Here is a 57,671-nt window from a genome sequence, read left to right on the forward strand (position 1 = left end):
CTTGGACTGTCTCCTTCTCCTGTCGCTTGGTTACTATAGCTTCCGTTATCGATCTCTGCTTGCGTTAACACATGGTTGGCTAGTACGTCTACACTTGCTCCTGGTGCTAAACTCGCTATCGGACTTCCGCTTGTTATTGTCGCATTTGGATCTGTCACTTCTATATTACTCAACGTTACATTTCCAGTATTGCTTACTGTTATTGTATAGTTGATTACGTCTCCTGCATTTAATATTCCATCTGTTCCTAAGTCTAACACATCTACCTTACTCAAGTTCATACTTGGGTTTGCTGGTAATGTTGTTACTGTTGGATCATCTGTGGTCGTTGTACTATCGTCTGGATCATCGGATACATCACTTACATCGTCTGTTCCACTTGGACTGTCTCCTTCTCCTGTCGCTTGGTTACTATAGCTTCCGTTATCGATCTCTGCTTGCGTTAACACATGGTTGGCTAGTACGTCTACACTTGCTCCTGGTGCTAAACTCGCTATTGGACTTCCGCTTGTTATTGTTGCATTTGGATCTGTCACTTCTATATTACTCAACGTTACATTTCCGGTATTGCTTACTGTTATTGTATAGTTGATTACATCTCCTGCATTTAATATTCCATCTGTTCCTAAGTCTAACACATCTACCTTACTCAAGTTCATACTTGGCGCTGCGGTATTAAGAATAATTGTTGGATCATCTTCATCTACATTATCATCATCTGATAAATCTGTTACAGGGAAACCTGTTACAGCTGTACCTGTAACTGTTGCTTGATTCTCTACTTGTTTTGCAACAATATCTGCAGCTGTAATCGTATATGTAGCACTGAATGTTGAATTATCTACTGCTCCACCTGCCAAGTTAATTGGCCCTCCACTTACTGTAACTAATGGATCTGTAATTGTAATATTATTAATCGTAAGTATCCCTGTATTTCTAACTTCAAAATTATACGTTATAGTTTCACCTATATTAAATGATCCATTTCCATCTTCATCATTAAAAGTTCCTGTCTTAATTAAAGCTATTCCTACTGGAACAGGAGCTCCTGGACAACTCGCCCCATCGTTTTGAGAAGTAACAACAGAGTTTGCTAATTGTGATGCGGAAGGTGTAGCTGATGTATAATCGTTAATTATATACAATCCTCCTCCATTTGATAATACATACAAGTTATCTGCTGCATCTGTAAATGCCGCTCCAAAACCAGTATTAGGTAATCCTGTTACTGTTTTTTGAGTTGCAATTACTGGATTTTGTGTGATATCAAATTCATACAATTCTCCTTGAAATGCGCCATAGAACCTATCATTAATAAATACTAGATCTGCTACATTCCCTAAACTAGGCGATACTGTAAATGTTTCAAAAGTAGGAGGTGTAGCAGAAACATCTATTCTATGAATCTTACCTGTTTCAAAAGATCTTGTCCATAAATTACCTGAACTATCAAAATCTCCTGCTTTTTGATTCTCATTACCCGCAGATAACAAAGCTCCTCCTCCATTTTGAGGAACACCTAATAACTCTATATTTCCGTTTACATCTACTCTAACAAGATTAAATTCATTAGGTTCTCCTTCTGTAATTAATCCATATAAGAATTCATCTTCTGTATTATATCCTAATGCATTATATCTTTCTTCAACTGCACCAATAGGAATATATGTTCCAGTAGCTATATTATATTCATTAAGCTGCCCACTTACTACTTGATAAAATCTTGTAGGACATCCTAATGGTGTCATGCTATCTCTAAAATCAACATTTCCTCCTGTAGCTACATCTGAATCTACATCTGGAAAATTATCATTTTGTGAATCATCAAAACTTCCATTAACATCTGTATAGTCATCTCCATTATCATAATTATTATCTAATCCATTAGTACCTACTGTACCACTAAGTGTTAAACCTGCTTCTGCAGTATCATTTCCTCCCTCATTATCACTATCCAAGTCTAGATAATCTGGATTGTCTGTATTATCAGTATTTTCTGGAGAAAGTCCACCTAGATATGCTGAGTTAACTCCATCATTTGCTAATAAAGTTGCAGCAGAATCTGGATTAGGAGCAATATAACCTGTTGTTGATTGTGCTTCAATATTATCTGGAATACCATCGTTATCTGAATCTAGATCCAAATGATTAGGAATTCCATCACTATCAAAATCAAATGCACTTTCTACCGCATTATTATCATCTCCTATTCCTGCATCACTATCATCATCATCAAGATATAACGGAATCCCATCTCCATCGGCATCTGTATTAGGGTCTGTTCCTCCTGTTTCTACTGTATCTAATATTCCGTCATTGTCATCATCTAAATCATCTATATCTAATACCCCGTCATTATCTGTATCTATATCAGTCATACAAACACTAGCTGTGTTATCTTTTACATTTGCTAGTCTTGTTGCATCGGTGGTATATGTTAATCCTGCAATTGTTCCATCTGCATTTACGTTAGCATTTGTTATTACACCTCCATAAGTACCATCATTATTAGAATCTGCAGGGTTAGCTACAAAATCTGAATAACTTGTATTATATGCTTCATTAGCATCATTACATCCATCCCCATCTGCATCTGTATCTAAATAATCTGGAGCTCCATCACCATCTGTATCCTCACATACTTTAATGTATAATTGATAATTATTCGTGTGATTTGTTGAGCTAGGAGACGTAACCGTAGTAAAAACTGTTACTCCTGTTACTACTGTATTGGATTCCCATCTAAAATGTTCTGAGTTAGTTGTCGTATTGTTCATTGTAGAACGTACTCGATAATTGTGATTTTCACTACTATTTGTTGCTAATTGCACTATATGAGTAAATCCACTATCTAAAGACGATACTAAACTATATTCAACATTATCAAGTGAAATAATTCCATCTGTTCTACTATCTGTATTTTGTGTAACTCCTCCTCTAAAGTGTTCTACTGCTATAAATGCTTTTACTGTTCCTGACAATCTAAAATTAGTAGACAATCCATTAGTTACAGAGAATCTGTTTCCTCTTCTATATCCATCTTCTACAGTAAGAATAATACTTCCTGCTGGATATCCAAAAGTTGAAGAAATATCTGTTGTTACATTTGTCGCTGGACCTGTTCCAGAACCTGGATCTGGTAATCCTGCAATAGCAGACGTGATTAATGTAAAGTTAGCTGTACATTCAACCGTATCTAAAATCCCATCATTATCGTCATCTAAGTCACAATTATCCCCTATTCCGTCTCCATCAAAATCTGTTTGATCTGCATTGGATAATGTTGGGCAATTATCTACAGCATTAGCTATTCCATCAAAATCGGTATCTAAATTAACTTGAGTAGCTATAGTAAATACATTATTGTTCGAAAAATTAACATTATCAAATTGTACTCTACCTCCCGAAAACGACGTAGCAGGTACAAAAGTTATTGTACCTGTTGCAAAATTCCCATCATTATCTGTATCTATCATCAAGTTTAATGAACTTAATGATCCAGAATGTGTTACTCCGCTTAAATCTACTTCTACACTTACATTGGTTATTGTACTACCAGCCTTTTGAACTCTCCATTCTCTATCTATTCGTGAGATTACACTACTCGGAAGTTCAGAAGTTATTTCTTCAACAGTATTGTCATCATCATGATCATTTCCCCAAATTAAAAACTCTCTATCTCCTGTTATAGCTGTTCTTGTATTGTCTAAATTACCGGCAGATAAATCGGTATTAGTAGACATTGTTACTATTGTATTTGAATTTACACTTTTAGAAATTCTTTGATCTAAGCTATAACCGGTATCTCTTCCTATACCTGCTATATCGTATATATAATTAGATTCTGCTGTCCAAATTACACTTCCATTAGAATCAAGGTAATTATAATTATTATTTCCAACATTAGAACCTAAAATATCATTTCCTCCATTTAATGTTATTCCGTATTTGATTGCCAAATACGATTCTACTTCTCTTCTATTTACTTGAGATAAAACACTATTAAACGTTAGCACTTCGGCTATATCTCCATTAAGATTACCTGTTGTACCAGAATTTTGTTTTCCAAGTCTTTGGGGTGTTGTTAAATTATCTCCAGAGCCTGTATTCCCTGTTGTTTGTGAATTTACTTCTGTAGCTCCGTTAACATACATATTAAATGTAGCAGAATTTGATCCCCCTACACTTCTTGTCATCACACCTATTGTTGGTCGTTGCTGCAAATCAACATTTCCATCAAAGTCAAAGTCTCCTGATCTTCCTCCTCCTACAGCAACAGCGCCATTATTATTTACTGTAAAAGATAAATCAGATCGATTTCCTCCTTGTCCGCTACTAGGGTTACTTATATCTCCCCCATATAACAATTCTTGATCATAATGGTTGTTGTTCTTACCATTAACACCTCTAAAAACAACAAAAACAGTTTGATTACCAACAGCTGGAGTATTAAATTGAACAGCTTCTCCTGCTCCACTGTTTGCACTTGCATCAAATCTTACTACTGGATTAAAATTAAGTCTATTGGCTGTATTGTATACATACATAGGAAATCCAGGTAAATTAGATTCACTCTGACCAGGATGAGCAGAAGCTGCTCCTCCATTTTGACTTCCATCAGCTGTGGCTTGGTCTAACCATAAATCTATAGTTTGCCCATCTGAGGCTGCACTTCCTGATACTTGAACACCTGTATCTGATTTAAACCACAAGGTCTGTGTTTGCCCATTCATCAATCCTATTCCTGCCAAAAACAGAAATAGAAAGAAAAGATTTTTCAATCTTAAGTTTTTTAAATTAATTAGAGTAATTTCAATCATACAATTACTGTTTAGAAATGTTAACGTTTTGAGGAATATATACATTTACTATATGGATTTACCATACATTAATATCATGCAAATAAAATCAATCTTTACAAATAAAAAAACACGTACTTATACTCATTATTACTAGTCTGAGTATATTAGCCATATTTTTCGATTCAAATAAAAATACGGTTTTACCATAAATATACTACGTTATACAAAGAAATAAATATTATTAGCACTGAAGTCTGACTCCTAGACAATTAACGTTTACTTTTCGATTAAATGCATAAATATGTCGATAAACGGATTTTTATTTTACTCAAAACATATCTATTTATGAATTCTTCTCTGCGCTATATATCTTATATTTGCAGCTTTAGCGCTTAAAAATGAAATTCACAGAAGAAATAAAAAGACGTAGAACATTCGGTATTATATCACACCCGGATGCAGGAAAGACTACTTTAACAGAGAAATTATTATTATTTGGAGGAGCTATTCAAGAAGCTGGTGCAGTAAAATCAAACAAGATTAAAAAAGGTGCTACTAGTGACTTTATGGAAATTGAAAGGCAACGTGGTATCTCGGTTGCTACTTCTGTTTTAGCTTTTGAATATAAAGAAATCAAAATAAACATACTTGATACTCCTGGGCATAAGGATTTTGCAGAAGATACTTTTAGAACATTAACTGCTGTTGACAGTGTTATTGTTGTAATTGACGTTGCAAAAGGGGTTGAGGAACAAACTGAAAAACTAGTTTCGGTTTGTCGTATGCGTAATATTCCTATGATTGTTTTTATCAATAAACTTGATCGTGAAGGAAAAGATGCATTTGAACTACTAGATGAGATTGAGCAAAAATTAGGGTTGACGGTAACACCTCTTAGTTTCCCTATCGGAATGGGGTATGATTTCAAAGGTATTTATAATATCTGGGAAAAAAATGTTAATCTTTTTAGTGGAGACAGTAGAAAGAATATTGAAGAAACTATTGAAATCTCTGATCTTAATTCTACAGAACTTAACGAACTTATTGGTGATGATGCTGCAGATAACTTAAGAGGTGAGTTAGAATTAGTGGATGGTGTTTATCCTCAATTTGATGAGAAAGCGTACCAAGAAGGGACATTGCAACCTGTATTTTTTGGTTCGGCATTAAACAATTTTGGTGTGCGTGAATTACTAGATTGTTTTGTTGATATAGCACCTTCTCCTCGTTCAAAAGAAAGTGATATACGTATAGTACATCCTGAAGAGGAAAAATTTACTGGTTTTGTATTTAAAATACATGCCAATATGGATCCAAAACACAGAGATCGTTTAGCTTTTATAAAAATTGTTTCTGGGACTTTTGAACGTAATGTTCCTTATTTACATACTCGTTTAGGTAAAAAGTTAAAATTCTCTAGTCCTAACGCTTTTTTTGCGGAAAAAAAGCAAATTGTAGATACATCTTATCCTGGTGATATTGTAGGATTACATGATACTGGTAATTTTAAAATTGGTGATACATTAACTTCTGGTGAGAAGTTATTATATAAGGGAATACCTAGTTTCTCTCCAGAGCATTTTAGATATATCAATAATGCAGATCCAATGAAATCTAAACAATTGACCAAAGGTATTGATCAATTAATGGATGAAGGTGTTGCTCAATTATTTACATTAGAACTTAATGGTAGAAAAGTAATCGGAACGGTAGGTGCTCTTCAGTATGAAGTTATTCAATATCGTTTAGAACATGAATATGGAGCAAAATGTACTTATGAGAATCTTAATGTACATAAAGCATGTTGGGTTGAAGCTGAAGATGAAAAAAGTGAAGAGTTCAAAGAGTTTAAACGTGTAAAGAGTAAATTCTTAGCCAAAGATAAACAAGGTCAATTAGTATTCTTAGCAGATTCGTCTTTCAGTCTACAAATGACTCAACAAAAATTCCCAAGTATTATTTTTCATTTTACATCAGAATTTTAATCTATATATACATAACATTACAAAAATCAAGTTCATTCTGGGCTTGATTTTTTGTTTCTAGTCCTTTCTACTATCAAATGATCGTTTTCTTAACAAGATTTCGAAAAAAAGCTTAAAATCTGAATACAAGCTCCAAAAAGGGTATTTAAATGTAGCTGGTTTATTCTTTTCGAAAAAGGCATGTCCTACCCATGCAAAACCATAGCCTGTAATTGGTAATAAAAACCATTCGTATCCCCAACTAGAAAACAATCCTATACCTAATAATAGTAACACTAAAAACGTTCCTACAAAATGTAAAACTCTACTCGTTTTATTCTTATGTTCTGAAAGATAGAATTGATAAAATTCTTCATATTCTTTAATACGGTCACTCATCGTCTATTTTTTACTAATAATATACAAAAAAATAAACTCGAAACTTTTATAAAACAAAAGAGGCATTATAGAAAATCTATAATGCCTCTTTTTATCTTTATCTATTTGTTAGGCTTGTCCTGTTGGTCCAAAGTTTAACGGAATAGATGGTTGCTCGTAATCTTTAATCTCTCCATGAGCAGCTTCAAATCGCTTCACATTATCATTAAGTGCCTTTAGTAATCTTTTGGCATGTTGCGGAGTAAGAATAATTCTACTCTTCACCTTACTTTTAGGCCTTCCTGGCATAATGCTCACAAAATCTACTACAAACTCAGATACAGAATGATTAATGATTGCCAGGTTGCTATATACTCCTTCTGCAATACTTTCATCTAACTCTATGTTGAGTTGATTTTGTTTTTGATTATTGTTATCTGCCATAATTAATTAAAATTAACTTCTTTTTGCTCCATTCTATCATCGTACTCTTCTTTTGAGCCTACAATAATATTATCGTAATCTCTCATACCAGTACCTGCAGGGATTCTGTGACCTACAATTACATTTTCTTTTAATCCTTCTAAAGAATCAACTTTACCGCTAACTGCAGCTTCATTTAATACTTTAGTTGTTTCCTGGAACGACGCTGCCGAAATAAATGATTTCGTTTGTAACGACGCTCTAGTAATACCTTGTAGGATTGGAGTAGCTGTAGCTGGAACTACATCTCTAGCTGATACTAAATTCTTATCTTCTCTTCTTAAGATTGAGTTTTCATCTCTTAAATCGCGAATTGAAATAATTTGTCCAGCTTTAAGGTTTTCACTATCTCCTTCATCTTCTACAACTTTTAATCCAAAGATCTTATCGTTCTCTTCGATGAAGTCTGATTTGTGAATTAATTGATTCTCTAAGAAAATTGTATCTCCTGGATCAACAATTCTTACCTTACGCATCATTTGACGCACAACTACTTCGAAGTGCTTATCATTAATCTTCACCCCTTGTAAACGATATACTTCTTGTACTTCATTTACTAAGTATTGTTGTACAGCAGATGGTCCTTTGATCTTTAAGATATCTTCTGGAGTAATAGATCCATCTGATAATGGCATTCCTGCTCTTACAAAGTCATTTTCTTGTACAAGTACCTGATTAGAAAGTTTTACTAAGTATTTCTTAACCTGACCTGTTCTTGACTCTACAATAATCTCACGGTTACCACGCTTGATTTTACCAAAAGAAACAACTCCATCAATCTCACTTACTACAGCTGGGTTAGAAGGGTTACGTGCTTCAAATAATTCTGTTACACGAGGAAGACCTCCGGTAATATCCCCTGCCTTAGCTGATTTACGAGGAATCTTAACTAAAATTTTACCAACTTTAATTTTGTCTCCATCATCAATCATTAAGTGAGCTCCTACTGGTAAGTTGTACGAACGTAATACTTCGTCACCTTTACCTACAATATGTAATGTAGGAATCTTCTTTTTATCACGAGATTCTGAAATTACTTTTTCTTGGAATCCAGTTTGTTCATCAATTTCTACTTGATAAGTAACACCTTGTTCAATATTTTCATATCTAATTTGTCCTGCAAATTCTGAGATGATCACACCGTTATAAGGATCCCACTGACAGATTACTGTATCTGTTTCAATATCTTGACCATCTTTTACGAATAATTCTGATCCGTAAGGAATCAAGTTTGTACTTAATACAATTCCTGTAGTTTTATCTATAATTTTGATTTCAGATGTACGAGAGATCACCACTTCAATTGGTTGTCCTTCTGCATTCTCTCCCATTACAGTCTTTAATTCATCTATTTCAACTCTTCCTGAGAATTTCGCTTTAAGCGTATTTTCTTCAGAAATGTTACCTGCAATACCCCCTACGTGGAAGGTACGTAGTGTAAGCTGTGTTCCTGGTTCTCCAATTGATTGTGCTGCTATAACTCCTACAGCTTCTCCTCTTTGAACTGTTTTACCTGTAGCAAGGTTACGTCCGTAACACTTCACACAAATACCACGTTTAGCTTCACAAGTTAAAGCAGAACGTACTTCTACTTTCTCTATAGGAGATTCATCAATTCTCTTCACCATATCCTCATCAATCTCTGTACCTGCTTCAACAAGCACTTCGTGAGTTAATGGGTTTACTATATCGTTAAGAGCTGTTCTACCTACAATTCTAGATCCTAAAGATTCTATAATCTCTTCGTTCTTCTTTAACGCAGAAACTTCAACACCTCTTAATGTACCACAATCTTCAGTATTTACAATAACATCCTGAGCTACATCAACTAAACGACGTGTTAAATATCCTGCATCGGCAGTTTTAAGGGCCGTATCGGCAAGTCCTTTACGTGCACCGTGAGTAGAGATAAAGTATTCAAGAATCGAAAGACCTTCTTTAAAGTTAGAAAGAATCGGGTTTTCGATAATTTCACCTCCACCAGAGTTAGACTTTTTAGGTTTTGCCATCAGACCACGCATACCTGTTAACTGTCTAATCTGCTCTTTAGATCCACGGGCTCCAGAATCAAGCATCATATATACCGAGTTGAATCCTTGCTGATCTTCACTAATACGTTTCATCGATAATTCTGTTAATTGCGCATTTGTTGTTGTCCAAATGTCAATTACCTGATTATAACGTTCGTTATTAGTAATAAGTCCCATGTTATAGTTTCCTATAATACCATCAACCTGAGCATTTGCATCGGCAATCATTTGATGTTTTTCTGGTGGAATAATAATATCCCCTAAACTAAATGATAAACCTCCTTTAAAAGCAAATCCATAACCTAATCCTTTAATTTCATCAAGGAAAGCAGCAGTTTCTGGTACACTCGTCACTTTAAGGATATCACCAATAATATCTCTTAATGCTTTTTTATTTAAAACCTGATTAATAAATCCAGCTTGTTCTGGTACTTTTTCGTTAAATAATACTCTACCTGTAGTAGTTTCTATTATTTGATAAACAAGTTCTCCTTCTTCATTAAAATCTTTTGCTCTGATTTTAATATTTGCATTAATATCAAGGCGACCTTCATTATATGCAATATTAACTTCTTCTGCAGAGTAGAATGTTAATCCTTCTCCTTTGATTTCTAATTCTGGCGTAGACTTACGTGACTTCGTCATATAGTATAATCCTAATACCATATCTTGAGAAGGTACGGTTACCGGAGATCCATTAGCTGGGTTAAGGATGTTATGTGATGCTAACATCAATAATTGAGCTTCTAGAATAGCCTCTGGTCCTAATGGTAAGTGTACCGCCATTTGATCCCCATCAAAATCGGCGTTAAATGCCGTACATACTAATGGGTGTAATTGTATCGCTTTACCTTCGATAAGTTTAGGTTGGAATGCTTGAATACCTAAACGGTGAAGCGTAGGAGCACGGTTAAGTAATACTGGATGTCCTTTTAGTACATTTTCTAAAATATCCCATACTACTGGCTCTTTTCTATCAATAATTTTCTTAGCAGATTTTACTGTTTTTACAATACCACGTTCGATTAATTTACGAATAACAAATGGCTTGTAAAGTTCTGCTGCCATATTCTTTGGTAAACCACACTCAAATAATTTAAGTTCTGGTCCTACAACAATCACAGAACGTGCAGAATAATCAACACGTTTTCCTAATAAGTTTTGACGGAAACGTCCTTGCTTACCTTTTAAAGAATCTGATAAAGATTTTAAAGGTCTATTAGAATCTGTTTTTACTGCAGATGATTTACGTGTGTTATCAAATAATGAATCAACAGATTCTTGTAACATACGTTTCTCATTACGTAAGATTACTTCTGGTGCTTTAATTTCTACCAAACGCTTCAAACGGTTGTTACGTATGATTACACGACGGTATAAATCATTTAAATCAGAAGTTGCAAAACGACCTCCATCAAGTGGTACTAATGGACGTAATTCTGGCGGAATTACAGGAACCACTTTCATGATCATCCACTCAGGCTTGTTTTCTCTGTTTTTGTTTGCATCTCTAAGAGATTCTACAACCTGTAAACGTTTTAAAGCCTCAGTTTTACGCTGCTTAGATGTTTCGTTATTTGCTTTATGTCTTAATTCGTAAGAAAGTGCATCTAAATCGATACGTCTTAGGATTTCGATAAGACACTCAGCTCCCATCTTAGCGATGAACTTGTTAGGATCTGTATCTTCTAAGTATAAATTTTCTTGAGGAAGACTATCTAAGATATTTAAATATTCTTCTTCTGTAAGGAAATCCATTTTTTGAACTGGCTCTCCATCTTCATTTTTGGCAATACCTGGTTGAATTACTACATAACGCTCGTAGTAAATAATCATATCTAATTTCTTAGATGGTAACCCAAGTAAATACCCTATTTTATTTGGTAACGAACGGAAGTACCAGATATGAGCAACAGGAACAACTAAGTTAATGTGTCCTACTCTATCTCTACGTACTTTCTTTTCTGTTACTTCAACACCACATCGGTCACAAACGATACCTTTGTAGCGAATTCTTTTATATTTTCCACAAGCACATTCGAAGTCCTTTACAGGTCCAAAAATACGCTCACAAAACAAACCATCACGCTCTGGTTTGTGCGTACGATAATTGATAGTTTCTGGCTTCAATACTTCTCCATTAGACGCTTCAAGAATCGACTCTGGAGAGGCTAAACCAATAGAGATTTTATTAAACCTCTTTACTGCATTCTTATCATTTTTTCTTGCCATAATATATGGTAGTTAAGAATTTATTGTAATTTTTTTGTGATAACTCTTTATTGAGGATATTCTTTGTATTAAAGAATATCCTCATAAAGGCATTACTATTCTTCTAATCTAATATCTAGACCTAGACCTTTTAATTCGTGCATCAATACGTTGAAAGATTCTGGTAATCCTGGTTCTGGCATAGCTTCACCTTTAACGATACTTTCGTATGTCTTAGCTCTTCCTATAACATCATCAGACTTCACTGTCAATATTTCACGTAATGTACTAGAAGCACCATAAGCCTCTAGCGCCCAAACTTCCATCTCTCCAAAACGCTGACCTCCAAACTGAGCTTTACCTCCTAATGGTTGCTGAGTAATTAAAGAGTATGGTCCTATAGAACGTGCGTGCATCTTATCATCAACCATATGCCCTAATTTAAGCATATAGATAACTCCTACTGTTGCTGGTTGATCAAATCGCTGTCCTGTTCCTCCATCATATAAATATGTATGTCCAAAACGTGGAATCTCTGCTCTATCTGTTATCTCATTGATTTGATCTAATGTAGCTCCATCAAAAATAGGTGTTGCATATTTTTGATCAAGCTTTTGACCTGCCCATCCTAACACCGTCTCATATATCTGTCCGATGTTCATACGCGATGGTACCCCTAGTGGATTCAGTACTATATCTACTGGTGTTCCATCTTCTAAGAAAGGCATGTCTTCTTGACGAACGATACGAGCAACAATACCTTTGTTACCATGTCGTCCTGCCATTTTATCTCCAACTTTCAATTTACGTTTCTTAGCTATATAAACTTTAGCTAATTTAATGATTCCTGATGGTAATTCATCTCCAACAGAAATTGTGAATTTCTCACGACGTAAGTTTCCTTGTAGATCGTTTTCTTTGATTTTATAGTTGTGAATTAAATCATCAACCATACGATTAATAGCATCGTCTGAAGTCCAGTCACCTTTAGTTAAATGTGAATAATCATCAATGTTATTTAATAACTTTTGAGAATATTTCTTCCCTTTAGGGATTACATCTTCTCCAAGGTCATTTTGAACTCCGTTTGAAGTCTTACCACCAATAAGAGCAAATAATTTCTCAATTAATTGAGATTTTAAATACTCAAACTTAGTTTCATAAGAAGTTTCAAGTACAGCTATATCTTCTTTATCTTGAGCTCTCTTACGCTTATCTTTGATAGCTCTAGAGAATAATTTCTTATCAATTACAACTCCATGTAATGATGGAGAAGCTTTTAAAGAAGCATCCTTAACATCACCAGCTTTATCACCAAAGATTGCTCTTAATAATTTTTCTTCTGGTGTAGGATCACTTTCTCCTTTAGGTGTAATCTTACCAATAAGAATATCACCTGGTTTAACTTCTGCCCCAATACGGATCATTCCGTTTTCATCAAGATCTTTTGTTGCATCTTCAGATACATTAGGGATATCATTAGTTAATTCTTCATTACCTAATTTTGTATCTCTTACTTCTAATGAATACTCATCAATATGAATCGAAGTAAAGATATCTTCTCTAACAACTTTTTCTGAAATTACAATCGCATCCTCAAAGTTATAACCTTTCCAAGGCATGAAGGCTACCTTCATGTTTCTTCCTAAAGCAAGTTCTCCTTTTTCAGTTGCGTATCCTTGACATAAAACTTGCCCTTTTGCTACTCTATCTCCAACTTTAACAATAGGCTTAAGGTTGATAGAAGTACCCTGGTTAGTTTTACGGAATTTAATTAATTTATATGTTTTAGAATCTGAATCAAAGCTTACTGATCTTTGCTCATCAGTTCTATCATATTTAATAGTTATTTTTTGAGCATCAACATACTCAACAACTCCTGCTCCTTCTGCATTAATTAATACACGAGAATCTGAAGCTACTTGACGCTCTAACCCAGTACCTACGATAGGTGCATCTACTCTTAATAATGGAACTGCTTGACGCATCATGTTTGATCCCATCAATGCACGGTTCGCATCATCATGTTCTAAGAATGGAATTAAAGAAGCTGAAATAGAAGCAATCTGGTTTGGTGCTACATCGGCATAATTCACATTTTGAGGATCAATCACAGGGAAATCACCTTCCATACGTGCAATTACTTTATCGCTTTCTATAGTACCATCATCTTTTAAAGGAATATTAGCTTGAGCTATTAACTGTCCTTCTTCTTCTTCTGCACTTAAGTATCTAAAGTTATTTACATCAACTTTACCATCTTCTACTTTACGGTAAGGAGTTTCTAAGAATCCCATTGAATTAACCTTTGCAAACACAGATAATGATGAAATTAATCCAATGTTTGGTCCTTCAGGTGTTTCAATCGGACATAAACGACCATAGTGTGTATAGTGAACGTCACGTACCTCAAAACCTGCACGCTCACGTGATAAACCTCCTGGTCCTAATGCTGATAACCTACGTTTATGCGTAATCTCTGCTAATGGATTTGTTTGATCCATAAACTGAGATAACTGGTTTGTACCAAAGAAAGAGTTAATTACAGATGATAATGTTTTAGCATTAATCAAATCAATTGGTGTAAATACTTCGTTATCACGAACGTTCATACGCTCACGAATAGTACGAGCCATACGTGCCAATCCAACTCCAAATTGTTGAGATAATTGCTCTCCTACTGTACGTACACGACGGTTTGATAAGTGATCAATATCATCAATTTCTGCTTTAGAGTTAATTAACTCAATCAAATATTTAATGATCGTAATGATATCTTCTTTAGTAAGCACTTGCTTATCCATATCGATATCAAGACCTAATTTTTTATTCATTCTATAACGACCAACTTCACCTAAGTTATAACGTTGATCAGAGAAGAATAATTTGTCAATAATACCTCTTGCAGTTTCCTCATCAGGCGGTTCTGCATTACGTAATTGACGGTATATATGTTCAACCGCTTCTTTTTCTGAATTGGTTGGATCTTTCTGTAATGTGTTATAGATAATCGCATAGTCTCCTTTTTGACTATCTTCTTTGTGAAGTAAGATTGTTTTAACACCAGAATCGATGATTTCTTCTAAATGACTTTCGTCAAGAATAGTATCACGATCTAATACAATCTCGTTACGCTCAATAGAAACTACTTCACCTGTATCTTCATCTACAAAATCTTCATGCCACGTATTTAATACACGTGCAGCTAATTTACGTCCTAATGTTTTCTTAAGTGTAGTTTTAGCAACTTTAACCTCTTCTGCAAGGTCAAATATTTCTAAAATATCTTTATCTCTTTCGAATCCAATAGCACGGAAAAGTGTGGTTACTGGTAACTTTTTCTTTCTATCGATATAAGCATACATTACACTATTAATATCGGTAGCGAATTCTATCCAAGAACCTTTAAACGGAATTACTCTGGCAGAGTATAATTTTGTTCCATTTGCATGGAACGATTGTCCAAAGAATACACCAGGTGAACGGTGCAACTGAGATACTACTACACGCTCTGCTCCATTAATACAAAAAGTACCACTAGGAGTCATATAAGGGATAGTACCTAAATACACGTCCTGAACGATAGTCTCAAAATCTTCGTGTTCAGGATCTGTACAATATAATTTTAAACGTGCTTTTAACGGCACACTATACGTTAAACCTCTCTCTATACACTCTTGAAGAACATAACGTGGCGGATCAACGAAATAATCTAAAAACTCTAATACGAATTGATTACGGGTATCCGTAATAGGAAAGTTTTCCATGAAGGTATTATATAAACCTTCGTCTCCTCTTTCTTCAGACTTTGTATCTAATTGAAAGAAATCCTGAAAAGATTTGATCTGAATATCTAGAAAATCTGGATATTCTGGTCTTGTCTTTACAGATGAGAAATTCAATCTTTCAGTTTGCGTTGCTAACATCAATGGACGGAATTTAAATTAAAATGATTAAATGGGCGTGTATTATATTCAATTATAGCTTTATATACACAAAAGGGTTTAGACCTTAGAGAGTATTCTCCAGGCCTAAACCTAATAGTTTGTTTATGTAAAGCTTACTTAAGCTCAACTTCAGCTCCAGCCTCTTCTAATTGAGATTTAAGAGCTTCTGCTTCGTCTTTAGAAACACCTTCTTTGATAGTACTTGGTGCATCATCAACTAATCCTTTAGCTTCTTTAAGACCTTGTCCAGTTAATTCTTTAACTAATTTTACAACAGCTAATTTAGAACCTCCTGCAGCCTTAAGGATAACATCAAATTCAGTTTTCTCTTCAGCAGCTTCACCAGCAGCACCTCCACCAGCAGCAACAGCTACAGCTGCAGCAGCAGGCTCAATACCGTACTCTTCTTTTAATATATCTGCTAATTCATTAACTTCTTTTACAGTTAAGTTAACTAATTGTTCTGCGAAATCTTTTAAATCTGCCATTTTCTATCGTTTTAAATAATTTTTAATTCTATATAATTGTTAAAAAGTGCGTACTTTTTTGGATTATCCTTCTTTTTCGGATAATGTTTTAAGGATACCTGCAAGTTTTCCTCCACTTGACTTAAGTGCAGAAACAACGTTCTTAGCAGGCGATTGAAGTAATCCAATGATGTCTCCGATAACTTCTTCTTTAGACTTGATGTTAACAAGTGTTTCTAAGTTCTCGTCTCCTACAAAGATTGCTTCTTCTACGAAAGCTCCTTTTAAGATTGGTTTTTCTTGCTTCTTACGGAATTCTTTGATCACTTTAGCTGGAGCGTTTCCAGTTTCAGAGAACATAATAGAAGTATTACCTTTTAATACAGTTGGTAATTCTCCAAATTCCTTATCAGACTTTTCCATAGCTTTTGCTAGGAAAGTGTTTTTAACTACTGTTAAAGATACATCTGCTTTAAAACAAGCTCTACGTAAGTTTGAAGTAGCTACAGCATCAAGACCTGAAATATCAGCTAAATAGATATTTGAATTTTCAGCCAACTGAGCAGTCAAGTCTTCAATTATTTGTGATTTTTCTTCTCTTGTCATAATTGTTTATCTTAATTACCCAGCAAAGTTTTTAGAATCTACTTGCACTCCAGGACTCATTGTGCTAGACATGTATATTGACTTAATATATACACCTTTCGCAGCCTGTGGCTTTAACTTCACTAATGTTGTTATTAATTCTTTTGCATTTCCAGCAATCTTATCTGCATCGAATGATGATTTTCCAATTGCTGCATGAATAATACCAGTTTTATCAACTTTAAAGTCAATTTTACCAGCTTTCACATCAGAAACTGCTTTTGCTACATCCATAGTAACAGTTCCTGTTTTAGGGTTAGGCATTAATCCACGAGGTCCTAAAATACGTCCTAATGGTCCTAATTTACCCATAACGCTAGGCATAGTGATGATTACATCAACATCTGTCCAACCACCTTTGATTTTATCAAGGTACTCATCTAATCCAACATAATCAGCACCAGCAGCTTTTGCTTCTGCTTCTTTATCTGGAGTTACTAATGCTAGTACTTTTACATCTTTACCTGTACCATGTGGTAAAGTTACTACACCACGTACCATTTGATTTGCCTTACGAGGATCTACGTTCAAACGAACAGCGATATCAACAGACGCATCAAAATTTGTGCTTGTTATTTCTTTGATTAAAGCAGAAGCTTCTGATAAAGAATAAGCTTTATTGCTATCAACTTTAGCTCTTGCTTCTTTTTGCTTTTTTGTTACTCTTGCCATTTTGTAAATCTTTTAAGATTAAAAAGGAGCATCTCCTTTAACAGTTAATCCCATTGAGCGAGCTGTTCCTGCAATCATTTTCATAGCTGACTCGATAGTAAATGCATTCAAATCTGGCATTTTATCTTCAGCAATTGCACGTACTTGATCCCAAGTAACGCTTGCTACTTTTTTACGGTTAGGCTCTCCAGAACCTTTTTTTGTCTTAGCTGCTTCCAGTAATTGTACTGCTGCTGGTGGAGTCTTAATTACAAAGTCAAAAGATTTGTCTTTGTATACATTAATAACTACAGGTAATACCTTACCAGCTTTATCTTGAGTTCTACCATTGAATTGCTTACAGAATTCCATGATGTTCACTCCGGCAGCACCTAAAGCAGGTCCAACTGGTGGTGACGGGTTAGCCGCTCCACCTTTCACTTGAAGTTTTACAACCTTACTTAACTCTTTAGCCATTTTTCTAAATTTAATTTTAGAACTATTCTATAGAAGTGGAAGCAACAAGAATAATTCTACGATATATAATGTAACAATTATTATAATTTCTCTACTTGCATATAGCTCAATTCTAATGGTGTTTTTCTTCCAAATATCTTCACCATTACTTCAAGCTTGCGTTTTTCTTCATATACCTTTTCTACAGATCCATTAAATCCATTAAAAGGTCCATCTATAACTTTCACAGTTTCTCCAACAGAATATGGTATAGATACATTATCAGTTTTAACTGCTAATTCATCTACTTTACCTAACATTCTATTAATCTCAGATTTTCTTAAAGGTACAGGATCTCCTCCTTTAACCTCCCCTAAGAAACCTATAACTCCATTTATAGATTTAATAATATGAGGTATTTCCCCTGATAAGTTTGCTTCTATCATTACATAACCTGGAAAATAAACTCTTTCTTTGTTTATTTTCTTTCCGTTACGTATTTGTACAACCTTTTCAGTAGGAACTAATATTTGAGATACGTAATCTTCCATTCCATATTGAGCGATTTCTCTCTCAATATAGTCTTTCACTTTATTCTCTTGCCCACTTACGGCTCTTATTACGTACCACTTTTTGGTATTATTAGCTTCTGCCATGCGAACTTAACCTTTAAGCCAGTTAAAATATTGTTCAATAACGTTACTAAAAACGGTATCTACTCCCCATATAGCTAAAGAAAAAATCACTGTAAACACAACAACGACTATAGTTAGTCGTTGAGCTTCTGCCCATGGTGTCCATGTAACATGATTTTTTAATTCGTTATATGCTTCTGAGATATAATTTATAAATCCAGCCATTCTATTTTGTGTTTGCACGGGTTGCGAGACTCGAACTCACGACACCTGGTTTTGGAGACCAGTGCTCTACCAACTGAGCTAAACCCGTAGTTTAAAAGCAAGGTGCCTTGAAGACACCTTAGCTTATATTATTGAAGACTATTAATTAGTCTAAGATTTCAGTTACCTGACCAGCTCCAACTGTTCTACCACCTTCACGGATAGCGAAACGTAAACCTACGTTCATTGCGATTGGTTGGATTAACTCAACAGTAATAGTTAAGTTATCTCCTGGCATTACCATCTCTACTCCATCAGGAAGAGAAATGTTTCCAGTTACGTCAGTTGTACGTACGTAGAACTGTGGACGGTAGTTATTGTGGAATGGAGTGTGACGTCCACCTTCTTCTTTCTTAAGAACGTATACCTCTGCTTTGAATTTAGCGTGAGGAGTAACTGATCCAGGCTTAGTAATTACCATACCTCTTTTGATATCAGTCTTGTCAATACCTCTTAATAAGATACCTACGTTATCTCCAGCTTCACCTCTATCTAAGATTTTACGGAACATTTCAACTCCAGTAATAGTAGAAGTTAATTTCTCAGCTCCCATACCGATGATATCAACAGCATCTCCAGTCAAAGCTACACCAGTTTCGATACGTCCAGTTGCAACAGTACCACGACCAGTAATAGAGAATACATCTTCGATTGGCATTAAGAAATCTTTATCAACATCACGTTGTGGTAATTCGATCCAGTTATCAACAGCTTCCATTAATTCTAATACTGTATCAACCCATTGCTTCTCACCGTTAAGAGCTCCTAAAGCAGATCCTTGGATAACTGGTCCGTTATCTCCATCATACTCATAGAAAGATAATAAATCTCTTACCTCCATGTCAACAAGCTCTAATAACTCCTCATCATCAACCATATCACACTTGTTTAAGAAAACAACGATACGTGGAATACCTACCTGACGTCCTAAAAGGATGTGCTCACGAGTTTGTGGCATTGGTCCATCAGTAGCAGCTACAACTAAGATAGCTCCATCCATTTGAGCAGCTCCAGTTACCATGTTCTTTACGTAATCGGCGTGACCTGGACAGTCAACGTGAGCATAGTGACGGTTAGCCGTTTGATACTCTACGTGAGATGTATTAATAGTAATACCTCTTTCTTTTTCTTCTGGTGCGTTATCAATAGTATCGAAATCTCTTGCTTCAGAAAGACCAGCCTCAGCTAAAACTTTAGTAATAGCAGCAGTCAAAGTAGTTTTACCGTGATCAACGTGTCCAATAGTACCAATATTTAAGTGTGGTTTGGAACGATCAAAAGTTTCCTTTGCCATAATTATTTTATTTAATCTTAGTTATATATTAGTGTTTAATTTATGCCGTTACAACTATCAGAGCCAATGACGAGAGTTGAACTCGTGACCTTTTCCTTACCAAGGAAACGCTCTACCCCTGAGCTACACCGGCTTATATAAAACATAAAAATAAATCTCAATTTTTATTATTTAAAAATAAAAAAAGAAATTTATCATTATTTGGTGTTTTAAACTCAAAAGTTAACCTTTTAAACTTGAGCGGGAGACCGGGTTCGAACCGGCGACATTCAGCTTGGAAGGCTGACGCTCTACCAACTGAGCTACTCCCGCTTTTAATCAGATAACTGATTTATATTTTATTTTGTGGGGAGAGCAGGATTCGAACCTGCGAAGGTAAAAACCAACAGATTTACAGTCTGTCCTCGTTGGCCGCTTGAGTATCTCCCCAATTACATTTTTCAACTCTTATTTTGAACTTGTAATTTTGAGTGCGCAAAACTAAAACTTATTTTTTAAACAACCAAACTTTTTTTTATTTTTTTTTCAAATCAAAATCGCTTGATTTAAGTTGTAATTTTGAGTGCGCAAAACTAAAAAACATTTTTAATATTTCAAAATTTATTTTTGAGTTTTTTTTCTCTTTGTTCAAAATGTCAAAAAACTTATTTTTTTTGAGCCGATAGAGGGACTCGAACCCACGACCTGCTGATTACAAATCAGCTGCTCTAGCCAGCTGAGCTATATCGGCTTTTGAAACACTTTTTATCGTGTTTCCCGTAGCGTTGTTGCTAACGGTGTGCAAATGTAAACGATTTTATCATTCCCACAAACTTTTTTGAAAAAAAAATCACTAAAAATGTGCATTTAATTTTTCCTTTCTTTTCTTCAATTGTCTACTCAAAGCGCTAACACATTCATCTACACCTTCTTCAAATGTTTTATGTGTTTTTTTGATTATGAATTCATCACCTGGAACGCTTAATAAAATTTCTGTTGTTTTATTTTCTTTATCGCTAGTATTAACAACTTTTAAAAAAACATCTGCGTGTATGATCCTACTAAAATGGTTCTCTAGTTTATCCAATTTCTCTTGAATAAAATTCACTAACTTCTGGTCTACATTAAAATTAACTGATTGCAAATTTACTTTCATAGTAGGTAATTTTTAAATTATACTTTCTTTGTGCTATAAATAAGTAATTACTTTTTATTATTTCTCGGGTGAGCTTCTTTATGAATTGAATTTAATTTAGCTATATCTTGAAAAGTATATACTTCGGTTGCAGCTAAACTAGAATGTCCAAGCAATTCCTTTACAGCATTTAAATTTGCACCTTGATTAAGTAAGTGCGTTGCGAATGAATGTCGCAATATATGAGGACTCCTCTTTACTTTTATTGATGCCCTACTAAAATAACCATTTATCACTCGATAAACAAGCGTTTCATAGATTTTAATTCCTTTTTCTGTAATAAATAAAAACGGTTTTGCCTCTTCATTTTCTACTATATTCTTTCTCAGAACCATATACCTATTGAGTGTATCAAGTACTGTTTCTATAAGTGGTATAATTCGCTGTTTATTACGTTTACCTGTAACCTTAATTTGTTTTTGAATTGTATCTATATCTTCTATCTTAAGATTAACTAATTCTCCTCTACGCATTCCTGTAGCGTAAAATAGCTCTACTATGAGTAAGTTTCTAACTCCTTTAAAATCATTTTTTGCTTTTAGTTCGTCTAAAACAGCTTCAATTTCTATTTCTGAAAAAGGAATTTGTATGCGTTTTGAAGTTTTTAGTGCTTTATGTGTAGCTAAAGGTGATTTTTTAATCTCTCCTATTTTTAATAAAAATTTATAATAGGATTTTAATGAAGAGATTTTCCTATTAATACTTCGATTAGATTGTTTTTCTTCTACCAAAGTTATTATCCATGATCTAACATGATTATATACTACATTATCAACATCATTTATTTCTAGTTTTTCATTACAAAATTCAAAAAATTGCAACAAATCTGTTTTATATGCGATAAGAGTATAATCTGAATATTTTTTTTCTACAGATAAGTGTTCTATAAATTGTGGTAAGTGCATAAAAAAAACCGTTAGTAAACAAAAGTAAAAAACTTTATGTCGCTAACGGTTTTTGTTCTATAAAATGTGGAGTATATTAAATATTCTCCTGATCTCTCAATTTCTGAATATATTGAGCTTTTTGTACTTGAGCTCTTCTAGCCACTGAAGGCTTTGTGAATTGCTGACGTTTACGTAGCTGACGCATCGTACCCGTACGGTCAAATTTACGTTTGAAGCGTTTTAACGCTCTATCAATGTTTTCTCCGTCTTTTACTGGTATTATTAACATATGTGCACCTCCTTTCTTTGTGGAATATCTTTTTGAGGCTGCAAATATACGACAATCTAGAAACTCTCAAAGTTTTATTAAAAATATTTTAAAACTTTTTATTTCACAGACCATACTGAGTAACTTCTTGGCGGTACTTGTATTTTTACCCATCCGTTACCTTGTGTTACAGGTTCCCATCCTGAATGTCCTGTATAATCCTTAATTCTAGTGTTATTCCAGTTTGTTTGGATCCATCTTTCTTGCCAGTGATCAGCATTGTTGATATATACTACTAACCCTGCATTATTGTGTCCATTTCTTTTTGCAATATATTCATCTTGATCTGTAAATAATACATTAGTAGATCCTCCTGCTAAATTATTATGTATCCAAATCAAATTGTTTAAACGCTCTTTATCTAACCACTCTTCATAATCTCTATAAAAAATTGTAGGATATCCTTCGTGTGTTAAGATATAAGCATAAGCTCTCATCTTTCCGTGATAAATCTCGTTTGTGTCATGATTTGTTACAAAAGTAACTGCTTTTTGTGGGTTACGCTTTAATAACATATCTTCATTAAGCTTATGCATATTATTACCATCAAAAGCATCTCTCATTTTATAATAAGCTGCAAAATCAAAAGCTGATCCATTAGCTTCATTAGCCCACCAGTTAAGGTAATCAACACTTCCATCCCATAGTTCTCCTACAGAGAATCCTCCTACAGCATTTTTCCATTCTCTAGCTACCCATGGCTCAAATCCTTTAACAAAATCAAAACGCCATCCATCAAATCCCATTACATTTTTGTAATACTTAGCTACAGATTCTGGTTTTTTCCATAGCCAATCTTGTACATTAGGTTGGTGGTGACATAAATCAGGGAATCCTCCAAATACTGCTGGATCACTCTGATGATTGCTATTTGCATGGAAATCATCAAATGTTCTTGGGAACTTTCCTGAAAGTGGGTCAAATTTTGTGTAATATTCTACTCCTGTAAATGTATTTAGTTCTTTATCCCCTCCACTATTATGGTTGATAACAATATCTGCTATAACGCTTAATCTATTATTATGTGCTTCGTCTATTAAAGCTTTCAATTCTTGTCTTGATCCAAAACGTGTTTCTACACTTCCCATTTGATCATACTCTCCAAAATCATAATAATCAAAAGGATCATATCCCATAGATAATGCTCCATTTTGAGCCTTGGTTGCTGGTGGTAACCAGATTGCATCGATACCTGCATTACTCCAGTCATCTACTTTATCTTTTACCGTATTCCACCAAGTTCCTCCTGCTGGTACATCCCAATAAAAGGCTTGCATCATTACACCAGAACCGATTGGTTTTAGGTTTGCTCTATTTACTGCATTTTTATCTACTGTAACTTCATCTTGAATGGCTTGCTCTACAACAGACTCTTCATTTGTACAGCTTGCTAAAGTTAAAGCTGCCCCAAATAAAAGATATCCAAATTTTGTTCTTTTCATAAGTATACGTTTGTGTTTTACTTTATGAACTAAAAGTAATTCATTTAATACTAACGAAAACGTTTGATTGTAAACGCAAACGTTTTCGTGTTAATAAAAAGTTACGTTTTTCATAACATATCACACACCCAACTAACAAATACTTAAAAAAGACTCGTAATTATTACTATTTTGATATTTATCATTTCTTAACTCAACTAAAAACTATAATAACTATCAAAAAAAACATATAGCTAACATCTTATTTTACGCACAATTAACTCTACATGCCTACGGTTTTTCCTTACTAAAATTTCTAATCTTGTTTCGTTATATATAATTGCTTTTATTTATCCGTATATATAAAAAGGGATGACATCATTGATATCATCCCTTTTATAGACTTTTTTGCTACTTTATTATGTAGCCGGTTTATATTCTTTTTTATCGATAACCATTTTAGAAATTATCTCTCTAAGTATTTCTGAAGTTCCACCACCTATTGGTCCTAATCTACTATCCCTAAACATACGTGCCAAAGGATATTCTTCTGTATAACCATATCCTCCTAATAATTGCAAGCAATGATAAATTACATCATCTGCAATTTTTGTAGACATCAATTTAGACATACTAGCTTCTTTAACTACATAATCTCCTTGATCTAATCTCTTTGCTATAGAATAATTAAATTCTTTACACATTTCCACCTCACTAGCCATTTCTGCTACTTTGTGTCTTAATGCTTGAAATTTATCAATTGTTCTCCCGAATGCTTGACGTTCTCCCATATATCCTATAGCATATTCTAATGCATAAGCTGCTCTAGCATGAGCATTAACTCCCATTACTAGTCTTTCTAATGCAAAATGCTGCATAATATAAGGGAAACCTTTTCCTTCTTCACCCATTAAGTTTTCTGCAGGGATAACTACATTATCAAAAGCAATTTCTGCTGTATCTGAAGCTCTCCATCCTAATTTATCCAATTTTGTTGAAGAAATTCCTGTTGTTTCTCTATCAACTACAAAAATACTTATTCCTTTATTTCCTAATTCTGGATTAGTTTTGGCTGCTACAACTAAATAATCACTATAAACTCCATTTGTTATAAAAGTTTTGGACCCGTTAAGTACATATGTATCTCCATCTTTTACAGCTGTAGTTCTCATTCCAGCCACATCTGATCCTCCAAATGGTTCTGTAATACACAAGCAACCTATTTTTTCTCCAGCAATACTTGGTGCTAAATATTCTTGCTTTATTCTTTCATCACCTTCTTTATTAAGGTGTGTCATTGCTAAATATGCATGTGCCCACATTGCTGCAGCAAATCCTCCAGAATTTATCTTTTGTAATTCTTCTAAAAAGATTACGGTATAAAATAAGTCTAATCCTAATCCTCCATATTGTTCGGGATATGCTATTCCAAAATATCCCATTTCACCAAACTTTTTCCAGATAAATCTTTCTATAGTTCCTTCTTTCTCCCACTTGTCTACATGTGGTACAACTTCTTTTTTCAAGAATTCCTGAAGACTTTCCCTAAAAAGCTCATGTTCTTCAGTAAAGTACATACTATTCATAAATTAATTTCTTTTTTAAATCGCCTTCATAGCAAATGCTGATAAAATCGGTAAAACGTAGCTAATTATTATCGTGTAGATTTAATAGAACGGCTTGCTATGAACTTGCAATTACCTTTTTATTTTTTTCTTTCTTATTCTATTTCCAAATATAATGCTATTCTATCTATTTTATCCAACGAAAAACCATGGATTTTTTCTAATTCGTCAAAACTTGATATTTTTCCTTGGGATTTTATCAAATCACGAATCTCTAAAGCTGTTTCAAAATCTATGTATGGAGTATTGGTAAGTTCTTTAACTGTAGCCGTATTAATATTGACTTTATGGATAGTTTTGGGATTTTTAACAGTATAATTAGCTAGAATCTTATGATATTGATTTTTGTATAATCCCTTTACATCTTTTAATTGTATATCTGCAACAAATCCATCTAGTTTAATCCTATATTTAATAATTCTCTCGGCTATGAAATCTGGAATATTAAATTCATTTTGTAATTCTTCTGAAGTAACTTCATTGAGGTTTTTCTTTTTATCGAAACTTTTTTGAACTATGCTAGGTCTTATAGAAGTTTTCTTCTCTTTTTTCTTAGTTACCCAGTCTGGAAATTTAAACAGTGGGCTGATTTTTTGGAGTACAGAATCTGATACTTGAGTAACTCTTTTAAAGTCGGCTATAGAATTAATCCATTTATCTTGATCTCTATATTTTTTTAATCTGTCAATTTCTTCTGGAGACATGCCTAGAAGATATCCTTTATAATCTGTTATAAAATTAGGATTAAAAGGTTTGAGTTTATACGTATTCTCTTGGTTAGATTTTATTCTCTTTAAAGAATCTATTTCATGTTGTATTTTACTTAATTCTTTAAATACAACTGTAGAATGGTCTTTCGTTTTAAACCAAAATAAAATTGCTATTGCAGCAATTAGAATTATAGCTAAAAGAAAAATCCCATTTCGGAAACGTTTATGCATCACGAAATGGGATTTAAAATTATTCATATTGATAGCTTTTATCCTTTTATTGCTTTAAGGTATCTATCTAATTGTTTTTTCACTACTGGGAATAAGAAATATAATCCAATCATATTAGGGAATACCATTGCAAAAATCATTGCATCAGAGAAATCCCATATTGATTTCATACTTGCTGCAGCTCCTATCACTACAAATACTAAGAATAATATTTTGTATGTTAAATCTGCTGCCTTACCTCTACCAAATAAGAATTTCCATGATTGTAATCCGTAATAAGACCAAGAAATCATTGTTGAAACTGCAAATAATACTACTGCAATTGTTAAGAATACATTTGAAAATGGAATGTATTGAGCAAATGCTTTTGAAGTAATTCCTGCTCCTTCATATGCTATTCCATCTATAAATACAGATCCACTTCCGTCTCCTCCATATTCAAAGAAACCTCCAAAGTTAAAGATAATGATTACCAAAGCTGTCATTGTACAAATTACTACTGTATCAATAAATGGCTCTAATAATGCTACTAATCCTTCTGATGCTGAATATTTTGTTTTTACCGCAGAATGGGCAATTGAAGCTGAACCTGCTCCTGCTTCATTTGAGAAAGCAGCTCTTTTAAATCCGACTAATAATACTCCTATTACTCCACCTACTCCTATTGCTTTAGGATTAAATGCTTCTGTTATAATTAAAGAGATTGCATCGTCAACTAATCCAAAATTACTTCCTAAAATATATAAACATGCTAATAAGTATAATAATGCCATAAAAGGAACTACTTTTTCTGTTACAGAAGCAATACGCTTGATTCCTCCTATAATAATAATTCCTACTAATGCAGCTAAAACAACTCCTATAACAGCTCCAGCACTAGTACTTTCTAGTCCCATCAATTCTTTTAATACAATAGTTGCTTGATTTGATTGTGCGGCATTACCTCCTCCAAAAGATCCACCGATACAGAAAATCGCAAATAATACAGCTGCTACTTTACCTAATGCAGCAAATCCTTTTTCTTTTAATCCTTTACTGATATAGTACATTGGTCCTCCATATACAGTTCCATCTTCTCCTACATCTCTATATTGTACTCCTAATGTACATTCTACAAATTTTGTAGACATACCTAATAATCCACAAATGATCATCCAGAACGTAGCTCCTGGTCCTCCTAGTGCAATTGCTAAAGCAACTCCCGCTATATTTCCGTTTCCTACAGTTCCTGATACTGCAGTAGCTAATGCCTGGAAGTGAGAAACTTCTCCTTCTTCACTTTCATCTCTTATTGTATCTTTTATATCACCATCTACAGCTAATTCTTCATTACCAGAAGAGTGATGTTCTATATCATCATATTTTCCTCTTACCACATTAATTGCAGTTCCAAAGTGTCTGATATTTGGGAAACCAAAATAAATAGTAAAGAATAGTGCACTAAGTACTAATACTATCAAAACGAATGGAGTGCCAAAAACTTCAAAGAAGATTACGCTAGAGAAAAAATCTGAAACAGGTTTAAAGGCTTCGTCTATTTTTTGATCAATCCCCTTTTCTGCTGCTTCTTGTGCAAAAGATAGCACAGGTAGCATTAATGCTAGGGTAGAGAGAAGATATTTCTTCATAATTTATTTGATTATTTAATTTCAGTTTTAATAAAGAGAGCCCAATATGGCAAAAAAAACACTCGTTTACAATTTTTTGTAGGTTAAATGTTTTTTAATGAATTCATCGTGACTCCTTTTCATTCTTAAAAAAATCCTAAAATCAATCTTCATTTCTCTTACATTTTCACAAAAAAAGAGTATTATTTTTAGATATAAAAAAGTGATTAAATTGTGTTTAACACAAAATGAAGGTAAGTGTATTCTCTAAATATTGAATTCCTTATTAAGGTGTTCAATTTGTTCGGGTCTTCCTAGAACAACTAAACTTGATCCTATTTCAAGAATCAAATCTGGGTCAGGATTTATCAAGTATTCTCCTCTAGGTGATTTATATCCGATCACGGTGCATCCTGTTCGTGATCGCAATGCTATATCTCTAATACTTCTTCCTCCTTGATTACCAAATAATTTTTCAAATGGCACTTCTTCTATATTTACTGTATGCTCTCCTACAATAGATAGATTATCCATAAATTCAATCAAATCGGGTACTACTACTAATGATGCCATATGGTTTCCTCCTATAGTATCTGGCATAATAACATTATCGGCTCCAGCAAACTTGAGCTTATCATAAGAGGTTTCTTTTGACGCACGACTTATGATTCTCATATTTTTATTCATCTGTCGTGCCGATAATACTACAAATAGATTATCTGCATCTTCTGGTAAAGCACAAATCAGACAACTTGCTTTTATAATACCTGCTTTTATTAAAACCTCATCTTCATTGGCATTTCCTTCTATAAATAAGATTTGTTCTGTTTGGTATTTTTCAATTATCTCTTTGTCTTTTTCAATAATCACAAAAGGCTTATCGTATTCTAGCAACTTATTTACCGCCTGTTTACCATTACGTCCATATCCACAAATAATAATATGTCCATTAAGCTTTTCAATCATTTTCTGTGTTTTACGTCTTTTAATTTCTTGCTCGTTATTTTTACTAAAGATATAGTCTGTAATAATAGATATAGAATAGGCTACAATAACAACACTCATGATGATAAGGAATACTGTAAATAGTTTATCTCCTTCGTCTAAAGGAACTACTTCTCCAAATCCTACAGTGGATACTGTAATTATGGTCATATAAATAGCATCTATCCAACTGTAATCTGCATAAAACCTAAATCCTAGTACTCCTATTATTAATAATAAGGTTAGCAGTAAACTTGCTTTGTATATTCTAGATCGAAACCATTTATTATACATAGTACTTATAGATCAAAAACTGAGGTTCTTTTGGTGTACATTAAATCTTTAAGTTTTAACCAAAACGCTAAGGTCAAATACACAACAAATCCTAATCCTATAGTAGCAAATGTTGTATAGATAAAAAATAATCTTATGTTTTTTGCTCTCATACCTAAACGGTCTGCTAGTCTTGACGAAACATAAAATCCATTACGTTCAAAAAAGTGTCTATATGCATGTATCTTTTTTATCATATTGCAAAATACTCAATAAAATTAAATTCTTATTTTTTCTGTAACAAATAATTTCCTATTGCACATTGTAAACATTTTTTATGATCACAGTATTCATTTTTCAATTGTAAAAGCCCTTGAGAATCTAATGCATTATTTACTGCTATCCCATTGGCTATAAATTTATCTATTATCGTATTTTTTTCGCTATCAATTTTTCTTAATAATGTAATAATTTCATCATCTATAGTCATCTTATGTTTCTTTGCGTAATAAAACTTAAGCGGAATTATCGTATTTATTAATAGTAAATCAATAAAGTTTTTGGTTAAACGTTTCTTTTTAATTGGAGTTGGTTTTTCTAGTGTATAATGAGTATCCCAATACCTCGCTGTACTAATCATAAACATGTTGTAGTATTCTTCTATGGTATTGTTTTGAATAACTTTATCAAATAGATTTTGATATTTATGATATAATGCTGCTAATTGTGTTATTCTTATTGTAGGAAAGTTTGCTGGTCTTAATCTAAAGAACTGTACTGGAATTACATTTTCATTTTTTAATTGATGTTTGTTTTTTAAGTAGCTGTATTCTTCTATTAATTCTTTTACATAATGTTCTTGTCCTTCTTCTGGTAATAACTTTGATTGTCCTAATAGTAATGCTTCAAGCTGTATTGGGTTATTATTGTATTTACGGATTAATGAAAAGGGTATTGTTTGTGCTATACTTAAAAAAGCTTCTCCATTTATTTTTAATCCAAAATTCTTCATCATCATCTTAAAACAAACGGCTTCCCAATCATTATTGGTTTTGCTTAAAAGTTTTTCTATCAATCTTCCTTTTTGTTCTAAGCGTTCAAAATATAATCGCTCTTTCCAGTTTGAAAGGGTTATTAAAGGAATTTCATCTAATTGTGATTCACAATAAATCCATTTTACCTTTTTATATTCAAGTAATTGTAGATAATTATCATATATCGTTTTATCAACTATATCTTTGAGTACTAATGTTGGGATTTCTGTTTTATCTCTCCTATATATTGGCACATCATATTCCCATACTATATGTAAAATAACATTATCATAGGCTGTATCTTTCTCATGATGGTGAGCATACCAATCACTAGACTTGATATGTATTTCTATATTACCTGCCCATAGTTGTTTATCTATCCTAACTAATGCATTAAAAAAATCGGGGCCAGCTAAGTCATTTTGAATCCCTGTTTTATGTATTGTTATATTTTCTCCTTCTGTTGTTTTTAGTTTTGAAATATTTATTTTCTTGTATTTCCATATATAGTGTAAAAAATCTTCTTTCATAAACTAATCTTTATTTCTCTTTTTCAATTACTACAATAACACACTCATTACAAATGATTTATAAAATGCAAAAAACATTTAAATAGTTATAAAAAATTAACATTATTTTAAACTAAAACGATTGTTAATCACATTTTTTTTCTTATCCAAAGTAAGAATATCCTTTTTTTTAAGACTACTATAACACCTAACACATGATAAATAATTATCAAACACCGCTATTGTTATGAGAAACTTGTTAAAGTCTATCTTTATATCTTTATTTCCGCTACTCGCCATATTTTTCTTTGTTGATAGTGGAATTCATTTATTTTTTCAAGACTCTCTTATTGCTCAAATAGGAAATATCATTGTATCTTCTGGAGTCATTTTCTTTTTCCTGAATATTTTCATTAATCCTGTAGCAAGAACCGAAGCTATTCCTAAATATTATACGTTATGGATATTTCTTGGTTTTTCTATAAGTTCTTTTACAGCCATTACTAATCATACTTTAAGTCATTCTATTCCTGCCATTTCTCTTGCTGTAGGATGGGTTATTTATTTAGCATGGTTCTCAGTTTTTAAGAATCGAAATAACAATACTATATTAAAACTTAATACTATTTTACCTGAATTTAAGCTAGAAACTACACGTAGAGATTATATATCGTCTCATCAATTTCTTTCTGCACCCAGTATATTTTTATTTTATAGAGGTAATTGGTGTCCTTTATGTTTAGCTCAAATCAAAGAAATTGCAGCTCAATATAAGGAGCTAGAAAATAGAGGTGTTAATATGGTTTTTATAAGTCCTCAACCTCATAAATATTCAAAAAATCTTGCAAGAAAATACGATTTAGGCTTTCATTTTCTTGTTGATAAGAATAATAAAGTTGCTACACAATTAGGTATTCTTTCAAAAAATGGAATTCCAGCAGGTTTTCAAGCTTTAGGTTATGATAGTGACACTACTTTACCTACTGTTGTAATCACTGACGAAGAAGGTAAAATTATTTATATAAATCTTACTGATAATTATCGTGTAAGACCTGAGCCTAAAACCTTTATAGAAGCTTTAGATAAACACCTTACTGCCTAAAAATATTTTTTTAACGGTTTAACATCACTTGATTTATGATATATTTTACCTTCAAATCTATCGTATCCCGCAAAAAATGTACTATTGGTAAAGTTTTATGTATTAATGGTAACTCATATTTCAAAATCATTCCGTTATTTTGTGGTATAGTTTTTGAAACATCACTTATGTGTTAAGATAAAATCCTAAGCTTAGTTGAGTTTGTGTTAGGTTATTGATGGCTATCGCTTCTTAGATAGCCATCATATTTTTTTTAATCCCATTTCATTTTTTATCCTCGTATATTAGTTTTAAGTCAAGAACAATTGTTGCGGTTTTATAAATTAAGAGTGATTAGAAGAATTTTGGATTGAATCTAAAATTTAAAAGGGTTTTCAACATAAACTTTATAACGAATATCTGTAGCAGGTAGCTTATAAGAGAATACTTTTCAAACTATCTAAGATTTCTATATTATATAATGGATATCTACTATTCGATATTCTTTTATCGAACTATATAAAGTATAACATAAAATTAATTATTGTTGGAGTAAAATAAAATCAACAATTGTTAACTTACTTTTTCTATTTATAAAGATAATTCACTCACCCCCTTTTATAATTAATCCCTAGTTTTCTACATTAGGATATATATTGAATTTATTAAAAAATGCTTTTTTAAATTTTGAAGAGTTTGAGTAATTTAACCTATCCATCACTTCTTTTATCGATTTCCTTTCTACAAAAATCATATTATAAGAGCTTTCTAATTTTCTATTATTAAAAAACTCCAATGGTGTTTCATTATGTATTTCTCTAAACATATTAAAGAAGCTCGTTCTACTCATATTTGCCATCGCAGCAAGTTTATCTACACCTATAAAAGGACTTTCTAAATGATTTTTAAGATATGTACTTACCTTATATATATATTCTACCTGAAGAGTATTAACGTTAAAAGGATCTTCTGATGTTCGCCATCGTAATGCATCTTTCCAGAATGTTTCTAATAAAATAATACCTCTAGCTGTATAATAAAGATAGTTTTCTACTTTGTTTAGATTAGGATGTACTATTTGATCAAATAATGTTGCTTGTTTATATGATAGGTAAAACTTGTCTATATGTTCATGAGTGTATTGTATGTATTCATCTATTAAGCGATGAGCCTCTGGTTTTTTGTAATACTCTTTCAAGAAATCTTGTTTTATTACAATCATCACCGACTTTACTTCTGCTCCTTTAGGAACAAAAACACTTTCTCCATATCTAGCGTGAACACATCTCATGTTTCCAGGTGTATATCCAGCTTCATAAGTGCTAATAATTTCGTCTTTATCTATCTTATGATGTAACGCATATTTTCTAAAGTGCAAAATGATATCCCTTTCTTCTATAGGTACTCTAAGGTATTCTATATCACAATGTGCTTTATAATTATTGATTAATAAAAATACTTGATCTGTGATTTTATAATACGATAAATACCCTTCTCCTATTTCTTTTGGAAAGAAGATTCGATCTGAATCTTTATAAGAATTTAGTTCTTTCCTAAAATAATTACTAAGTGTATCCAAGTTTGAGAAATCAAATTGAAATCTTTTTAACATATTTATTGAATTCTGGTCATCTTACCTCATCATATCGAGGTTCTGCTTTTTTTAAAGATATACTTTTTTTTAGAATTCAAAACACTCTCACCCCTTATAAACACAGTTATCATCAAAAAAAGAGGTCTTATTTCTTAAATGAAACAAGACCTCTTTTTAAATTATATCTCTTAAACAGTTTAGTTTATTTGATATGGCTTATAATATCATATTTAGTAATGATATGATGTTTTCCATCTTCTAATGCAACTAATACCGCTTGATTTCCATCTTTAATAAGCTTCGAAATTTCTTCTACAGATGTATTTGAAGCTACTATAGGATATGGTGCTTTCATTACATCTTTAATAGGTGTAGCTCCTTTATTTTCATCTTCTAAAAATGCTGTAAATAACGCACTTTCATCAACAGAACCTACTAACCCTTGACTATCCATTACAGGAATCTGAGAAATATTATATTTACGCATACGCTCTATGGCATGAGAAACTAATTCTTCAGTTTTTACTGTTACTAATGGTTTATCTTGATGATCTTTAATCAAATCTGTTGCTACCGCAGCTTCTTCGTCTAAAAATCCTCTTTCACGCATCCAGTCATCATTAAACATTTTACCCACATAACGGCTTCCGTGATCATGGAATAATACAATCACAACATCACCTTTCTTAAAATGCTCTTTTAATTGTAATACTCCTTTTATTGCTGCTCCTGCACTATTACCTAAGAACATTCCTTCTTCTTTTGCTAGGCGTTGCGTATAAATAGCAGCATCTTTATCGGTTACTTTTGTAAATCCATCTATAATAGAAAAGTCTACATTTTTTGGTAAAATATCTTCACCTATTCCTTCAGTGATATAAGAATAGATTTCGTTCTCATCAAAAACACCAGTTTCATGATATTTTTTAAATACAGATCCATACGTATCAACTCCCCAAATTTTAACATTAGGATTTTGTTCTTTTAAGTATTTACCTACTCCAGAAATTGTTCCTCCTGTACCTACTCCTACTACAAAATGTGTTACCTGACCTTCTGTTTGTTCCCAGATTTCTGGCCCTGTACTTTCGTAGTGTGCTTTTGCATTTGATGGATTATCGTATTGATTCACATACCAAGAATTAGGAATTTCTTCTCCTAATCTTTTTGATACAGAATAATATGATCTAGGATCTTCTGGTTCTACATTAGTAGGACATACCATTACTTTTGCTCCTACTGCTCTTAAGATATCTATCTTTTCTTTTGATTGTTTATCTGCCATTACACAGATTAACTTATATCCTTTTACAATTGCAGCTAGGGCTAATCCCATTCCTGTATTTCCAGAGGTTCCTTCAATTATAGTTCCTCCTGGCTTTAAACGACCGTCTGCTTCTGCATCTTCGATCATTTTTAATGCCATTCTATCTTTTACAGAATTCCCTGGGTTGAATGTTTCATATTTTGCTAATACTAAAGCATCAACATCTTCTACTAAAGCATTCATTTTTACCAAAGGTGTATTTCCTATGGTTTCTAATATGTTATTTGCGTATTTCATTTCTCTTCGTTAAAAGGTGCACAAAGATACAAAGTTGTATGTTCTCCTACCTCCTAATTTAACAACAAATAACAATATGTTTACTCAAATCTAATTGCTTTTACTGGAGATATGCGCGAAATGACATAAGAAGGTATCACTAACATTAATAAACACAATAATAATGTTCCTACATTTAACAAGAATATATAGCCTATATTTATATATACAGGTGCTGTATTTACATGATAAGTTACAGGGTTAAGTTTGATGATATTAAAATACTTTTGAATAAAGAGTAATCCTATTCCTATTATATTACCCCAAAACAATCCTATTGCAATTAAATATGCTGCATTATATAAAAAAACCTTTCTTATACTCCAATCACTAGATCCTAATGCTTTTAATATCCCGATCATAGGTGTTCGTTCTAAAATCAATACCAACAAAGCGGTTATCATATTGATCCCTGCAACGATAATAATGATTGCTATTATTCCTATAATATTTAGATCAAAAAGTTTTAACCATTCAAAAATTGATCTGTATGTATATGTAATAGGCTGACTATCTAGTTCTGAAGGAATAGCTTCATATATTTCATTTCCTTTTTCATTAATCTGTGAAAAATCATCAATAAAGACTTCAAATCCTCCTACCTCATCTGGTTTCCACTTATTGAGTTTTTGAATATGTCTTATATCTGCTAATAAATATGATTTATCAAATTCTTCGAATCCCGAATTATAAATTCCTACGATAACAAAACCTCTCACATTAAATCGACTATCTGTCTTTCTAAAATAAGTATTGGCTTTATCTCCTATTGTTAATCCTAAACGATTTGCGATATGTTGAGAAATTAAAATCTCATCATTGATTTTTGAAGAGAAATCTGGCAATCTACCTGCTACCAAATATTCTTTAAAATAGTTCCAGTCATAATCTTTTCCTATTCCTTTTACCACTACTCCTTCAAAATCTGTTTCGGTTCTTAATATCCCTCCTTTTGCAGCTATTGCCTGAATGTGATTAATTCCTTCGACAGTAGTAAATTCTGGGTAAAAATCTTGATGTATACTTACAGGTACCTGATGTTCTACATTATTATTATTGTCATAATTAACAATAGTCACATGCCCTTTAAACGCTGCAACTTTTTCTCTAATCTTTTGTTGTAATCCAATTCCTGTAGCAATAGTTATCAACATCATGATCATTCCTATAGCAATAGCAGCAATTGCAATTTTTATTATTGCCCCCGAAATACTATTTTTATGCTCTGTACTTTTTATCAGGCGTTTTGCTATAAAATACTCGAAATTCAAATTTACCTATGTTTTTTAAAAGTCTATTGTCGATCCCTATGCGATCTCAGCGTATCCACACTATAAATTTTCAAACTTTATGGAGGTTCTGCTATAGAAATGCTTTCAAAAATACATTTTTATTCTTTTTCATCCTCTTTATTTCTTGTGGAAATGCAATGACTGATAAGACCGCTCTACCCCATCAAGACACCAGAGACCTTTCTACAATACAAAAGCCTATTATCACTGGAGCAAATCAAGTGGCTACATATTTACCTTATCTAAAAAATAAAAAAGTTGCTATTGTCGGGAATCAAACTTCGGTCATATTTAAAAAAAATACTCAACAGTATACTCATCTTGTTGATTCACTATTAAGTCATCATATTGCAATTCAAAAAGTTTTTGCTCCAGAACACGGTTTTAGAGGTAAAGCTGATGCTGGAGAACATATTGTTGATGGAAAAGATCAAAAAACGAGGCTACCTATCATTTCGTTATACGGAAAAAACAAAAAACCAAGTCCTGCTATTTTACAAAATGTAGATCTTATTCTTTTTGACATTCAAGATGTAGGTGCTCGTTTTTACACTTATATTTCCACATTACATTATGTGATGCAGGCTGCTGCCGAAAATCACATTGAAGTGATGATTCTAGATCGTCCTAATCCTAATGGTCATTATGTCGACGGACCTACCTTAGATCTTAAACACAAAAGTTTTGTAGGTATGCACCCTATTCCTATTGTTCATGGAATGACCATTGGTGAGTATGCACAAATGATTAATGGTCAAGGTTGGTTAGGCAATGATTTACAATGTAAATTGAAGGTTATCAAGATGCAAAACTATAGTCATAACAGTTCTTATAGCTTGCCTATAAAACCTTCTCCTAATTTACCTAATGATCAATCCATTAATTTATATCCAAGTTTATGTTTTTTTGAAGGTACTACGGTTAATGCTGGTCGAGGTACTAATAAACAATTTCAAGTTTATGGCTCTCCTTTTTTACCTGTTTCAAAATTCAGCTATACACCTAAATCTAATGCTGGTGCAAAACATCCAAAACATAAAGGTAAACGTTGTTATGGTGAGGATTTGAGTACGGTTAAAAAACTCGATCAACTTAATTTAAATTGGTTACTTAAAGCTTATCAAACTACTCAAGATAAAGACAAATTCTTTAATTCATTCTTTGTTAAACTTGCTGGTACTTCTGAACTCCAACAACAAATCAAACAAGGATTATCTGAAAAAGAGATTCGAGCTAGTTGGAAAAAGGATTTAGACACTTATAAACAAATGCGAACCTCATATTTATTATATCCTTAATCTTTTATGAAAAAACTGTACTGTTCGCTTTTAGGTATACTGTGTTTCTTAAATTGCTATGCTCAAGAAACTGCATTAGATAAGCAATTTAAACACATTCGTTCTTATTTCAGTTCTACAAAAGCTGATACAGTTCCTGTTTTACTACACCGACTCATAAAAGAAAATAAGGATTATGATAGTAAGATAAAAGCCTATACCGTGATGGGGCAATTTTATAATACATCCAATGTATTAGATTCTGCTGCTTTTTATGGTAATCTTATACTAGAAAAAATCACAGATAATGATCCTAAACGATATGAGCGATTAACTAGAGCTCATAATATTCTAGCTATAGCCAATACTCACAAAGGTTTATTTCAAGATGCTGCAAAATGGCATTATAAAGGTATTGATGCTGCCGACAAAGGAGATGATTACGATCTATATTACACTCATTTACATGGACTCGCTAATGTTTATAGAATTCAAAAAGAATACGATAAGGCGCTAGAGTATTTCAAAAAATGTCTTGATCAAACTAAATACACAAAAGTTCGCTATGCCAGTTATATCAATATAGGATTAATCTTATCAAATCAAGGTGACATTGATGGTTCTAATGAGCATTACCAAAAAGCGCTAGAAATATGTGAATCACGTACTGCTGTAAAATGCCAAATAATTGTTTTAATTAACACTGCTGCTAATTACGGAAAGCAAAAAAACTATGGCAAAGCTTTGGAACTTTATCAAAAAGCATATGATCTAACATCAAAACATCATTATAAAAAAAATAGTGTTAATGCATTACATGGATTAGCAGATATTCATATAAAAAACAATCAAGCCTATAAAGCTTTTCCTATTCTTGATAGTGCGCTTACCATTGCTAAAAGGAATAATTATTTTCAACAGCAATTAGCGATTTACCAAACCAAAATCAACACATATACTGCTTCAAAAGAATATTCTTCTGCTTTTCAAACATTACAATTGCGTACTGCTTTAAAAGATTCTATCCAGACATTACAAAAAAACAAAGAAATCAGTGCCCTTGAAGTACAATATGAAACACTTCAAAAAGAAAAAGAGATAATTTCATTACAAAAAGAACAACAAGCAAAAGATGCCGAAATCAATAAACAAAAAGGGATCAAGAATACCGTACTTATTGCTTTTCTTATATTTTTAATTCCCTTAATTATTCTTTTAATTGTCTATTATCAAAAATTACAAACTCAGCATCTGCTTCATATCAAGCAAAAAGAAATTAATCAACAAAAGATTAATACGCTTATAAAAGATCAAGAATTAAAACTCATAAAAGCATCTGTAAAAGGTCAAGACTTAGAACGTAAACGTATTGCTCAAGAATTACATGATACTATAGGCGGTAACCTTGCCGCTATTAAACTGCAATTCCATAATCTTGAAGCTATTAATACAAAAGATTATTCTTCTATTTATATACAACTTGACGATACTTATAAACTTGTAAGAGATTTATCTCACAATCTGATTCCTCAAAAATTCAACACCAGTCGTTTTAGCTTTCTAATTCAAGAATACATCAAAAACATTGCTCAAGCAAGTGAACTTCAGATCAACACTTACCTATCCCCTCAAGAAGAAATCAATCTTCTAGATCATCGTTTTCAATATGATATTTTTATGATGTTACAAGAATTGATTACTAATACTATAAAGCATGCTCAAGCCTCTCTTATTGAGATTAACATCAATATGATAAATACTTCTTCTATACAATTATTATTTGAAGATAATGGAATAGGGTTTTCACCTGATGCTGCTCATAAAGGAATTGGATTATCTAATATCAAAAATCGCCTAACAGTTCTTGGCGGAGAGTTAATTATTAATAGCACTATAAACAATGGCTGTGTTATAGATATTACGATTCCCATACCTTCTGTGGATACTAGTACTCTTCAATATTCTCAAATGAATGCTTAAATTATCATGACTATTTTAAGTTTATACTAAAAAAATCACGGTTTTCTGGGGTAAAAAAAAAGTGTTAAGTATTTAGATTTGTTTATGACCTTTTTAAAACATCTTTTATTGAGTCTATTCTGTTTGGGTGTAGTGATTACAGCCAACGCTCAATCTATACTAGAACGTTTAGAAAGTGATCAAATATTACAAGCACATCGCCATCTTAATACTTCAAAAGATTCTATTTCGTATACGATATTACATCACCTATTAAAAACTTCTACATTATATAATACAAAGGTTAAGTCTTATACTCAACTAGCGCAGTATTTTTTGACAAAAGAGATCATAGATTCTACTTTATTCTATAATCATAAAGCCGAGCAAATATTACTATCTCACCCCAAAGATACTTTACGTTATGGGAGGCTTTCCAGAATCTATAACATTAATGCTATAACAACTAGTCAAAAAGGTTTATTAGATGAGACTGTTTCTTGGCATCTTAAAGGGATAGAGGTTGCACAAAAAGGCAATGATACCTATATGATAGTTTATCATAAACATGGTCTTGCCAATGCCTATAGAGCTCAAAAAAAGTTTGATCAAGCCCTTACTTTATTTGAAGAATGTCTCCAAAGTAAACATACACAACTAATTTATGCTAGTCATCTTAATATCGGTGCTATTCTTGCAGAACAACATTTGTTGTCAGAGGCCAATAGTCATTATCAAATGGCATTAACATTATGCAAAACTTCTGGAGATATCAAATGCATGATTACAGCTTATCTTAATATAGGTAGTACTCTAGCAGAAGAGCAACGCATTAATGAAGCTTTAGTGTATTATGATCTTAGTAAAAAACTAGCTATCGAACACGGATTTTTAAAAAGTCTATACTTAGCTAAAATTCATATTGCCCAAGCATTGATTAAACGTAAAAACTTTCGTAAAGCCGAATCTCTATTTTTAGAAATACTTCAAGAAGTCAAAGATCATGAATTCTTTGATATCACTCAATCTGTTTACCATCACTTATTAGATTTATACACAGAACTCAATCAACATAAAAAAGCATATGAGTTTCTTATAAAGAAAACAACTCTAGAAGATTCTCTCAAAAAAATACAACAACTTGACGAAATCCAAGAACTGGAGATCAAATATCACTCGTTACGAAAAGAAAAAGAAATTGTTATTCTAAAAAAAGATCAAGAACTTCAATCTACTGCATTAAGTAAACAAAAAGACATTAATACTATTATTCTTATAGCTTCTTTGATCACCTTGTGTTCTATTATTATACTCTTAATTGTCTATTATCAAAAATTACGAGCTCAAAATTTATTACATACTAAACAAAAAGAGATCAATACTCAAAACATTACTTCTCTTTTAAAAGAACAAGAACTCAATTTAATAAAAGCTTCGGTACAAGGACAACATATAGAACGTAAACGAATTGCTCAAGAATTACACGATAGTATTGGTGGCAATCTTGCTGCTATTAAGTTACAATTTAGTACTATTAATACTTCTTCTCAAGATTACTCTTATATCTATAAACAAATTGATGACACTTATGAACTCGTACGTAGTTTATCTCATAACCTATTTCCAAAAAAGATAAAATCTCATCAATTTCTTATTCTTATTAAAGAATACCTTCAAAATATAGGTAATGCTAGTCATATCACAATTCATTTACATGCGTATCCAGAAATTGAGATCAATACATTAGATCAAGAACTACAACAAGAACTCTTTACCATCTTACAAGAGTTGTTAACCAATACTATTAAACATGCCGAAGCTTCTACAGTTGATATACATCTTCATTTAATTGAAGAAAGAATCAATATCCTCTTTGAAGACAATGGAAAAGGTTTTAATTTTGAAACTACTACTTCTGGTATTGGTTTATCCAATATCAAAAGTAGGTTACATTATCTCAATGGTACAATACATATAGATTCTCATCCTAAACGAGGCTCTATCATCAATATTGAACTGCCTTTAAAACCTAATACATGAAATACAACCTGATTATTGTAGACGATCACAAAATGTTTTTAGATGGACTCATTAGTATTCTTGATGCAGAAAGTGATTATCATATTCTCCTTACTGCCAAAGATGGCGAACACATTGTTAAGTATCAAGAAATCAATCCCGATGAGAAAATCGATTTGGTGATCACAGATATTTCTATGCCTAAGGTTGATGGTATTACACTTAATAAAATCCTTAAAAGTAAAAATCCAGCTATCAAAACATTAGTAGTAAGCATGCATAGTGATGCCAATATGATTGATACGCTTATCGAAAATGATGTCGACGGTTATGTACCTAAAAATGCCGAGAAACAAGAATTACTTTCTGCTATTACAACTATTTTAAGCGGAGAAAAATATTTCTCTAGAGATATTAAAGAAATCTACCTAGAAAATAAATTTGCTAAGAAAAAAGAGAATGTTGTAAAGCTTACCAAAAGAGAAATAGATGTGATTAGTCTAATCGCTCAAGAATATACTACACAAGAAATAGCTGACCAATTATTTTTAAGTAAACACACTATAGAAAGTTATCGTAAAAATCTGATTGCAAAACTCAATGTACGTAATCTTGCCGGATTGACTAAATACGCATTAAAAATGGGATATATCGAAGCTTAAATATTAACTCATTATCCTTAAAACACCATATAACACTGCTAAAAATAGCAGTGTTTTCTTTTTTTAATTATAATGTTCCAACACCTACAGAAATTTCCCTCCCTGAAAACGGGGGCTGTATTTTCACTACAAAGGGTGTTCCATAGCTTTTACTATTGAAGCATCTTTGTCATGTAATTAATTCTAAAGCAAATCAGAATTAATCTTAACTCAAAAAATCAAATATCCATAATTAAAAAACAACTATCATGACTTGGGGACTATCATTAATATTATTAAGTATCATCGCTGTACCTTCATTATTATTAGCTAAAAAACCTAACGCAAAAGAACTTTTAGAAAAAATTGAACCTTATCAAGGTTGGATTGGTTTAGTATTTTGTTTTTGGGGAGTATGGGGAATCATTACTTCAATACTTAATCTAGGATGGCTTACCAATTATCCTATTTGGTGGATCACTTTACTAGCTGGTAATATTATCCAAGCTTTATTAGGTTTTATGTTAGGATTTGGTATGATTAACAAAATGATCTTAAGTAAAAATGAAGCTGCCAAAGAAAAAGCAGATCAATTAAGAGCAAAACTTGCTCCTAAACAAGGTAAATTAGGAATTGCTGGAATTGCTGTGGGGGCATGGATGATTGTAGCTTCTTTCTTGTTTTTTGTATAAAACAATATAACTCATAATTCGGTAGAAAATCAGTAGTGTTATGCCCTTATTCATATATACTGATTGTTATGACGACAATCACTACCGAATTTTTTATAACATCTCACTTTATGAATTTTCATATAGTATGTTAGTTAGTTGAATCTAAGGGAAGGCTATCCTTCTATATCCTTCCCTTTTATTTAAAAATAATATCATGATTATTTTCGGAATTCGCGGCTCAAAAATTCATCCATTAAAATTAAAACAAGGACATTGTCCTCATTGCGCTACAACTAATAATATGTGGGTACTGGGACATCGCAATTACTTTCATATTTTTTGGATTCCTATTTTTCCTCTATGGAAACAATTGTATGCAACTTGTGATCACTGCAAAGGCGTTTTTGAAAAATATAAGTTAAAAGATCCTTTATTACTTAACGAATTTATGAGTTCGCAAAAAGAACTCCGAACCACAAAATGGTATCTATTTACAGGAAGCATTCTTATGTTATTAGCAATTTTTTCTGTCATCATAATTGCTATAGCACAATATAAATATACAACCTAATCATTATTCTTCTCATAGAAGAATAAATCAAACCTGTGTCAACAACCAAAATCAAAAATTATTCAATGAAAACAAAAATTTTAGCATTGCTTTGCATTTTTGCATTAGGAGTTACTTTTAATGGAAATGCACAAAAATTAAAGAAATTCGGAAGCTCAATCGAAAAGAAAATCGGACCAAAAACAATTAAAGTTCCTTATACAGACGTAATTACTTATGCTGGTTATGCCAGTCCAGGTAACGAAGATGAAGTTAAGGATGGAAAAAAATTCTATTACATCTATGTATGGGTTCCTGCTGTTGCTCCAGAAATAGGAGTACGTATGATGTCTCCTGTGGGAAAAACTAAATTAAAGAAAGCTATTGTATCTGAAGCTTATGAAGCAAACAAAGGTTCTAAAGATTACTTTGATACGTATATCACACTTGAACGTTCTGATATTACAAGCAAGGACAATATCTCTGAAGATGCTGTAAAAAGTGCTAATTGGACAACACTAGCTCGTAATGATGATAGTGGTGAAATGCCTAAAATCCCTAGCGGAAGAAAATACAATTCACTATTGCGTTATAAGAGTCAAGTAGGTAATCCTACTAAAGCATTGACAGTAGGACTTTACCGTATAGGTTTTACTACTTTTAAAAAAGGTGAAGTAAAAGGAACATTCTTAGCAGAAGTTGCTGCACCGGTTAAATTACCAGGTGTAGTCATGGCCAAAACCATAGCAGAATTAAAGAAAGGGTTATAATATTATAACACCGTCATAAGATGACACTTGGGTTGAGTACCTGCCTACAAGTTCGATTACTTGAGGCAGGTACATTGGTTTGCAAAAAATTTATTATCAACGCATCAATAATAAAATCATTTAAGCAGTTCAACCACTACTTAATATTGTTAATAGCTATGATTCGATAGCTTTTGTAAATACATATAATAATTCGGTTGCGATTTGTAAACTTCTCTCCTCATACTTATCTGCTTGTTCTGGAGTTCCATCAAAAGCTTTTGGATCTTCATAAGTAATCGGAATTCGCTTCTCTGCTCCTGCTATAAATGGACATCCACCATCTGCTTGTGAACAAGTCATAATCGCTGCAAATGCCGATTGAGGATTAAACGTCGCTCCATACTCTTTTGAAAAACCTATAATAGGATGTGCATTTTCTGTATACTTTATTGCATAAATAGGATTCGTACTAGCAGCTATAGTTGTTATCAAAAAACCTGATTTCTTTAAGGTTTCTACTACCATAGGATACATTGCTGTAGCTTCAGTCCCACCAGAATAGCAAAACACTTCTCTAACTCCCAAATATGCTGCTATTGTTTGTGCCCATATTTGTGATAAATGACTTCTACGAGAATTATGAGTACAAATAAAATTTAATCTAATCTCTTCTTTATTGGCTACTTTTTCACGTATAAAATCTATCAAAGGCTGTAACGTTTCTTTACGCTCTTGAGTAATGGTTTCTATATTCAATCCTTCGATTACAGATTCTATTGCAGTATAAACAGGCATTGTAACTGTTTTCATTATTTTAGGTTATTACAATTAGCAACAATTTGAACTAGGGTCACAACATGATGTTTGTTGTAATTCTGATAGTCTTACTCTTGGTTTTTCTTCTGGAATACCACACTTATCTTTGGCCAAACAATCTGTTTGTTTTGTTGCCAACAAGAAATTAACTCCGTCAAACTCCAATCCAAATTTTCCTATCGTTTCTGCTTGATATTCTACTTCGATCTCTAGATCTTCTAATCCTAAAACCTTTTCTGATAATTCAATGATATTCAATAATTTTTCTGGATGTAGTCTGTGATCATAATCATTAGCATTCCATAACTGGAAATTGATAACTTCTTCATTACGTACTGTACCTCCACAATCAATAAAGTTTTTGGTAATCTTTCCTACCTCTGTCACGTGAAAATGATTTGGTACTAATTCGCCATTAGGCAATTGAAATCCTATTTGTGTCAACTGTTGTAACACTTGTTTTACTTCTGATAGTTTCATCCTTTTATTGCTTTATTGCTATTTTACGATTAATAGATTCAAATTTTTTTAGCAACATTGTGTCGCTTTTAAATCTTGATCCAGAAATGCCGTCATAATTGTTTTCATTGCACCCCATTTTTCCATATCGATACAATAACAAACACTAGTACCTTCTACATTTCCTTTTATTAATCCTAGATTTTTTAATTCTTTTAAATGTTGCGATATTGTAGGTTGTGCTAGACCTATTTCGTTTACAAGATCACCGCAAATACATGTATTGATTTTAAACAAATGCTGTAAAATCGCTACACGAGCTGGATGAGCAAATGCTTTTGCTAGAACTGCAATTTCATTTTGCTCTTTTGTAAACATTTCTGATTTAGCTAATCCCATATCTTTAATTGTTTCATTGCAATATTACGATGAAAGATTTAAACAACCTAAACTTTAACTATTTATTTTTTAATTCTTTTATTTCCTTCTCTTCTTAGTATTCTTATCATGAGTAGTTTCCATCAATGCTTTCATCTTCTCTACTATATTATATGTAGCAGGACACATTGCAACATTCCTAATCGTTAAGTTTGTTATTTGATGAAACTTTTTGCGATCTGTATGCGGATATTCTCGACATGCTTTAGGCCTTACATCATAAATCAAGCAATAATTATCTGTATCCAAAAATGCACATGGTGTTTGTTGCAATACTAGATCTCCATCTTCGTCTGTTCTTAAATACTGCGTTTCAAATTGATGCGACTTCATTTTTAAGTGTTTTGCTATACGATCCACATCTTTGGGCGTAAACAATGGCCCCGTAGTCTTACAACAATTAGCACATTCTAGACAATTCGTCGCTTCAAATTCTTCATCATGTAATTCTTGCATCATTTGATCAAGATGCTTTGGTGGCTTTTTTTTAAGTTTTGCAAAGAATCTTTTATTCTCGTTATGCTTATCTTTGGCCAGTGCTGGCAAATTATTTATAAAATCTTGCATATTGCAAAGATAGACAACTATACTCATGAATACAGATATTTTTGGTAAGGCTATTACAGACTTTTTTAATGACAAGTACAGTGAAGATATTACTGTACAATCTCCAGATTTTGATGACGATCAAATTCCTATTCCTTATTTGTTTAGGTCATATGACGAAATGCCTCTTATTGAACAAAAAGCACTGGATTTATCATACGGTACTGTACTCGATGTAGGTTGCGGTGCGGGAAGCCATAGCCTTTATTTACAAAATGAAAAGCAACTTAAGGTTACAGCCATAGATATTTCTGAAGGTGCTATTGCTATCTGTAAACAACGTGGTATTCAAGTCGCTCAATCACAAGACTTTTTTAAACATCAAGAGCAACGTTATGATACGTTGTTATTTTTAATGAATGGTAGTGGTATCATGGGAAAACTTGGTCATATTGATCATTTCTTTAGTCATGTTAAATCGTTATTAGCTCCAGGTGGACAAATTCTTATTGATTCTTCTGATATTCTATATTTATTTGAAGATGAAGAAACAGGAGAATACTGGGTCGATCTCACTCAAGGTTATTATGGCGAAATGCAATACCGTTTAAAATACGAAAATGAAACCTCGGATTGGTTTGATTGGTTATTTATTGATTATAACACTTTACAGAATGCCGCAAACAGTAATGGTTTTTTATGCGAACTTATAGTTGAAGGAGAACATAACGATTATTTAGCTAAGCTTACACTGGCGTAACTCTTTAAATTTTAATCAAAAAACAAATGCCTATTGCTATCCATTAGAAATTTAAAGTGAATGTAAAAAAAGCGTTATTAGTATATACCATAACAATAAAAACTAATTGATCTAGTTTATATTATAGCTTTTTGGACGGAATCTAAAGGTCAAAAAGAAATCCCAAAAACAATTACAATTTGTCTTTGGGATTCTTTATTTCTTACACTAATTAATAAACTCGTTTAATACTTTAGTTTATTTATTTTTTATAAACCATTTCTCCATTTACATAAGTAGCATATACTTTTAAATCAGGAATTTCATCAACTGGCATTGTCATAATATCGTTTTCAAGGATAACGAAATCTGCATATTTACCTTTGGCTATACTTCCTTTTTCTTCTTCTTCAAAATTACTATAGGCTGCCCAAAGTGTCATCCCTTTTAAAGTTTCTTCTCTAGTTAGCGCATTCTCCATTTGAAAACCTTCTTCTGGATATTGCTTTAAGTCTTTACGAGCAACAGCTGCATAAAACGTATAAAACGGACTAACATTCTCTACTGGATAATCTGTTCCTAATGCTAGTTTTCCTGTTTTCTCTAATAGTTTTTTATAGGCATATGCTCCCTTAATACGCTCTTCTCCTAGACGTTCATCTGCCCAATACATATCACTAGTCGCATGAGTAGGTTGTACACTCATTACTAAGTTATCATCTAATAATTCAAATTCTTCTGGTGCTACTACCTGTGCATGCTCCACTCTCCATCTACGATCCTTTTTCCCTTTTAAAGCATTATAATATGTGCGCATTACCACCGCATTTGCAGAATCTCCTATAGCGTGTGTGTTCATCTGAAATGGAGATGCAGCTAAACGTTTTGCAAGCTTTTTAAATGCATCTATACCTATAACCATCGCTCCATGATGATTTTCTTTGTCACTATACGGTTGTTTGAGTGTAGCTCCTCTAGATCCTAATGCCCCATCTGAATATACTTTAAAAGACCTAACATTTAAGCGTTCGGTTTTAATCGTTCCTCTTTTAATGAACTCATCTACATACTCTGGTACATTACTTACCATAGCATACATACGTATTTTTAGTGCATTTGCATGTTGTAAACTATCTACCAGATCAATCACTCCTGGGCTCAATCCTGCATCATCTACCGTTGTTAACCCATAACTAAAATTAATTTGCTCAGCATCTTTAAGTCCTTGAATTTGCTCGCGCTTACTTGGTGCAGGAAAAGTAGCTTCTACCAACTCCATTGGGTTATCAATAAGTACTCCAGTTAATTTTCCGTCTTTGATTAAAATTTCTCCTCCTTCAACTTTAGTCTCGGTTGTGATTTTTGCTAAATCCAAGGCTGCTTGATTAACCAACATAGCATGACCATCTACACGTTTTACTGCTATCGGAGTATCAGGAAATAGACTATCCAATTTTTCTTTGGTAGGAAATTCTTTTATTTCCCAATCGTTTTGATCCCATCCTCTCCCTGTAATGTATGGTACTTTCTTTTCTTTTTGAAAAGCAACAATACTTGCTACTACTTCGTCAAAGCTTTTGGTTCCTCTTAAATCTACTTTTTGTTGTTGTAACCCTAAACCATAAAAATGACAATGTGCATCAATCAATCCTGGAACAATAGTCTTTCCTGCTACATTGATTTTTTCTTTAACCTCATATGTTTTTTCAAGTGCTGCAACTGTACCTACAGCTTCAAACTTTCCTTGATGAATTATAAAAGCTTCTGCCTTAGGTTGTACATCATTAACCGTATAGATATTTGCATTATAAACTAATGTATCTGCGGTTTTCTTTGGTTCTTCACAAGAACTTAAAGCTATTGCACATCCTAGTGCGAGTAGTGTTTTTTTCATGCTTAGCATTATTGGTTTTACCAGTATAATGCTATAAAAATAAGCATTTTTGATTTTCTTTTTATGCTTTTATGTTTTTAGCGTTTGTTATATAACTACAAAAAGCAGTCACCTATTTCTAGAGGACTGCCTTTTCAAATTTTTAATTAGATACTCATTATTACTAAACAGTACACCAATGAGTAGCACTTCTAATTACCTAAGACACGATTAAACCATGCTTTTTTCACATATCTATATGGTTTTTCACTAGTTTTTTGATCACTATATTTTTCTTTATATTTATTATAGTTCTTTACTGCTCCTTTAACAATTCCATCTATAGTTCGTTGATCAGTTTGCATTGTTAAAGGATCTCCCATAAAGTTGTTTTCCCAACCATCATCAGGAGCAGAACTCTTTGAAAACCAATTATCTGAATATCTATCCTTTAATCCTACCAAATGTCCAAACTCATGAGGATATATCGCATAATTCTCTCCAATATTGAGCTCTTTAGAATACCATGTTCCTGTATTTCCTATTATACCACTAACCTCTGATCTACCTTCTTCATTTTTTACTTCTATTAAATTATCTCCTTCTTTGAGTTCTGTAGTTCCTTCATCATATACTTCAACACTTGTTTCAAATTTAACATCATATTCCCCTCCTTCATCATCAGTATACACAAACTTATTATAATCACCAAATAACCCCTCTATTGCTTTTTGTATTTTATTTGCTTCTTTCGTATTAGCTCCACTTCCATAAATATAAATTTGAGTGGTAACTGTAATAACATTATCTTTAATTGTAATTACCGTATCTTTTCCATCTGGATCTATCATAAGAGTGGGGTTATTTAATACATAATTATATGGATTAATTCCAAAATAACTATCAGAATGAGGATCTATTTGTAACATTCTACCAAGAGTTGGATTATACATTCTAGCATGATAATCATACCAATCTAAACCTAATTCTTCGTTATCTTCTTTACCATTATAACCATAATTATGTTTACGTCCTGAAACTAGACTATTATAACCCTTTTGAACCATTCCAAAAGGATAATAATTCTTTTCTTCTTTGATCTCTGTATTTTGATCTATAGTACCATTATTATCTAGATCTTGATATGATACTCTAATATTTCCTAGATGGTCTTTATATTGGTAAATATAATCAAAAGTTTCATCTCCTTTTGGTTCTATATAGCCTTCTGGATGATTAAAGAACTCTAAATTCCCATTCTTATATATATAATTACCTGAATACTCGGTTATGGTACTGTTACTACCTTCGGTTGCAATTTTCTTTTGCTTGATTCCTGTGGCATCGTATACATAGCTAATGTTTCCGTTATGTTCGGTATTAGCAATGTTTACTCCTGTTGGTAGGTTTAAGTGGTTATAACTGATATTGGTAATTCCTTTGTTATGATCAATTACCATATTTCCATTTACATCATACTCATATTCATTTACTGTCTGAGTATATTCCTTAAATCCAAAAGGTTGTGTTACGGCATCGTTTACACTTAATAGTTTGTTTCCTGTATCATAGCTATAGGTTAAATTATCCATCACTCCAAAGCTTGTCACGGCTTCGTTTAAATGTCCTTTTCGCTCTAGACGTAAGATATTCCCCATCTTGTCATAGCTTACGTTACTTAAGTCATAACGTCCGCTATTGCTAATTGCTTGAGTGATTCTGTTTAAGGCATCATAGCTGTAGGTATAATGTCTTAAGGTGTTATCATTAGCTGTTTTCCAATGCGTCTCACTGATATTCCCGTTAAATAAGGCTGTTGCGCCTTGCTCTGGGGTATCATAGTTAAGCCTAAACCCAAACAGGTCTGTTCCTAAATTTTGAGTGTCATTGATCTGTTTTAACCATCCGCGTACGTTATAGCTATAATCTACACTTTGCAAGGCTGCTGTTGCGGTTGTTTTTCCTCCTACATCTTTTCTAATCAGTTGTCCTAATTCGTCATAGTGGTTGCTTAGGATACGTTCTGTAGGTAGTTCATTGATCTGTTGTTCTTGTGTCAATAAGCGTCCCATATGATCGTAAGTAAACACATCTGTTGTACATAGGATTTTTCCGTCCTTGATATGCTTGGTAAAGGTCTTTAATGGTTTTCCTACAAAGTCTAACTGCGTTAGTGTCCATGTATCTGTGCCTAGGTATTCATTCTTTACTAGGTTATCCCATAAGCGTCCTTTTTCGTCATAATAATTAGTCGTCGTTATCCATTTATCGGTATCGAGTACGCGTACTTGTCCTACTGTTAGTAATCCTTTTACCGCTGTTGTCGCTGTCATTCCTTCCCAAGTTAGGTTGGTTGTTCCTGGATCTAATGGTGGAATGCTTCCTAATGCATAATCATCGTAATAATTTACAGTTAGTAGTGTCATTCCTGTTGTTGGGAATGCATTCTGGGTATAGTAAAAACTAAATCCATCTACTTGCTGTACAGTTGTACGTGCTTCCCATAAGGTAGTGCTTTGGTTCACTACTGTTTGTAAGGCTGCTCTATCACGACTATCATTGATCTTTCCTGTATAGACTACACGTCCTAAGGCATCGTATTTGGTAAATAACCAAATACCTTGTGCTTTTAGATTGGCATCTTGGCTTAATACGGGTTGGTCTAGTTTGTTATATACGATCGTTTCCCATCCTTTTCCTGGGATTTTCTTTTCGATCAATCGATTTCTATAATCGTATTTGTATTGATAGCAGAGTTCGGCAAGCTCACTCTGGCTTACGCCATCTGTTGTTGTTACCTTAGGTGGTAATACATAGGTTAGGTTTCCGTAATCATCATAGACATAATAAGTATCATGAGCTACCTGATTATTATACGTACGTTTTAAAACTACTTGTCCTGTTTTGTTTTTAAACTCTTCTGTGGTATGGTCTTTTCCTTTACTATAGCTCCAGTTTTCGTCTCTGATAATGATTTTACTTAATTCTCCTGCCGCATAACTTCCTATTTTTATCAACGTAGGATTTCCATTAATGATATCTACATCAAAGTCAATAACTTCGTCAACCACATTGGTATGATATGCAGTTTTGATGGTATGGTTTTTAGAAACTTTCTCATCATAATCATCAATCACTGGAATTAACTCTTTTAAATCAATACTTATAGTTGTATCTAATCCTGTAAGAGGTTGTAATGTTTCTGTTGTTGATGATAAAACAAAATCATTATTTATTAGTTCTAATTTATAGGTTGTTTGATTTCCCTGATTATCTATTAAAAACCCTAAATCCAAATATTCTATAGTAGGAAAAGTGTTCACTCTATCAATTACTCCTAATGTTAATGGTTCTGGCTGATTTGATAATCTTAAAAAACCTCCTTTAATAGTTAATGTAAAAATATTTTCTCTATTAATCTCTACTAGAACTTGTCTCTTACCATCTTCTTCATCTTCTTCTGGTTGATCTCTTTCTGGATCAAAGAAATCATCCATAAACCAGTGTTTCTTTGTAGGCCCATAATAAAACTCTGGCATGTCTCTATACGTTACATTGATCAACTCTACATTTTTAGGGTCATATTGCCATTGTTCTCCTGGTGCTGCTTGTTCTATTATTCTATTAAATGGTGATGCTTCATAAACACTTTGCGAGTACGCATTTACTTTTGGAGTTATTAAATGTGCAAAATCTTGAGCATATTTCGTTTTATAATAGGCTTGTATATCTTGTTGGACATCTACATTTTTATAACTTCCTGCTATTACTCCACTTTCAAAAGGTAAGTATTGCTTATCTTGTCTTCCTAGCTCGTCATATGTAATATGTGTTACTATATCTTTTTTGCTTGGACTAGCTTTGATTCCTATCTGTTGTTTTGCTCTTCCTAATCCATCAAAATAGGTAATACTCTCGATTACATCACTATTTGTCGCGTTATCACTAGTTGAACTTATTGTTTCTTGCTTAGGTGTTTGATAAGCTCTCACATATACATAATTCTCATCACTTAATGTAGGTGCTATATAATAATCTAATGGGCATCCTTGCTCTGTTCCTGCTACATTAGGGCAATTATCATCTGCATTTACTACATAATTAACAGGTTGTTCACAAGCTTGTTGTGCTTCATTAGGGTCTCCATATCCATCTCCATCTATATCTGCATACCATGTACTTGATTGATTAACGGTATAATTAATTGCTTGGGCAACACTCCAACATCTAGAAGTATTATGTCTAGCTCTTAAATAATATATATTTCCAGTAGTTCTGGTTACACTTGTACTACTATTGGTGATATCTGTTCCAGTAAGGGTATCTTGCCAATAATACGTTACATTATTAGGAACTGTTGAATATGTCAAAATCGTTTGACCACATTGCTGATCTATAGCCACTGTTGTAGGTATGTCTGGAGTTTCTTGTATGGCATAAGTTGCTTCTCTCGCCGTACTCCAACACCCTTGATTATTTCTTGCTCTTAGATAATACGTATTACCAGTAGTTCTTGTGATCGTTGCATTACTATTAGTTGTACTTGTACCACTTGAATTACTCTGCCAATAATATGTCACTCCGCTAGGTGGATTACGTCTGGTAAGGATACTTTGTCCACACTGATTAGCTACAGTTACAACTGGAGGAACAGCTGGATTAGTTTTTACAGTATAAGTCACTTCTCTCGCTGTACTCCAACATCCTTGATTATTTCTTGCTCTTAGATAATACGTATTCCCACTAGTTCTTGTGAGCGTTACATCACTATTAGCTGTACTTGTCCCTGTTGAACTACTTTGCCAATAATACGTTTCTCCACTTGGTGGATTACTTCTTGTAAGAACACTTTGCCCACACTGATTAGCTACAGTTACAATTGGAGGAACAGTTGGATTAGTTTTTATAGTATACGTTACCTCTCTCGCTGTACTCCAACATCCTGTAGTATTATCATATGCTCTAAGATAATATTGTGTTCCGCTATGACGTCTTATCGTACGTTCATCATTTGTTCTGTCTGTTCCAGTTGAACTACTTTGCCAATACACTTGATAACTATTCCCTACTGGGTTTTCATGTGTTAGCTCTGTATATCCACAATAATTATCTATAACCGCTATTGTTGGTGTAACAGGTGTATTTTTAATCGTATAGTTAATAGTCCTTACTGTACTCCAACACCCTTGACTACTTCTTGCTCTTAAATAATAGGTATTACCACTAGTTCTTGTGATCGTTGTATTACTATTAGCTGTACTTGTTCCAGCCGAACTACTCTGCCAATAATATGTCACTCCATTTGGTGGGTTACTTCTCGTTAATACACTACTACCACAATTATTACTTACTGTTACTGCTGGTGGCATAGCTGGTACTGCTTTAACACTATATCTTATAGTTCTTGCTGTACTCCAACACCCTTTACTATTTCTAGCTCTTAGGTAATATGTACTACCACTAATTCTTGTAATACTTGCCTCACTATTAAATGTACTTGTTCCCGTTGAGCTATTCTGCCAATAATACGTTACGCCACTAGGTGGATTATTTCTTGTTAATACACTACTGCCACAATTGTTATTTACTGTTACTGCTGGTGGTGTAGCTGGTACTGCTTTGATACTATAACTTACGGTTCTTGCTGTACTCCAACATCCTTGGCTGCTTCTTGCTCTTAGATAATAGGTATTACCACTAGTTCTTGTAAGCGTTGCATTATTATTGGCTGTACTTGTTCCACTTGAATTACTTTGCCAATAATATGTCACCCCGCTAGGTGGATTACTTCTTGTTAATACGCTATTACCACAATTATTACTTACAGTTACTATTGGTGGCGTAGTCGGTATAGTTTTAATGCTATAATTTACTGCTCGAGCTGTCCCCCAACATCCTTGACTGCTTCTTCCTCTAAGATAATATGTACTACCTGTAGCTCTTGTGATCGTTGTATTACTATTAGCTGTACTTGTCCCTGTTGAACTACTTTGCCAGTAATAGGTCACTCCGCTAGGCGGATTATTTCTTGTTAATACACTATTATTACAATTATTATTTACCGTTACTGCTGGCGGTGTACTTGGTACTGCTTTAATACTATAATTTACTACCCGAGCTGCACTCCAACATCTTGTGATACTATTATATGCTCTTAAGTAATATCGTGTTCCACTATAACGTCTTATCGTACGTTCATTAGATGTTTTACTCGTTCCATTAGGATTACTTTGCCAATATATTTGATAGCTACTTCCTACTGGGTTATTATGTGTTAATTCTGCATAACCACAATAATTATTAACTGTAACTGCAATTGGAGTACTTACTGTATTCACTGTATAACTAATCGTTCGTGCTGAACTCCAACAACCTGTATTATTTAGTCTAGCTCTTAGATAATATGTACTACCGCTAGTTCTAGTAATACTTACTGCACTATTAGCCGTACTAGTACCACTTGCACTACTTTGCCAATAATAGGTTACACCACTAGGAGGATTATTTCTAGTTAATGTTGTTACTCCACAAGTATTGCTTACGGTTACTGTACTTGGGTTGCTTGGTTTATCTTCATCTATACGTCCATCACAATCGTTATCGATCCCATCACATAATTCTACTGCTCCTGGGTATATAGTTGCATTGCTATCATTACAATCTGTATTACTTAATACATATCCAGGTGCTGCTGTTTTTCTTTGATCCACCAATAATCCACTATTGGTTCCATATCCATCCCCATCGGCATCTCGATAATAGGTCGGTTTATTTCCTCCATCAGGAAGCAAAATCTGTCCCCACATACTCCCTGTACATAACAGCAGTATGAGGTATATATATTTATTTATTTGCATCGTTTTTTGATTAATTTTTATAGTTGTATTGATATTCTGTTATAATATTTCCGTCCTGATCTTTTACTTCTTTTACTCGGTGTAAATTGTCATAACTATAGTGCATAGTATAACCTTTAGGATCTACCATCTTTAACACACCTACTTGTGGCTTATAACTATAAGTACTAATAAAAGCTTGTGGTAATCTTTCCCGTATCTTATTTAATTCACTTAGTAATACCGTTCCATCTAGGTTTTGCAATTCTGCAATACTTACTTCTAACAATGCAATAGCTTCTGCATAGGTTGCATTTTCTATTTTTGCTACTGGATATTGGTAATTGTATCCCCATATCACTGCTGTTGGTGTTCCTTTTATATCTTCTGCTGGAGTTGCTCCTTCGGCTATAATGGGGTAATATTCTAATAGGTTTCCTTTTGCGTCATATTTACTGTACTTCATTCTTCCTTCTAGTGGCGCTCCACCTTTGGCTTGTAATTGTTTTGCTGGCTTAAACAACTTATCGTGATATATGCCTGGTAAAGATATCTCTGTATAATCGGTTTGACTATGCGTTATTAATATTCCGTCCTTTTTGGTTTTGGTTGCGATTATAGGAGTAATGATATTAGCATCTCTTACCATTGAAGAAGCTATCCCACTTGAGAAATCATAACTATAATAGTTTTCTTGCTCTATAGTACTACCCTCACTGTCAACCGCTATTGTTTTCTTTAATTGATTTTTATTATCATATTGCAGTTGTTGTACACTTTGCATTTCTTCTGGATAATATTGCTTGGTAGTTATTCTAGAAACTAAATACCTTGTATCTATTTCTTTATATAAATCATATTTATAATATTCTCTAAAATCATACTCATCAGGATTTAGTATAGCACATTCTCCTTCTCGTTTTATTTTATATGCTAATTTTATACTTTTGGGGTGATTAGGATTTGAATCAAAAGAACCATTAAATATACTAACTGTTTTATATTCTCGCTCCTCTTGTTGCTTAATGATTTCTTCTTTATTTTTTTCATCATATTCGTAGATATGTTGTGTAAGTAACCTTCCCATATCTTGATCTACTCCTTGAGGTACTATGGGATACACATCAAAATTTCTTACTGTATATCCATATGTACTTTCTGTATATCCCTGTGGATAAACAAGTTTGTATGTTGAATCATCAAAATTCCACACACCTGTTCCTATGTAATTCAATACTCCACCATCTGTTAAAGGCATTATACATTCTCCAGGTACATTACAATCAGATCTTCCTGTTAACGCTATTGTTTTTTTATCTTGATAGGTTCTTACTTTAGTATATATTACAGGAACTCCTTGATTAAGATTCAAGCGATTATAAGGCATTGAATTATAATTATTTCTTGTCTGTTCACTTATAATAATTCCTGCTCCTCCATTTGTGGTATTACTTCCTACATTACAACAATATGATAACCTATATTGATTACTTGCTATAGCTATTTGCAATT

42 protein-coding genes and 5 tRNA genes (1 of these 47 running past the window's edge) are annotated in these 57,671 nt (G+C 32.9%); 10 read left to right on the forward strand and 37 right to left on the reverse strand.

The window, feature by feature from the left end:
* Positions 1 to 4,820: DUF7507 domain-containing protein (locus ACYEKI_RS07490; protein ID WP_459210560.1), on the reverse strand; the 4,820-nt coding region annotated here is incomplete at its 3' end.
* 380 nt (positions 4,821 to 5,200) lie between these two features.
* On the opposite strand from ACYEKI_RS07490, the gene ACYEKI_RS07495 reads away from it, so the two are divergent.
* Positions 5,201 to 6,787 carry a peptide chain release factor 3 gene (locus ACYEKI_RS07495; RefSeq protein WP_459210561.1) on the forward strand — a complete coding sequence of 529 codons (1,587 nt, stop codon included), beginning with the start codon at positions 5,201 to 5,203 and terminating at the stop codon, positions 6,785 to 6,787.
* A gap of 57 nt (positions 6,788 to 6,844) precedes the next feature.
* Here ACYEKI_RS07495 and ACYEKI_RS07500 read toward each other — a convergent pair whose 3' ends face one another.
* The 26 genes from ACYEKI_RS07500 to ACYEKI_RS07625 form a co-directional block, all read right to left on the reverse strand.
* The gene (locus tag ACYEKI_RS07500; protein WP_459210562.1) at positions 6,845 to 7,165 is read right to left on the reverse strand and encodes an Mpo1-like protein; all 321 of its coding nucleotides are present in this window, start codon (positions 7,163 to 7,165) and stop codon (positions 6,845 to 6,847) included.
* A gap of 108 nt (positions 7,166 to 7,273) precedes the next feature.
* Complete coding sequence (locus ACYEKI_RS07505; RefSeq protein WP_459210563.1) at positions 7,274 to 7,588, reverse strand: DUF3467 domain-containing protein; 315 nt, start codon at positions 7,586 to 7,588, stop codon at positions 7,274 to 7,276.
* A gap of 2 nt (positions 7,589 to 7,590) precedes the next feature.
* Complete coding sequence (rpoC, locus tag ACYEKI_RS07510; protein ID WP_459210564.1) at positions 7,591 to 11,889, reverse strand: DNA-directed RNA polymerase subunit beta'; 4,299 nt, start codon at positions 11,887 to 11,889, stop codon at positions 7,591 to 7,593.
* 95 nt (positions 11,890 to 11,984) lie between these two features.
* Positions 11,985 to 15,794 (reverse strand): DNA-directed RNA polymerase subunit beta, encoded by a 3,810-nt coding sequence (gene rpoB, locus ACYEKI_RS07515; RefSeq protein WP_459210565.1) that lies wholly within the window; start codon positions 15,792 to 15,794, stop codon positions 11,985 to 11,987.
* A 134-nt stretch (positions 15,795 to 15,928) separates the two neighbouring features.
* Positions 15,929 to 16,303, reverse strand: coding sequence for a 50S ribosomal protein L7/L12 (gene rplL / locus ACYEKI_RS07520; protein ID WP_459210566.1), 375 nt, complete (start codon positions 16,301 to 16,303; stop codon positions 15,929 to 15,931).
* Between the two features lie 63 nt (positions 16,304 to 16,366).
* The gene (rplJ, locus tag ACYEKI_RS07525) at positions 16,367 to 16,888 is read right to left on the reverse strand and encodes a 50S ribosomal protein L10 (RefSeq protein WP_459210567.1); all 522 of its coding nucleotides are present in this window, start codon (positions 16,886 to 16,888) and stop codon (positions 16,367 to 16,369) included.
* Positions 16,889 to 16,903: 15 nt separating this feature from the next.
* Positions 16,904 to 17,599 (reverse strand): 50S ribosomal protein L1, encoded by a 696-nt coding sequence (gene rplA, locus ACYEKI_RS07530; RefSeq protein WP_459210568.1) that lies wholly within the window; start codon positions 17,597 to 17,599, stop codon positions 16,904 to 16,906.
* Between the two features lie 18 nt (positions 17,600 to 17,617).
* Positions 17,618 to 18,055, reverse strand: a complete 438-nt coding sequence (gene rplK / locus ACYEKI_RS07535) for a 50S ribosomal protein L11 (protein WP_459210569.1) — start codon at positions 18,053 to 18,055, stop codon at positions 17,618 to 17,620.
* Positions 18,056 to 18,135: 80 nt separating this feature from the next.
* Positions 18,136 to 18,690: a transcription termination/antitermination protein NusG gene (gene nusG, locus ACYEKI_RS07540; protein WP_459210570.1), complete on the reverse strand. Its 555-nt coding sequence runs from the start codon at positions 18,688 to 18,690 to the stop codon at positions 18,136 to 18,138.
* 6 nt (positions 18,691 to 18,696) lie between these two features.
* Positions 18,697 to 18,894 (reverse strand): preprotein translocase subunit SecE, encoded by a 198-nt coding sequence (gene secE, locus ACYEKI_RS07545; protein WP_459210571.1) that lies wholly within the window; start codon positions 18,892 to 18,894, stop codon positions 18,697 to 18,699.
* 15 nt (positions 18,895 to 18,909) lie between these two features.
* Positions 18,910 to 18,982 (reverse strand) — tRNA-Trp (locus tag ACYEKI_RS07550).
* 57 nt (positions 18,983 to 19,039) lie between these two features.
* Entirely contained in the window at positions 19,040 to 20,227 is a 1,188-nt protein-coding gene (gene tuf / locus ACYEKI_RS07555) for an elongation factor Tu (RefSeq protein WP_459210572.1), read from the reverse strand.
* Positions 20,228 to 20,288: 61 nt separating this feature from the next.
* A tRNA-Thr gene (locus ACYEKI_RS07560) sits at positions 20,289 to 20,360 on the reverse strand.
* A gap of 106 nt (positions 20,361 to 20,466) precedes the next feature.
* Positions 20,467 to 20,539, reverse strand: a tRNA-Gly gene (locus ACYEKI_RS07565).
* A gap of 34 nt (positions 20,540 to 20,573) precedes the next feature.
* Positions 20,574 to 20,656, reverse strand: a tRNA-Tyr gene (locus ACYEKI_RS07570).
* A 227-nt stretch (positions 20,657 to 20,883) separates the two neighbouring features.
* Positions 20,884 to 20,957: transfer RNA gene (locus tag ACYEKI_RS07575), tRNA-Thr, on the reverse strand.
* A gap of 102 nt (positions 20,958 to 21,059) precedes the next feature.
* On the reverse strand, positions 21,060 to 21,362 hold the full coding sequence (gene hpf, locus ACYEKI_RS07580; RefSeq protein ID WP_459210573.1) for a ribosome hibernation-promoting factor, HPF/YfiA family: 303 nt from the start codon (positions 21,360 to 21,362) through the stop codon (positions 21,060 to 21,062).
* Positions 21,363 to 21,409: 47 nt separating this feature from the next.
* Positions 21,410 to 22,306, reverse strand: a complete 897-nt coding sequence (locus ACYEKI_RS07585) for a tyrosine-type recombinase/integrase (protein WP_459210574.1) — start codon at positions 22,304 to 22,306, stop codon at positions 21,410 to 21,412.
* 76 nt (positions 22,307 to 22,382) lie between these two features.
* Positions 22,383 to 22,577 (reverse strand): 30S ribosomal protein S21, encoded by a 195-nt coding sequence (gene rpsU / locus ACYEKI_RS07590; RefSeq protein ID WP_459210575.1) that lies wholly within the window; start codon positions 22,575 to 22,577, stop codon positions 22,383 to 22,385.
* 98 nt (positions 22,578 to 22,675) lie between these two features.
* Positions 22,676 to 24,058: an alpha-amylase gene (locus tag ACYEKI_RS07595; RefSeq protein ID WP_459210576.1), complete on the reverse strand. Its 1,383-nt coding sequence runs from the start codon at positions 24,056 to 24,058 to the stop codon at positions 22,676 to 22,678.
* A 398-nt stretch (positions 24,059 to 24,456) separates the two neighbouring features.
* Positions 24,457 to 25,623, reverse strand: a complete 1,167-nt coding sequence (locus ACYEKI_RS07600) for an acyl-CoA dehydrogenase family protein (RefSeq protein WP_459210577.1) — start codon at positions 25,621 to 25,623, stop codon at positions 24,457 to 24,459.
* 134 nt (positions 25,624 to 25,757) lie between these two features.
* Positions 25,758 to 26,630 (reverse strand): ComEA family DNA-binding protein, encoded by an 873-nt coding sequence (locus ACYEKI_RS07605; RefSeq protein ID WP_459210578.1) that lies wholly within the window; start codon positions 26,628 to 26,630, stop codon positions 25,758 to 25,760.
* Between the two features lie 11 nt (positions 26,631 to 26,641).
* Positions 26,642 to 28,231: an alanine/glycine:cation symporter family protein gene (locus ACYEKI_RS07610; protein WP_459210579.1), complete on the reverse strand. Its 1,590-nt coding sequence runs from the start codon at positions 28,229 to 28,231 to the stop codon at positions 26,642 to 26,644.
* A 246-nt stretch (positions 28,232 to 28,477) separates the two neighbouring features.
* Positions 28,478 to 29,488 (reverse strand): potassium channel family protein, encoded by a 1,011-nt coding sequence (locus ACYEKI_RS07615; RefSeq protein ID WP_459210580.1) that lies wholly within the window; start codon positions 29,486 to 29,488, stop codon positions 28,478 to 28,480.
* 5 nt (positions 29,489 to 29,493) lie between these two features.
* Positions 29,494 to 29,724: a PspC domain-containing protein gene (locus tag ACYEKI_RS07620; protein WP_459210581.1), complete on the reverse strand. Its 231-nt coding sequence runs from the start codon at positions 29,722 to 29,724 to the stop codon at positions 29,494 to 29,496.
* 29 nt (positions 29,725 to 29,753) lie between these two features.
* Positions 29,754 to 31,031: a DUF2851 family protein gene (locus tag ACYEKI_RS07625; protein ID WP_459210582.1), complete on the reverse strand. Its 1,278-nt coding sequence runs from the start codon at positions 31,029 to 31,031 to the stop codon at positions 29,754 to 29,756.
* Between the two features lie 226 nt (positions 31,032 to 31,257).
* Between ACYEKI_RS07625 and ACYEKI_RS07630 the strand changes: the two genes are divergently transcribed.
* Positions 31,258 to 32,112 (forward strand): peroxiredoxin family protein, encoded by an 855-nt coding sequence (locus ACYEKI_RS07630; protein ID WP_459210583.1) that lies wholly within the window; start codon positions 31,258 to 31,260, stop codon positions 32,110 to 32,112.
* Between the two features lie 610 nt (positions 32,113 to 32,722).
* Here the strand turns inward: ACYEKI_RS07630 and ACYEKI_RS07635 are convergent.
* The 3 genes from ACYEKI_RS07635 to ACYEKI_RS07645 form a co-directional block, all read right to left on the reverse strand.
* Positions 32,723 to 33,703 (reverse strand): helix-turn-helix domain-containing protein, encoded by a 981-nt coding sequence (locus ACYEKI_RS07635; protein ID WP_459210584.1) that lies wholly within the window; start codon positions 33,701 to 33,703, stop codon positions 32,723 to 32,725.
* A gap of 184 nt (positions 33,704 to 33,887) precedes the next feature.
* A complete protein-coding gene (locus tag ACYEKI_RS07640; RefSeq protein WP_459210585.1) occupies positions 33,888 to 35,249 on the reverse strand; it encodes a pyridoxal-phosphate dependent enzyme in 1,362 nt (453 codons plus the stop codon).
* Between the two features lie 80 nt (positions 35,250 to 35,329).
* Positions 35,330 to 36,559, reverse strand: coding sequence for an ABC transporter permease (locus ACYEKI_RS07645; protein WP_459210586.1), 1,230 nt, complete (start codon positions 36,557 to 36,559; stop codon positions 35,330 to 35,332).
* A gap of 158 nt (positions 36,560 to 36,717) precedes the next feature.
* On the opposite strand from ACYEKI_RS07645, the gene ACYEKI_RS07650 reads away from it, so the two are divergent.
* The 7 genes from ACYEKI_RS07650 (at position 36,718) to ACYEKI_RS07680 (ending at position 44,470) form a co-directional block, all read left to right on the forward strand.
* Positions 36,718 to 37,878: an exo-beta-N-acetylmuramidase NamZ family protein gene (locus ACYEKI_RS07650; protein ID WP_459210587.1), complete on the forward strand. Its 1,161-nt coding sequence runs from the start codon at positions 36,718 to 36,720 to the stop codon at positions 37,876 to 37,878.
* Between the two features lie 6 nt (positions 37,879 to 37,884).
* Positions 37,885 to 39,837 carry a tetratricopeptide repeat-containing sensor histidine kinase gene (locus ACYEKI_RS07655; protein WP_459210588.1) on the forward strand — a complete coding sequence of 651 codons (1,953 nt, stop codon included), beginning with the start codon at positions 37,885 to 37,887 and terminating at the stop codon, positions 39,835 to 39,837.
* A gap of 84 nt (positions 39,838 to 39,921) precedes the next feature.
* Entirely contained in the window at positions 39,922 to 41,856 is a 1,935-nt protein-coding gene (locus ACYEKI_RS07660; RefSeq protein WP_459210589.1) for an ATP-binding protein, read from the forward strand.
* On the forward strand, positions 41,853 to 42,497 hold the full coding sequence (locus tag ACYEKI_RS07665; protein ID WP_459210590.1) for a response regulator: 645 nt from the start codon (positions 41,853 to 41,855) through the stop codon (positions 42,495 to 42,497). Before ACYEKI_RS07660 ends, ACYEKI_RS07665 begins: the two co-directional genes overlap by 4 nt.
* A gap of 248 nt (positions 42,498 to 42,745) precedes the next feature.
* A complete protein-coding gene (locus ACYEKI_RS07670) occupies positions 42,746 to 43,168 on the forward strand; it encodes a hypothetical protein (RefSeq protein ID WP_459210591.1) in 423 nt (140 codons plus the stop codon).
* 196 nt (positions 43,169 to 43,364) lie between these two features.
* Entirely contained in the window at positions 43,365 to 43,721 is a 357-nt protein-coding gene (locus ACYEKI_RS07675) for a zinc-ribbon domain-containing protein (protein WP_459210592.1), read from the forward strand.
* A gap of 65 nt (positions 43,722 to 43,786) precedes the next feature.
* Entirely contained in the window at positions 43,787 to 44,470 is a 684-nt protein-coding gene (locus ACYEKI_RS07680) for a Lipl32 family lipoprotein (protein ID WP_459210593.1), read from the forward strand.
* Positions 44,471 to 44,626: 156 nt separating this feature from the next.
* On the opposite strand, the gene ACYEKI_RS07685 is transcribed toward ACYEKI_RS07680, so the two are convergent.
* The 4 genes from ACYEKI_RS07685 to ACYEKI_RS07700 all read right to left on the reverse strand — a co-directional run bounded on the left by ACYEKI_RS07685 (position 44,627) and on the right by ACYEKI_RS07700 (position 46,732).
* Positions 44,627 to 45,262, reverse strand: coding sequence for an arsenate-mycothiol transferase ArsC (locus ACYEKI_RS07685; protein ID WP_459210594.1), 636 nt, complete (start codon positions 45,260 to 45,262; stop codon positions 44,627 to 44,629).
* Positions 45,263 to 45,280: 18 nt separating this feature from the next.
* Positions 45,281 to 45,748 carry a DUF6428 family protein gene (locus ACYEKI_RS07690; protein ID WP_459210595.1) on the reverse strand — a complete coding sequence of 156 codons (468 nt, stop codon included), beginning with the start codon at positions 45,746 to 45,748 and terminating at the stop codon, positions 45,281 to 45,283.
* 48 nt (positions 45,749 to 45,796) lie between these two features.
* Positions 45,797 to 46,126, reverse strand: a complete 330-nt coding sequence (locus ACYEKI_RS07695; RefSeq protein WP_459210596.1) for an ArsR/SmtB family transcription factor — start codon at positions 46,124 to 46,126, stop codon at positions 45,797 to 45,799.
* Between the two features lie 78 nt (positions 46,127 to 46,204).
* Positions 46,205 to 46,732, reverse strand: coding sequence for a YkgJ family cysteine cluster protein (locus ACYEKI_RS07700; protein ID WP_459210597.1), 528 nt, complete (start codon positions 46,730 to 46,732; stop codon positions 46,205 to 46,207).
* A 25-nt stretch (positions 46,733 to 46,757) separates the two neighbouring features.
* Between ACYEKI_RS07700 and ACYEKI_RS07705 the strand changes: the two genes are divergently transcribed.
* Positions 46,758 to 47,471, forward strand: coding sequence for a class I SAM-dependent methyltransferase (locus ACYEKI_RS07705; RefSeq protein ID WP_459210598.1), 714 nt, complete (start codon positions 46,758 to 46,760; stop codon positions 47,469 to 47,471).
* A 241-nt stretch (positions 47,472 to 47,712) separates the two neighbouring features.
* Here ACYEKI_RS07705 and ACYEKI_RS07710 read toward each other — a convergent pair whose 3' ends face one another.
* From ACYEKI_RS07710 to ACYEKI_RS07720, 3 genes are all read right to left on the reverse strand, one after another.
* Positions 47,713 to 49,344 (reverse strand): amidohydrolase, encoded by a 1,632-nt coding sequence (locus tag ACYEKI_RS07710; protein WP_459210599.1) that lies wholly within the window; start codon positions 49,342 to 49,344, stop codon positions 47,713 to 47,715.
* Positions 49,345 to 49,535: 191 nt separating this feature from the next.
* Positions 49,536 to 56,180, reverse strand: a complete 6,645-nt coding sequence (locus tag ACYEKI_RS07715) for a DUF6443 domain-containing protein (RefSeq protein ID WP_459210600.1) — start codon at positions 56,178 to 56,180, stop codon at positions 49,536 to 49,538.
* A 10-nt stretch (positions 56,181 to 56,190) separates the two neighbouring features.
* Positions 56,191 to 57,671, reverse strand: the 3' end of a protein-coding gene (locus tag ACYEKI_RS07720; protein WP_459210601.1) for a hypothetical protein. Its footprint extends 2,029 nt past the window's final position; only the last 1,481 of its 3,510 coding nucleotides appear in the window; its start codon lies off the right edge, out of view; it ends in the stop codon at positions 56,191 to 56,193.

The sequence above is a fragment of the Aquimarina rhabdastrellae genome (genome assembly GCA_947387485.1).
Lineage (GTDB): Bacteria > Bacteroidota > Bacteroidia > Flavobacteriales > Flavobacteriaceae > Aquimarina.

What these genes read in the sequence shown, in the direction of transcription:
- hpf (WP_459210573.1), bottom strand. Translation starts at nt 21,362, where the DNA reads ATGAAAGTAAATTTGCAATCAGTTAATTTTAATGTAGACCAGAAGTTA.
- ACYEKI_RS07695 (WP_459210596.1), bottom strand. Translation starts at nt 46,126, where the DNA reads ATGGGATTAGCTAAATCAGAAATGTTTACAAAAGAGCAAAATGAAATT.
- rplL (WP_459210566.1), bottom strand. Translation starts at nt 16,303, where the DNA reads ATGGCAGATTTAAAAGATTTCGCAGAACAATTAGTTAACTTAACTGTA.
- rplJ (WP_459210567.1), bottom strand. Translation starts at nt 16,888, where the DNA reads ATGACAAGAGAAGAAAAATCACAAATAATTGAAGACTTGACTGCTCAG.
- ACYEKI_RS07610 (WP_459210579.1), bottom strand. Translation starts at nt 28,231, where the DNA reads ATGAAGAAATATCTTCTCTCTACCCTAGCATTAATGCTACCTGTGCTA.
- rpoB (WP_459210565.1), bottom strand. Translation starts at nt 15,794, where the DNA reads ATGTTAGCAACGCAAACTGAAAGATTGAATTTCTCATCTGTAAAGACA.
- ACYEKI_RS07670 (WP_459210591.1), top strand. Translation starts at nt 42,746, where the DNA reads ATGACTTGGGGACTATCATTAATATTATTAAGTATCATCGCTGTACCT.
- ACYEKI_RS07585 (WP_459210574.1), bottom strand. Translation starts at nt 22,306, where the DNA reads ATGCACTTACCACAATTTATAGAACACTTATCTGTAGAAAAAAAATAT.
- ACYEKI_RS07500 (WP_459210562.1), bottom strand. Translation starts at nt 7,165, where the DNA reads ATGAGTGACCGTATTAAAGAATATGAAGAATTTTATCAATTCTATCTT.
- ACYEKI_RS07710 (WP_459210599.1), bottom strand. Translation starts at nt 49,344, where the DNA reads ATGAAAAAAACACTACTCGCACTAGGATGTGCAATAGCTTTAAGTTCT.
- ACYEKI_RS07635 (WP_459210584.1), bottom strand. Translation starts at nt 33,703, where the DNA reads ATGTTAAAAAGATTTCAATTTGATTTCTCAAACTTGGATACACTTAGT.
- ACYEKI_RS07675 (WP_459210592.1), top strand. Translation starts at nt 43,365, where the DNA reads ATGATTATTTTCGGAATTCGCGGCTCAAAAATTCATCCATTAAAATTA.
- ACYEKI_RS07680 (WP_459210593.1), top strand. Translation starts at nt 43,787, where the DNA reads ATGAAAACAAAAATTTTAGCATTGCTTTGCATTTTTGCATTAGGAGTT.
- rpsU (WP_459210575.1), bottom strand. Translation starts at nt 22,577, where the DNA reads ATGTTAATAATACCAGTAAAAGACGGAGAAAACATTGATAGAGCGTTA.
- ACYEKI_RS07495 (WP_459210561.1), top strand. Translation starts at nt 5,201, where the DNA reads ATGAAATTCACAGAAGAAATAAAAAGACGTAGAACATTCGGTATTATA.
- ACYEKI_RS07505 (WP_459210563.1), bottom strand. Translation starts at nt 7,588, where the DNA reads ATGGCAGATAACAATAATCAAAAACAAAATCAACTCAACATAGAGTTA.
- ACYEKI_RS07630 (WP_459210583.1), top strand. Translation starts at nt 31,258, where the DNA reads ATGAGAAACTTGTTAAAGTCTATCTTTATATCTTTATTTCCGCTACTC.
- ACYEKI_RS07600 (WP_459210577.1), bottom strand. Translation starts at nt 25,623, where the DNA reads ATGAATAGTATGTACTTTACTGAAGAACATGAGCTTTTTAGGGAAAGT.
- ACYEKI_RS07715 (WP_459210600.1), bottom strand. Translation starts at nt 56,180, where the DNA reads ATGCAAATAAATAAATATATATACCTCATACTGCTGTTATGTACAGGG.
- ACYEKI_RS07660 (WP_459210589.1), top strand. Translation starts at nt 39,922, where the DNA reads ATGACCTTTTTAAAACATCTTTTATTGAGTCTATTCTGTTTGGGTGTA.
- rplA (WP_459210568.1), bottom strand. Translation starts at nt 17,599, where the DNA reads ATGGCAAGAGTAACAAAAAAGCAAAAAGAAGCAAGAGCTAAAGTTGAT.
- ACYEKI_RS07690 (WP_459210595.1), bottom strand. Translation starts at nt 45,748, where the DNA reads ATGAAACTATCAGAAGTAAAACAAGTGTTACAACAGTTGACACAAATA.
- ACYEKI_RS07655 (WP_459210588.1), top strand. Translation starts at nt 37,885, where the DNA reads ATGAAAAAACTGTACTGTTCGCTTTTAGGTATACTGTGTTTCTTAAAT.
- ACYEKI_RS07595 (WP_459210576.1), bottom strand. Translation starts at nt 24,058, where the DNA reads ATGAAAAGAACAAAATTTGGATATCTTTTATTTGGGGCAGCTTTAACT.
- ACYEKI_RS07625 (WP_459210582.1), bottom strand. Translation starts at nt 31,031, where the DNA reads ATGAAAGAAGATTTTTTACACTATATATGGAAATACAAGAAAATAAAT.
- nusG (WP_459210570.1), bottom strand. Translation starts at nt 18,690, where the DNA reads ATGGCAGAAGCTAATAATACCAAAAAGTGGTACGTAATAAGAGCCGTA.
- ACYEKI_RS07705 (WP_459210598.1), top strand. Translation starts at nt 46,758, where the DNA reads ATGAATACAGATATTTTTGGTAAGGCTATTACAGACTTTTTTAATGAC.
- ACYEKI_RS07605 (WP_459210578.1), bottom strand. Translation starts at nt 26,630, where the DNA reads ATGAATAATTTTAAATCCCATTTCGTGATGCATAAACGTTTCCGAAAT.
- ACYEKI_RS07700 (WP_459210597.1), bottom strand. Translation starts at nt 46,732, where the DNA reads ATGCAAGATTTTATAAATAATTTGCCAGCACTGGCCAAAGATAAGCAT.
- ACYEKI_RS07685 (WP_459210594.1), bottom strand. Translation starts at nt 45,262, where the DNA reads ATGAAAACAGTTACAATGCCTGTTTATACTGCAATAGAATCTGTAATC.
- ACYEKI_RS07650 (WP_459210587.1), top strand. Translation starts at nt 36,718, where the DNA reads ATGACTGATAAGACCGCTCTACCCCATCAAGACACCAGAGACCTTTCT.
- rplK (WP_459210569.1), bottom strand. Translation starts at nt 18,055, where the DNA reads ATGGCTAAAGAGTTAAGTAAGGTTGTAAAACTTCAAGTGAAAGGTGGA.
- ACYEKI_RS07640 (WP_459210585.1), bottom strand. Translation starts at nt 35,249, where the DNA reads ATGAAATACGCAAATAACATATTAGAAACCATAGGAAATACACCTTTG.
- ACYEKI_RS07615 (WP_459210580.1), bottom strand. Translation starts at nt 29,488, where the DNA reads ATGTATAATAAATGGTTTCGATCTAGAATATACAAAGCAAGTTTACTG.
- rpoC (WP_459210564.1), bottom strand. Translation starts at nt 11,889, where the DNA reads ATGGCAAGAAAAAATGATAAGAATGCAGTAAAGAGGTTTAATAAAATC.
- tuf (WP_459210572.1), bottom strand. Translation starts at nt 20,227, where the DNA reads ATGGCAAAGGAAACTTTTGATCGTTCCAAACCACACTTAAATATTGGT.
- ACYEKI_RS07665 (WP_459210590.1), top strand. Translation starts at nt 41,853, where the DNA reads ATGAAATACAACCTGATTATTGTAGACGATCACAAAATGTTTTTAGAT.
- secE (WP_459210571.1), bottom strand. Translation starts at nt 18,894, where the DNA reads ATGGCTGGATTTATAAATTATATCTCAGAAGCATATAACGAATTAAAA.
- ACYEKI_RS07620 (WP_459210581.1), bottom strand. Translation starts at nt 29,724, where the DNA reads ATGATAAAAAAGATACATGCATATAGACACTTTTTTGAACGTAATGGA.